59 protein-coding genes (2 of these 59 only partly in view) are annotated in these 55801 nt (G+C 52.5%); 23 read left to right on the top strand and 36 right to left on the bottom strand.

Going from position 1 to position 55801, the window contains the following annotated elements:
* The 6 genes from QT231_RS05810 to QT231_RS05785 all read left to right on the top strand — a co-directional run.
* On the top strand, positions 1-1157 hold the 3' portion of the coding sequence (locus QT231_RS05810) for an NAD-dependent succinate-semialdehyde dehydrogenase (RefSeq protein ID WP_308335972.1). Its footprint begins 340 nt before the window's first position; the window shows 1157 of its 1497 coding nt (coding positions 341-1497); its start codon lies off the left edge, out of view; it ends in the stop codon at positions 1155-1157.
* Between the two features lie 84 nt (positions 1158-1241).
* Positions 1242-2675, top strand: coding sequence for an aspartate aminotransferase family protein (locus QT231_RS05805; protein WP_308335971.1), 1434 nt, complete (start codon positions 1242-1244; stop codon positions 2673-2675).
* A 152-nt stretch (positions 2676-2827) separates the two neighbouring features.
* Entirely contained in the window at positions 2828-3505 is a 678-nt protein-coding gene (locus QT231_RS05800) for a haloacid dehalogenase type II (protein ID WP_308335970.1), read from the top strand.
* 61 nt (positions 3506-3566) lie between these two features.
* A complete protein-coding gene (locus QT231_RS05795) occupies positions 3567-3914 on the top strand; it encodes a putative quinol monooxygenase (RefSeq protein ID WP_022522330.1) in 348 nt (115 codons plus the stop codon).
* Positions 3915-3931: 17 nt separating this feature from the next.
* Positions 3932-4399 carry an S-ribosylhomocysteine lyase gene (locus tag QT231_RS05790; protein ID WP_007113703.1) on the top strand — a complete coding sequence of 156 codons (468 nt, stop codon included), beginning with the start codon at positions 3932-3934 and terminating at the stop codon, positions 4397-4399.
* 238 nt (positions 4400-4637) lie between these two features.
* On the top strand, positions 4638-5288 hold the full coding sequence (locus QT231_RS05785) for a peroxiredoxin (protein ID WP_308335969.1): 651 nt from the start codon (positions 4638-4640) through the stop codon (positions 5286-5288).
* Between the two features lie 60 nt (positions 5289-5348).
* Here the strand turns inward: QT231_RS05785 and QT231_RS05780 are convergent, their stop codons facing one another.
* From QT231_RS05780 to QT231_RS05740, 9 genes are all read right to left on the bottom strand, one after another.
* Entirely contained in the window at positions 5349-6617 is a 1269-nt protein-coding gene (locus QT231_RS05780; RefSeq protein ID WP_308335968.1) for a PAS domain-containing methyl-accepting chemotaxis protein, read from the bottom strand.
* A 482-nt stretch (positions 6618-7099) separates the two neighbouring features.
* On the bottom strand, positions 7100-7759 hold the full coding sequence (locus QT231_RS05775) for a DUF3047 domain-containing protein (protein ID WP_308335967.1): 660 nt from the start codon (positions 7757-7759) through the stop codon (positions 7100-7102).
* 10 nt (positions 7760-7769) lie between these two features.
* Positions 7770-7970, bottom strand: coding sequence for a zf-HC2 domain-containing protein (locus QT231_RS05770; RefSeq protein ID WP_308335966.1), 201 nt, complete (start codon positions 7968-7970; stop codon positions 7770-7772).
* 61 nt (positions 7971-8031) lie between these two features.
* The gene (locus tag QT231_RS05765) at positions 8032-8232 is read right to left on the bottom strand and encodes a hypothetical protein (protein ID WP_308335965.1); all 201 of its coding nucleotides are present in this window, start codon (positions 8230-8232) and stop codon (positions 8032-8034) included.
* Positions 8233-8274: 42 nt separating this feature from the next.
* Complete coding sequence (locus QT231_RS05760) at positions 8275-8703, bottom strand: DoxX family protein (RefSeq protein WP_308335964.1); 429 nt, start codon at positions 8701-8703, stop codon at positions 8275-8277.
* A gap of 262 nt (positions 8704-8965) precedes the next feature.
* The gene (locus QT231_RS05755) at positions 8966-9436 is read right to left on the bottom strand and encodes a thioredoxin domain-containing protein (protein ID WP_308335963.1); all 471 of its coding nucleotides are present in this window, start codon (positions 9434-9436) and stop codon (positions 8966-8968) included.
* Positions 9433-10002: a sigma-70 family RNA polymerase sigma factor gene (locus QT231_RS05750; RefSeq protein WP_308335962.1), complete on the bottom strand. Its 570-nt coding sequence runs from the start codon at positions 10000-10002 to the stop codon at positions 9433-9435. The genes QT231_RS05755 and QT231_RS05750 overlap by 4 nt, the downstream gene beginning before the upstream one ends.
* Before the next feature lie 61 nt (positions 10003-10063).
* The gene (locus QT231_RS05745) at positions 10064-10372 is read right to left on the bottom strand and encodes an EthD family reductase (protein WP_308335961.1); all 309 of its coding nucleotides are present in this window, start codon (positions 10370-10372) and stop codon (positions 10064-10066) included.
* Between the two features lie 66 nt (positions 10373-10438).
* Positions 10439-10996: a carboxymuconolactone decarboxylase family protein gene (locus QT231_RS05740; protein WP_308335960.1), complete on the bottom strand. Its 558-nt coding sequence runs from the start codon at positions 10994-10996 to the stop codon at positions 10439-10441.
* Positions 10997-11204: 208 nt separating this feature from the next.
* Between QT231_RS05740 and QT231_RS05735 the strand changes: the two genes are divergently transcribed.
* The 5 genes from QT231_RS05735 (at position 11205) to QT231_RS05715 (ending at position 15277) form a co-directional block, all read left to right on the top strand.
* Positions 11205-11981: a YiiX/YebB-like N1pC/P60 family cysteine hydrolase gene (locus QT231_RS05735; protein WP_308335959.1), complete on the top strand. Its 777-nt coding sequence runs from the start codon at positions 11205-11207 to the stop codon at positions 11979-11981.
* A 138-nt stretch (positions 11982-12119) separates the two neighbouring features.
* Positions 12120-12845, top strand: coding sequence for a hypothetical protein (locus tag QT231_RS05730; protein WP_308335958.1), 726 nt, complete (start codon positions 12120-12122; stop codon positions 12843-12845).
* 123 nt (positions 12846-12968) lie between these two features.
* Positions 12969-13325: a hypothetical protein gene (locus tag QT231_RS05725; protein ID WP_308335957.1), complete on the top strand. Its 357-nt coding sequence runs from the start codon at positions 12969-12971 to the stop codon at positions 13323-13325.
* An 89-nt stretch (positions 13326-13414) separates the two neighbouring features.
* A complete protein-coding gene (gene lgt, locus QT231_RS05720) occupies positions 13415-14197 on the top strand; it encodes a prolipoprotein diacylglyceryl transferase (protein ID WP_308335956.1) in 783 nt (260 codons plus the stop codon).
* Between the two features lie 21 nt (positions 14198-14218).
* Positions 14219-15277: a L,D-transpeptidase family protein gene (locus QT231_RS05715; RefSeq protein WP_308336052.1), complete on the top strand. Its 1059-nt coding sequence runs from the start codon at positions 14219-14221 to the stop codon at positions 15275-15277.
* Positions 15278-15372: 95 nt separating this feature from the next.
* Here QT231_RS05715 and QT231_RS05710 read toward each other — a convergent pair whose 3' ends face one another.
* Positions 15373-15837 carry a DoxX family membrane protein gene (locus QT231_RS05710; protein ID WP_308335955.1) on the bottom strand — a complete coding sequence of 155 codons (465 nt, stop codon included), beginning with the start codon at positions 15835-15837 and terminating at the stop codon, positions 15373-15375.
* A gap of 485 nt (positions 15838-16322) precedes the next feature.
* Between QT231_RS05710 and QT231_RS05705 the strand changes: the two genes are divergently transcribed.
* A complete protein-coding gene (locus QT231_RS05705; RefSeq protein WP_308335954.1) occupies positions 16323-17444 on the top strand; it encodes a methyl-accepting chemotaxis protein in 1122 nt (373 codons plus the stop codon).
* A complete protein-coding gene (locus tag QT231_RS05700; protein ID WP_308335953.1) occupies positions 17431-19185 on the top strand; it encodes an EAL domain-containing protein in 1755 nt (584 codons plus the stop codon). The genes QT231_RS05705 and QT231_RS05700 overlap by 14 nt, the downstream gene beginning before the upstream one ends.
* 117 nt (positions 19186-19302) lie before the next feature.
* On the opposite strand, the gene QT231_RS05695 is transcribed toward QT231_RS05700, so the two are convergent.
* The 5 genes from QT231_RS05695 to merF form a co-directional block, all read right to left on the bottom strand.
* On the bottom strand, positions 19303-19764 hold the full coding sequence (locus QT231_RS05695; protein WP_308335952.1) for a DUF302 domain-containing protein: 462 nt from the start codon (positions 19762-19764) through the stop codon (positions 19303-19305).
* Positions 19765-20604: 840 nt separating this feature from the next.
* The gene (locus QT231_RS05690) at positions 20605-21123 is read right to left on the bottom strand and encodes a peroxiredoxin-like family protein (RefSeq protein ID WP_308335951.1); all 519 of its coding nucleotides are present in this window, start codon (positions 21121-21123) and stop codon (positions 20605-20607) included.
* Positions 21124-21258: 135 nt separating this feature from the next.
* Positions 21259-22701, bottom strand: a complete 1443-nt coding sequence (locus QT231_RS05685; protein ID WP_308335950.1) for a dihydrolipoyl dehydrogenase — start codon at positions 22699-22701, stop codon at positions 21259-21261.
* Between the two features lie 120 nt (positions 22702-22821).
* The gene (gene merA / locus QT231_RS05680; RefSeq protein ID WP_308335949.1) at positions 22822-24228 is read right to left on the bottom strand and encodes a mercury(II) reductase; all 1407 of its coding nucleotides are present in this window, start codon (positions 24226-24228) and stop codon (positions 22822-22824) included.
* Positions 24218-24478: a mercury resistance system transport protein MerF gene (gene merF, locus QT231_RS05675; RefSeq protein WP_308335948.1), complete on the bottom strand. Its 261-nt coding sequence runs from the start codon at positions 24476-24478 to the stop codon at positions 24218-24220. Before merF ends, merA begins: the two co-directional genes overlap by 11 nt.
* Positions 24479-24549: 71 nt before the next feature.
* Here merF and merR point away from each other — a divergent pair, with 71 nt between their 5' ends.
* A complete protein-coding gene (gene merR, locus QT231_RS05670; RefSeq protein WP_308335947.1) occupies positions 24550-25011 on the top strand; it encodes an Hg(II)-responsive transcriptional regulator in 462 nt (153 codons plus the stop codon).
* 34 nt (positions 25012-25045) lie between these two features.
* Here the strand turns inward: merR and QT231_RS05665 are convergent, their stop codons facing one another.
* The 9 genes from QT231_RS05665 to QT231_RS05625 all read right to left on the bottom strand — a co-directional run bounded on the left by QT231_RS05665 (position 25046) and on the right by QT231_RS05625 (position 33611).
* Positions 25046-25804 carry an alpha/beta hydrolase gene (locus QT231_RS05665; RefSeq protein ID WP_308335946.1) on the bottom strand — a complete coding sequence of 253 codons (759 nt, stop codon included), beginning with the start codon at positions 25802-25804 and terminating at the stop codon, positions 25046-25048.
* Between the two features lie 89 nt (positions 25805-25893).
* Positions 25894-26244, bottom strand: a complete 351-nt coding sequence (locus QT231_RS05660) for a VTT domain-containing protein (RefSeq protein ID WP_308335945.1) — start codon at positions 26242-26244, stop codon at positions 25894-25896.
* Entirely contained in the window at positions 26245-26565 is a 321-nt protein-coding gene (locus tag QT231_RS05655; protein WP_308335944.1) for a hypothetical protein, read from the bottom strand.
* Positions 26566-26809: 244 nt separating this feature from the next.
* Positions 26810-28396: an FMN-binding glutamate synthase family protein gene (locus tag QT231_RS05650; RefSeq protein ID WP_308335943.1), complete on the bottom strand. Its 1587-nt coding sequence runs from the start codon at positions 28394-28396 to the stop codon at positions 26810-26812.
* A gap of 459 nt (positions 28397-28855) precedes the next feature.
* Complete coding sequence (locus tag QT231_RS05645) at positions 28856-29158, bottom strand: hypothetical protein (RefSeq protein ID WP_308335942.1); 303 nt, start codon at positions 29156-29158, stop codon at positions 28856-28858.
* A 315-nt stretch (positions 29159-29473) separates the two neighbouring features.
* The gene (locus tag QT231_RS05640) at positions 29474-29776 is read right to left on the bottom strand and encodes a hypothetical protein (protein WP_308335941.1); all 303 of its coding nucleotides are present in this window, start codon (positions 29774-29776) and stop codon (positions 29474-29476) included.
* A gap of 569 nt (positions 29777-30345) precedes the next feature.
* Positions 30346-30936 carry a hypothetical protein gene (locus tag QT231_RS05635; protein WP_308335940.1) on the bottom strand — a complete coding sequence of 197 codons (591 nt, stop codon included), beginning with the start codon at positions 30934-30936 and terminating at the stop codon, positions 30346-30348.
* A 77-nt stretch (positions 30937-31013) separates the two neighbouring features.
* Complete coding sequence (locus tag QT231_RS05630) at positions 31014-31286, bottom strand: hypothetical protein (RefSeq protein WP_308335939.1); 273 nt, start codon at positions 31284-31286, stop codon at positions 31014-31016.
* Positions 31287-31343: 57 nt separating this feature from the next.
* Positions 31344-33611 (bottom strand): PqqD family peptide modification chaperone, encoded by a 2268-nt coding sequence (locus tag QT231_RS05625; protein ID WP_308335938.1) that lies wholly within the window; start codon positions 33609-33611, stop codon positions 31344-31346.
* A gap of 260 nt (positions 33612-33871) precedes the next feature.
* On the opposite strand from QT231_RS05625, the gene QT231_RS05620 reads away from it, so the two are divergent.
* From QT231_RS05620 to QT231_RS05610, 3 genes are all read left to right on the top strand, one after another.
* On the top strand, positions 33872-34843 hold the full coding sequence (locus QT231_RS05620) for a sulfurtransferase (protein ID WP_308335937.1): 972 nt from the start codon (positions 33872-33874) through the stop codon (positions 34841-34843).
* A gap of 104 nt (positions 34844-34947) precedes the next feature.
* Positions 34948-35535, top strand: a complete 588-nt coding sequence (locus tag QT231_RS05615) for a TetR/AcrR family transcriptional regulator (RefSeq protein WP_215091996.1) — start codon at positions 34948-34950, stop codon at positions 35533-35535.
* 42 nt (positions 35536-35577) lie between these two features.
* Positions 35578-36354, top strand: coding sequence for a ZIP family metal transporter (locus QT231_RS05610; RefSeq protein ID WP_308335936.1), 777 nt, complete (start codon positions 35578-35580; stop codon positions 36352-36354).
* 17 nt (positions 36355-36371) lie between these two features.
* On the opposite strand, the gene QT231_RS05605 is transcribed toward QT231_RS05610, so the two are convergent.
* Entirely contained in the window at positions 36372-36851 is a 480-nt protein-coding gene (locus tag QT231_RS05605) for a helix-turn-helix domain-containing protein (protein ID WP_308335935.1), read from the bottom strand.
* 68 nt (positions 36852-36919) lie between these two features.
* Between QT231_RS05605 and QT231_RS05600 the strand changes: the two genes are divergently transcribed.
* Positions 36920-39103, top strand: a complete 2184-nt coding sequence (locus QT231_RS05600; RefSeq protein ID WP_308335934.1) for a heavy metal translocating P-type ATPase — start codon at positions 36920-36922, stop codon at positions 39101-39103.
* Between the two features lie 51 nt (positions 39104-39154).
* On the opposite strand, the gene QT231_RS05595 is transcribed toward QT231_RS05600, so the two are convergent.
* The gene (locus tag QT231_RS05595; RefSeq protein ID WP_308335933.1) at positions 39155-40168 is read right to left on the bottom strand and encodes an isocitrate dehydrogenase; all 1014 of its coding nucleotides are present in this window, start codon (positions 40166-40168) and stop codon (positions 39155-39157) included.
* A gap of 525 nt (positions 40169-40693) precedes the next feature.
* On the opposite strand from QT231_RS05595, the gene QT231_RS05590 reads away from it, so the two are divergent.
* The 3 genes from QT231_RS05590 (at position 40694) to QT231_RS05580 (ending at position 43633) form a co-directional block, all read left to right on the top strand.
* A complete protein-coding gene (locus QT231_RS05590) occupies positions 40694-42184 on the top strand; it encodes a SulP family inorganic anion transporter (protein ID WP_308335932.1) in 1491 nt (496 codons plus the stop codon).
* Between the two features lie 19 nt (positions 42185-42203).
* Complete coding sequence (locus tag QT231_RS05585) at positions 42204-43061, top strand: universal stress protein (RefSeq protein WP_308335931.1); 858 nt, start codon at positions 42204-42206, stop codon at positions 43059-43061.
* A gap of 107 nt (positions 43062-43168) precedes the next feature.
* Positions 43169-43633 carry a hypothetical protein gene (locus QT231_RS05580; protein WP_308335930.1) on the top strand — a complete coding sequence of 155 codons (465 nt, stop codon included), beginning with the start codon at positions 43169-43171 and terminating at the stop codon, positions 43631-43633.
* A 16-nt stretch (positions 43634-43649) separates the two neighbouring features.
* On the opposite strand, the gene QT231_RS05575 is transcribed toward QT231_RS05580, so the two are convergent.
* The 8 genes from QT231_RS05575 to crcB all read right to left on the bottom strand — a co-directional run bounded on the left by QT231_RS05575 (position 43650) and on the right by crcB (position 51598).
* Positions 43650-45755: a UvrD-helicase domain-containing protein gene (locus QT231_RS05575; protein ID WP_308335929.1), complete on the bottom strand. Its 2106-nt coding sequence runs from the start codon at positions 45753-45755 to the stop codon at positions 43650-43652.
* A 61-nt stretch (positions 45756-45816) separates the two neighbouring features.
* Positions 45817-46050, bottom strand: coding sequence for a hypothetical protein (locus QT231_RS05570; protein ID WP_308335928.1), 234 nt, complete (start codon positions 46048-46050; stop codon positions 45817-45819).
* Positions 46051-46405: 355 nt separating this feature from the next.
* Positions 46406-46873, bottom strand: coding sequence for an S-ribosylhomocysteine lyase (locus tag QT231_RS05565; RefSeq protein WP_308335927.1), 468 nt, complete (start codon positions 46871-46873; stop codon positions 46406-46408).
* A gap of 99 nt (positions 46874-46972) precedes the next feature.
* Positions 46973-48196 (bottom strand): methionine adenosyltransferase, encoded by a 1224-nt coding sequence (metK, locus tag QT231_RS05560; RefSeq protein WP_308335926.1) that lies wholly within the window; start codon positions 48194-48196, stop codon positions 46973-46975.
* Between the two features lie 65 nt (positions 48197-48261).
* Entirely contained in the window at positions 48262-49419 is a 1158-nt protein-coding gene (cfa, locus tag QT231_RS05555) for a cyclopropane fatty acyl phospholipid synthase (RefSeq protein WP_308335925.1), read from the bottom strand.
* A 389-nt stretch (positions 49420-49808) separates the two neighbouring features.
* Positions 49809-50768 (bottom strand): arsenic resistance protein, encoded by a 960-nt coding sequence (locus QT231_RS05550; RefSeq protein ID WP_308335924.1) that lies wholly within the window; start codon positions 50766-50768, stop codon positions 49809-49811.
* Between the two features lie 60 nt (positions 50769-50828).
* Positions 50829-51215, bottom strand: a complete 387-nt coding sequence (locus tag QT231_RS05545) for a CrcB family protein (RefSeq protein WP_308335923.1) — start codon at positions 51213-51215, stop codon at positions 50829-50831.
* Entirely contained in the window at positions 51212-51598 is a 387-nt protein-coding gene (gene crcB, locus QT231_RS05540; protein WP_308335922.1) for a fluoride efflux transporter CrcB, read from the bottom strand. Before crcB ends, QT231_RS05545 begins: the two co-directional genes overlap by 4 nt.
* 170 nt (positions 51599-51768) lie before the next feature.
* Between crcB and QT231_RS05535 the strand changes: the two genes are divergently transcribed.
* Positions 51769-52623, top strand: a complete 855-nt coding sequence (locus QT231_RS05535) for a universal stress protein (protein WP_308335921.1) — start codon at positions 51769-51771, stop codon at positions 52621-52623.
* A 9-nt stretch (positions 52624-52632) separates the two neighbouring features.
* Here QT231_RS05535 and QT231_RS05530 read toward each other — a convergent pair whose 3' ends face one another.
* A complete protein-coding gene (locus tag QT231_RS05530) occupies positions 52633-53829 on the bottom strand; it encodes an MFS transporter (RefSeq protein ID WP_308335920.1) in 1197 nt (398 codons plus the stop codon).
* Between the two features lie 66 nt (positions 53830-53895).
* Here QT231_RS05530 and QT231_RS05525 point away from each other — a divergent pair, with 66 nt between their 5' ends.
* Positions 53896-54237 carry a TraR/DksA family transcriptional regulator gene (locus QT231_RS05525; protein ID WP_308335919.1) on the top strand — a complete coding sequence of 114 codons (342 nt, stop codon included), beginning with the start codon at positions 53896-53898 and terminating at the stop codon, positions 54235-54237.
* Positions 54238-54255: 18 nt separating this feature from the next.
* Here QT231_RS05525 and QT231_RS05520 read toward each other — a convergent pair whose 3' ends face one another.
* Positions 54256-55801, bottom strand: the 3' portion of a protein-coding gene (locus QT231_RS05520; RefSeq protein WP_308335918.1) for a 2-isopropylmalate synthase. It continues 140 nt past the right edge of the window; 1546 of the gene's 1686 nt are visible here — the last part of the coding sequence; its start codon lies off the right edge, out of view; its stop codon occupies positions 54256-54258.

Raw genomic sequence — 55801 nt, 5'->3', positions numbered from 1 at the left:
CCCGCGGTGAGGTGCAGTACGGTGCCAGCTTTGTGCGCTGGTTCGCTGAAGAGGGCAAACGCACCTACGGTGAAACCATCCCCAGCCATATCCCCAACGCCTCACTCGGTACCATTAAAGAGCCGGTCGGCATCGCGGCAATGATTACGCCGTGGAACTTCCCGCTGGCAATGATTACCCGTAAAGCCGCAGCAGCGCTGGCGGCGGGCTGCCCGGTGATCGTCAAACCCGCCAATGAAACGCCATACTCTGCGTTGGCGCTGGCGGAGTTGGCCGAGCGTGCGGGGATTCCAGCGGGGATTTTCAACGTGGTGCTGGGCGACCCGGCGGAAGTCTCGAAGATTCTCTGCGCTGAATCGCGCATTCGGGCGTTGTCATTCACCGGTTCCACCCGAGTCGGTCGCCTGCTCATTGAGCAGAGCGCCAACACCGTCAAGCGGCTCTCCCTGGAATTAGGTGGCAACGCGCCCTTTATAGTGGGGCCAGATATGGATCCTAAAGAGGCGGCCTTCGCGGCAATCGACGCCAAGTTCCAAACCGCGGGGCAGGACTGCTTGGCCGCCAACCGTATTCTGGTTCACGAATCCATCCATGATGAATTTGTCGAGTATTTTAGCGAGCGTATGCTGGCGCTAACCTTGGGCAACGGGTTGCAGAGTGAGATTGATCTTGGCCCGCTGATTCACCGCCAGGCGGTGGAAAAAGCGGCCGCGATTGTCGATGACGCTGTTTCCAAGGGTGCCACTATGATCGGTGGTGATCAAAGCCAGGCGCCCGGTGAGAACTTCTTTATGCCGGTGATGCTGACCGGCGTAACGCCAAAAATGAAGGTATGGCGGGAAGAGAACTTCGCACCTGTGGCTGGTATCACCGCTTACAGCACTGATGACGAAGTGATTGAAATGGCCAACGACACCGAGTACGGCCTCGCTGCGTACATCTACACCCACGATATCCGCCGCATCTGGAAGCTAATGCGCGCGCTGGAATACGGCATGGTCAGCGTCAACTCCGTTAAGATGACCGGCCCGCCAGTGCCGTTTGGCGGCGTAAAGCAGTCTGGCCTTGGCCGTGAAGGCGGCGCTACCGGCATCGATGAGTATCTGGAAACGAAGTATTACTGCCTGGGCGCGCTGGGTTCCGTCTCCGGTAGCTAGCGGCGCTTTTATTCCCAGCCGTAAGCAAACCTTTAAAATGCCCTCCCCAAACATTGGGGAGGTTTACTGTATAGAGAGAACGCTATGAGCTTGCATCAGGATTTAATCGAACGCGACCGTAAAGTCACTTTTCACGCCTCTACCCACCTGCGTGATTTCGCCCATGGCGATTCGCCGGGCCGCGTAATTACCGGCGGTAAAGGCATCAATATCGTGGATAAAGATGGCCGCGAATTTATCGACGGCTTCGCCGGGCTTTACTGCGTTAATATCGGCTACGGGCGCACCGAAGTCGCCGAGGCAATCTACAAGCAAGCGTTGGAACTCTCTTACTACCACACCTATGTGGGCCACTCTAACGAGCCGCAGATCGAGCTTTCCGAGCGCATCCTGAAAATCGCCGGGATGAATATGTCCAAGGTCTACTACGGTATGTCTGGCTCGGATGCCAACGAAACTCAGCTCAAAATAGTGCGCTACTACAACAACGTGCTGGGTCGCCCGCAGAAGAAAAAGGTCATCTCACGCATGCGCGGTTACCACGGTTCCGGTATCGCCTCGGGTTCGTTAACCGGCCTAAAAGCGTTCCACGACCACTTCGATCTGCCGATTGATACCATTCGTCATACCGAAGCACCGCACTACTACCTGCGTGCCGCCGAGCAGCACGGTATGACCGAGCTTGAGTTCTCCGCGTTCTGTGCCAATAAGCTAGAAGCGATGATTTTGGAAGAGGGCCCAGATACCGTCGCCGCCTTTATCGGCGAGCCGGTGCTGGGTACTGGCGGTATCGTACCGCCGCCGGAAGGCTACTGGGATGCGATCCAAGCCGTGCTGGCGAAGTACGACGTGCTGCTAATTGCCGATGAAGTGGTGTGTGGTTTTGGCCGTACTGGCTCTGATTTCGGCAGCCACCACTACAATATGAAGCCTGATCTGGTCACTATCGCCAAAGGCCTCACCAGCGCCTATCAGCCGCTGTCTGGCGTGATTGTCGGTGAGAAAGTCTGGCAGGTACTCGAACAGGGCACCGGTGAATATGGCCCCATCGGCCACGGCTGGACCTACTCCGGTCACGCCTTGGGCTGCGCGGCGGGCCTTGCTAACCTGGATATTATCGAACGTGAAAACCTGGTGGGTAACGCTGCAGAAACCGGTGCTTACTTCCAGCAGCAGCTTAAGGCCCACTTCGAAGGCCATCCGCTGCTGGGCGATGTTCGCGGCGTTGGCCTAATGGCTGCACTGGAATTCTCACCGGATGCCAAGCAGCGCCTGCATTTCGACCCGGCACTCAAAGTCGGCCCCCGTGTTGCCGCTGCTGCCATGGAAGAGAACTTGATTGCCCGCGCCATGCCCCAGGGCGATATTCTCGGTTTCGCACCGCCGCTGACCATCAACCGTGAAGAAGTGGACGAGATGATTGGCCGTGCCAAACGCGCCATTGATCGCGTTACCGATGAACTGGTGCGCTCTGGCGATCTAAAAACCGGTGAACAAGAGGCGGCATTTACTGTTTAAGAGACACTTGTCGCCTTAAGAGCGCCGCTGCCTGTGCAGCGGCGTGTCTGTTTTTGAAAGGGGGCAGCTATGCTTAATAGCAGTATGCTAGCAAGCGTTATAAGCCATTTGATAGTTTTATAAGTCATTTGATAGTTAAGGAGTAGCCACCGATGCAACCGGTATTAGCCTTCGATGTATACGGTACGCTGATTGATACCCAAGGCGTTACGGTGGAGCTGGAGCGACGCCTAACGGATGCTTCCAAAGCAGGTGAGTTCGCCCGACGCTGGCGCGATAAACAGCTGGAATACAGCTTTCGCCATGGCTTGATGGGGGCATACGTGCCGTTTTCGGAGTGTACCCGCGAAGCGCTGGTGTTTATTGACCGCGCACTGCAAACCGGTCTCTCAGATAACGACCACGACCACCTGATGGCGGTTTATGCTGAGCTACCTGCTTTTGACGATGTAGTACCTGCGCTTGATCAGCTTCGCGATGCAGGCATACGCTGCGTGGCGTTTTCGAACGGTACTGCCGATGCCGTGTCAAAGTTATTAACGCGTGCGGGCGTTGAGAGCCATATGGACGATGTGATCAGCGCCGATGAGGTAAAACGCTTTAAGCCAGACCCAGCGGTTTACTCTCATCTGCGTAGTCGCTTAGAGACGCGCCCAGAGCACACATGGCTAGTGTCCAGTAACTCCTTTGATGTGATTGGCGCCGCCCATGCAGGGTTACGGAGTGCCTGGATACGCCGCAGCTCAGATGCCCCCTTTGACCCATGGGGAGTCGAGCCGGATATGACGGCTACCGATCTAGAGACATTGGCGGAACGCATCATCCGCTAGGTTGTTAACCTACGTCGACAAGCCGCATAATGACGCACGCTTAACGACTTAGGAGATGAGCATGTCAGAAAAAATTTACTGTGTTGCCGGTTTTAAACCCAAACCGGGTAAAGAAGAAGCGGTATTCAAAGCGCTTCAGTCGTTAGAGCCGAATACCCACCGTGAAGACGCGTGCATTCACTACACTGTGACCCGGCAGATCGATAATCCCTTCGCCCAGGGCACCAGTTACCCGATTGTTTTTCATGAAATCTGGGCCAGTCGTGAAGAGTTTGAAGCGCACTGCCAGCGCAAAGAGATTCAAGACTTCTTTGCCAAACACGTGGAAGCACCGGATGGCGATATCGAAGACGCCAATGTGTGCGTTTACACCGATGAGCCATGGAATTTTGACGCGCCCAAGGTATAAGCTAAGAAGGAGCTAACATGACCGATAAAAAGATGAACGTTGAGAGCTTTAACCTGGATCACACTAAGGTAAAAGCCCCGTACGTACGGTTAGCCGATATCAAGGAAGGCCAGAATGGCGATCGTATCCATAAATACGACCTGCGTATCTGCCAGCCCAACAAAGCGCATATGGATATGCCCGCGCTGCACTCCCTTGAGCACTTAATGGCTGAACTGTCGCGCAATCACACCGATAAAGTGGTTGATATAAGCCCCATGGGCTGCCAAACCGGCTTCTATATCGCGATGATCAACCACGACGACTACGACGGCGTGATCACCATCATCGAACAAACTCTGAACGATGTGCTAGAAGCCACCGAAGTACCTGCCTGCAATGAAATGCAGTGCGGTTGGGCCGCCAGTCACAGCTTGGAAGGCGCCCAGGAACTGGCCCGTAACCTGCTCGCCAAGCGCAGCGAGTGGACTGAAGTATTTGCTTGATACTTGCTTGAAGGAAACGTAAAGCACCAGCCAAACGCCTCCTGCATGGAGGCGTTTTCTTGGCTAGATGGTTAAGGTAGCAGCCACTTCCCGTACTATTCTAGGATGGTGTATTGATACGAGAGTGAATATGAACACTGTCTTGGAACTCGCTGTCTTAGCGCTAAATGATCTATAGTGAAGGTGCTGTAAGTCAAATAAGCTATTAGGGCACCCAATGCCCATTAAGGAGGAAAGCATGTCATTACGTATTAATGCAGTCGTGCCCGATTTCGAAGCGGAAACGAGCCAAGGGCCGATTCGTTTTCACGACTGGATTGGCGATAGCTGGGCGATCCTGTTTTCACATCCTAAAGACTTCACCCCGGTTTGCACGACGGAATTCGGTGCCGTTGCGCAGCTGAGTGCCGAGTGGAAGAAACGCGGTACCAAAGTGATTGGTGTTTCCGTGGATGGCGTTGAAGACCACAAACGCTGGGGCAATGATATCCAAACCGTCAGCGGCAGCGAGGTCGATTTTCCGATCATCGCCGACGACGGCCTAACAGTGTCAAAGCTTTATGACATGCTGCCGGAAGATGCCTACCTGCCCGATGGGCGTACACCGGCAGACAGCGCCACGGTGCGCTCGGTATTTATTATCGGGCCCGATAAGCAGCTGAAGCTTTCCATGACCTATCCGATGACCGTAGGGCGCAACTTTGCGGAAATCCTACGCGCCCTGGATGCGCTGCAAACCACGTCGAAACACGGCGTTGCTACCCCAGCTGATTGGACAATTGGCCAGGACGTGATTATTCCACCTAGCGTTTCTGACGCAGATGCCAAGCAGAAGTACGGCGAATACGAAACTGTGCTGCCCTACCTGCGTAAGACGACACTGCGTTAATCAAGAGTGGTATGAAAAGCGAAAAGCCAGCGCCTATGCGCTGGCTTTTGCGTTGCGCCATCAAGCGGATTCGAGAGCCAACTGCTCAATCGAGGTCGAAACACTACGCGCCCCGGTGAGTATCTCATTGACGATAATTTCAATTTCACCAACGCTGACTTGGCTCGATTTGCCTTGTTCCACTACCTGCTGCATGGCCTGGGTAGTGCGTTCCACTAAGGCGCTGTTCTCTTTCAGTACCCGAGTAATATCCTCCACCGCTTCACTCGACCCTTTGGCCAAGCGGCGTACTTCGTTAGCTACCACTGCAAACCCGCGACCCTGCTCGCCTGCACGTGCGGCTTCTATCGCTGCATTGAGTGATAGTAGGTTGGTTTGATTGGCGATTTTGGCAATTGACTCGGTAATGCTATTGATACTCTGTGCCTGCTTGTTAAGCGCAGCGATTAGCTGCTGCGCTTCTGCCAAGGTTAGCGCCGCCTGCTCAGAGTCACGTACCACCCGCTGTAGGTGGCTAAGACCGTTTTGGGCGATCTGCTCTGTTTGCGAAGAGGTGCTTTGGGCGGCAGTGACGGCGCGAGTGGCGGATTCAGCTGCCTGAACGGAACGGGTAATATCGGTGGCGAACTTGACCACTTTTACTACGTTTCCATTGCTATCTTGAATTGGGTTATAAGTCGCCTCTAGCCATACGCTGGTGCCACGAGAATCCAAACGCTCGAACTTACCCTGCATGTATTCGCCCTGAGCCAGCCGCTCCCAGAAGCGGGGGTTGGTTTGAGAAAAATTGGCGGGACAAAACATCCGGTGGTGTGCACCCACTAGTTCATCATTTCGATACCCCATTGCCTGCTCAAAATTTGAGTTGGCATTGAGAATCTCACCGCTAGGCGTAAATTCAATTACCGCCATGGAGCTGTTTAGTGCATCCAAGACGGCGTTTTTGCGCTCCGCCTCTTGGTGGGCAACTGTAATGTCATTGGCAATTTTGAGTACCTCGATAACCTTGCCCCGCCGATTACTGATCGGTAAGTAGGTGGCCTCTAACCAAATTTCCTCGCCCTGGGCATTAGAACGCCGAAAGCGGCCTTGTTGGCTATGCCCAGCCGCCAGCGTTTCCCAAAAAGAGCGGTACTCGAGGCTACTGCTCTCTTCTGGAAAGCAGAAAATCCGGTGGTGTTGCCCCTTCACTTGGTCAAGGGGGTAACCGACGACGTTTAGGAATTGCTCACTTGCCTTCTTGATAACCCCTTCAGGTGTAAAAGAGATACAAGCGGTGTGTTGATACAGCGCACTGTGTAAACCATGAGGAGCGAGAAGTGTGAGCATTGTTGTTAATCCTATCGACGGGTCTATTCAAGCCATGTGTATAAGGTTAGAGCAGTCCCGGATCGTAAGCATCACTTTGTATCCAGATGACACAAAATGTTGCATTTGTGAGGGGTTCGGTGTTTTTTAGTGATGTTTGCTAATGACCCTGCAACCGCCTGATCGTTACTCATAGCTCACTGCAACTGCAACGTTGTCTCTTCTGTAGGTTGAAGAAAGGACAGTGGCTAAAAAGTAACTACTATTTTTCTTCGTACAATGTTTGTATAAAAACATTGTAGGAGAAAAGCTAAGAGGAAGCACTCTAAAGTATAATTTTTGTATAAATTTTTTCCCTCCGAAACAACTTACTGCTGGGAAGCGTCGGAGCTGGGGAGTGGTTTACAGCCCTAGCTGAAGGGGCTACTCGTCGGGGGGAGAATTAAGCAGTGAGCAGGTGTGAGTCAGCGGTTAACTCAGTATTTGTGATAGTCAATTGACATTTACTGCGGGCAGGCCGGGGCGTCATTTGTACTTGAAAGACCTAGATGGGTAAACCAAGCCGTTGCGTTACCTTCTGCATTATCACCATCGCTCATTAAAGCAATGCCATCGATATGGCTAGGCGCGCTTCCGAAGAGTGCAGCAAAGTCAGAACGTACATCGCGGACTTCAGCTACCCAATCACCAACACGATTTTCACCGCTTTGCAGAGCAATGAGCTGCGCTCGCTGAGTAAATGCATTGGGCCAAGTAGCGCCCTGCGGTTGGGTAGAAGCCCAGACATAGTTGACCGACTCCACCTGCCAAGGAAAAAGTCCTGTTTTACGAGCGACATAAATGCGAGCGGGGTAATCATCGCCAGCTTTGGTGGTTTCGTTCAAGCCTGGGTAGGTGTTACTGACTTGCCAACACCAGTGCAAGTAGGGCGTTTCATTTAGATTGATTTCGCGCTCCAGGTAGCGAGCCGATGCCTGGCCGCGTGACTGGGCTTGCAGCACTTTGACACCATCTTTTTCGACAATTGCGTAGTGGGTTTCACCGTCAAAACTGCGGGTTGGCCAAGTCATAATCTGGTTGGGCGTCAACAAGATGTCGGCCATTGCCGCGCAACTGAACATCAGCGAGCCAGTGATAACCACCATGTCATGTAGTGGGTGCATAGCGCGACTCCTAGTCATCGGATGTCGATCGGGTTTTCAGCGCGGCAGGATGGCGCTCACCAATAGCGTGCAGCAGATCGAACTGACGCGCGCATGCACGGCAGGCACCACACATGGACAGGTGAAAACGAAGGGCTGTTTTCTCCCGGAAGTTGAGCGCTCTATCCTGCTTTAGCGACATCAAGCGCGTGGCTTCACGGCACATAATCATAGTTAATTCCTTAATTGGCACAACTAGCATGATAAAAATGGATAGGGGGTGGGCTTACTATTTATAAGACGGCTTCTGCTTCACCCTCGGCTTCGGCTCCACCCTCGGCCACGGCCATCATGTAGTAGCCGGTTTCAGTAGAAACGTCAGAGTAGACAGCATGAAGGGCTGAACCACCAACGACCAGGGCCAAGACGGGAACCGCATAGGTAAATCCCTTCGTTAGGCTATCCAGTAATGTTTGTCGTTTGTTATCTGACATAAAGCCTCCTTTGCAAAGATATCGGTTTGTTGGGGTAGGTTGTTAAGCTTTATTGCCTTTAGCAAGCAAATAGATGGCCATCATCGCTAGCGTCACCTGAAACATCATGCCTCCCAGCGGGTGAGAAGTGGTAGACATGAAGTGCCACTGTCCCCAGTGCACCATTAAGATGGCGCCGAGTAGGATGGGCACCATGCCAAATGCTCCCAGGCGTGTTACTGCGTCGCCTAAGCGACCCTTTATTAGCCCACCCAATAGGATAAACAACCCGGTGCCAATCTCACCTAATGCGACAAGAGCGCCTAGTATGACTGGCAGGTTCATCATGGTAGAAAACGCAGTGACGCCTGCGCCCATAAATTTGTCGATTCCCATGTAAATGAAGACACTTGCAAGGCTCAGGCGTAATAACCAGTGAGCATGTTGCGCTATAGGAAAAGCATCTGAAGGTTGGGTGGTTTCGGTATGCATGTCAGTGCTCCCTTGTCGTTTGATGACAACCGTTATGTCAGAAGTGATATTTATTTTGCTCTTGCCGGTACAGCTTTTACATCAGCTCTGTGGTCGGACTGCGCAAAACTTTACAGTTGTTTTTGAATTTTAAGGAGACAGGGAGGCTGGCGCCGTATAAAGCAGGGGCAGCCTTTTGGAGAGGGTGCTGTGTTCAATCATAGAGTTGACGTCGCAGTTTGAGATGCAACGCCAAGGGGTAAAGCAATCCAATGCTGACTGACTAACGCTGAGCGGCCAACAATTTTTCAAAGGCGTCGCGTAGCGAATTAGCACTTGTCACACCTTCGATTGTTTCCTGGCGATTTCCTTGGGCATCAAATAGCAATATCGTGACATGGCCTACACCGTGCTGACTGGCGAAGTCGGCGCCTTTGGTGGTGTTAATATCTGCGATACGCCAAGCTGGTGGAGTATCCATTTGGGCTAAGGCATCTTCTGCATTGGCTTTTAACCGTTGGCAAAGAGGGCAGCTATGGTCATGAATTTGCACGGCGACCGGCGTTCCGCTGCCAATAACGCTAAGATCTGACGCTTCACGTGCGGTATGTTCATTAGCAATTAGCCATGCAATCGGAACGGCCAGAAACGCCAGTACAATGAGCGCTTTTTTAACGAGGCTCATCATTTTTTTAGCGGGGGGGCTTGGTGCTTTTTTTCGCTGTGGAGAGGGCGTTTTTTGATGTTTCTTCATGACGTTAACCAGCCTTTTTCAATACAGTCACGCAGCCGCAAACGGGCACGGTGCAAAATTACCCAGCAGTTTGCATCACTAAGTGATAATGCTTCACAAATTTCCTGAGTGGTTAGCCCCATGAGTTCGCGCATAGTAAAAACCCGCGCAATATTATCCGGTAGCACCATTAAACAAGTGTCGAGCAAACGCCAAAACGCCGCGTTTTCTAATACCTGGTCGGGTTCTCCCCAGGGAGTAGGTTTGCTGGCGGCTTGCCAGCGACCGTTCTCTTTAAACAGATTTTCAAACGAGTCCTCATCGCTGAGTTCATCGTCCTGCCAAGAGAGATAGCGCCGCTCATAACGAAACCGCTCAAGTATCTTATTTTTTAAAATGCCAAACACCCATGTTTCAAAAGCCGAACGCCCTGAGAAAGACGAATGTTTTTCCAAAGCGGTGACTAACGTATCCTGCACAATATCTTCGGCAGCGGCGTTGTCGCGTAACTGTAAGAGTGCAAAGGCAACAAGCTTAGGCCGCAGCGTAGCGATGTGCTCTTCAGTAGATTGCGTGGCGGTCGACACGGCAGTCCTCATGGGTAAAGTGGGTTAGCAGTAATGTGTCTATTTATAGTTATAGAGCAACCTATGCAGGTGTATCAATCACTTCATTCACCTGCATGACGGGCTCAACGTTAGTGAAGTTGGCAATATCGGCAAGCAGTTGATCACCAATCGCTTCAAACGCGGATTCAAAGCGTTGGGCGGATTCAAAGCCTAGGTGTGCTACCAAGTGGTAAGTGGCTTGAGAGTCGATACAGCGGTGTACGCGAAGATAGCGCAGCCCATGCTCGGCAAGCAATGAATTCACTAGCGGCGAATGTTTTTCAATGTAATACACATCGTCAAATGCCAATGTATCAGAATTGGGGTAAGCGACCATGACGTCGATCATAACTGTCTCCTGATGAAATACGCCTGTGGCCGCTACGGCGACCACAGGTAACTCTTACGTTATGCGTTATGACGCAGGCGCTTCCCAAGCTAACGGCTTAAGCTCTTCATTCAGCGGTGTACCCGCAACATGGTTGGTATAGTTGGAAAGTGTTTTCAACGCACAGGCAATCACCAATTCAAGCACCTGCTGGTGGGTAAAACCTGCTTCAAAAAAAGCGTCCAGCTCGGTTTGCTCTGCCCAGCCGCGCTGCGCATTTAAATGACGGGCGAAACGCGTAACGGCCGCCAGCTTGGCGTCGTTAGGCGTGTTGCGTGCGCGTAGATCTTTGATGATCTCGTCATCGGCACCGGCTTTCTTGATTCCGCCGCTATGGGCTGCCACGCAAAATTCACAGCGGTTATCCGCGCTGATGGCCAGCAAGGCTGCCTGCTGTTCAACAGGGCTAAGGCTGGTTTTGGCATAAATGCCGTCAAGTGTTAGATAAGCTTCGAGTAGCGTCGGTGCTTCCGCCATTTTGGCGAAAATATTAGGCAGAAAGCCCATCTTCTTTTCAGCAGCTTGAAGGTTAGCTTGCGCCTCTTTAGGCGCGCTTTCTGCGGTATGCAAAGGAAAATCAGTCATTTCAAACTCCTTCTGATCAACGGATGACCGTTTACGGGTTACATTCAACTGGCCTGAATGATTATGGAACAAATGGTTCATAATTGACAATGGTGATGCCAAAAATAACCAAAATAAAGGGTGTGGCTGCTGCTTAGATGATCACACTGTAAAGATAATGGGCGATTGAGCACCAATCTTTACGAGTGCTAAGTAGGGGGGGGGCGATATGAAAAACGTGCTGCAGAAAATGGGCTACATGATGAGTTGCTGGTTGTCTTGCCCTCGACATGCACAGATCAGTGCCGGGCCGCTAGAGGATCACATTGCCACGTTTTTAGAACCCGGCGATGTGTTGTTGGTAGAGGGCTCATCGCGGTTCAGTGTGGTTATTAAATATTTAACCCAGTCGTCCTGGTCTCATGCTGCGTTACACGTGGGGAGAGATAACGCCCGACATTTTGGTGCTCAACACGGAGAGTGTTTTATCGAAGCCGATGTGGCAGAGGGGGTGCGTTTGGTGGGGCTGAATGAATTTAACGGCTGCCATTTACGGATATGTCGGCCTGTGGGCCTTCGGGCGAAAGAGGTCGAGGCGTTAATTCAGTTTGTTGGCAGCCGCCTTGGGCATCGGTATGACTTGCATAATGTCATTGATTTAGCGCGTTACTTTTTCCCATTACCCCCCGTTCCGCAGCGCTGGCGTAAGCGCTTCTTGACGTTAGGCAGCGGTGACCCCACGCGAGCAATATGCTCAACCCTGATCGCCCAAGCCTTCCAGTCGATTTACTACCCTATATTGCCTATCGCGGATGATACGACAGCCACAAGTGCTGATTTCATGGCAAACAGTGATCTTTTACTGACCCAACGCCACTACTCATTATTCACGCCGCGTGATTTTGATTTGTCGCCTTACTTTGAAATCGTGAAGCCCAGGTTGATGGGCGGGTTCGATGCCCATCAGTTGCACTGGCGGGAACCGATAGATTCACCTTCATTGTGATCCTGGCGTGTAAGGAAGTCGCGCGTTCGCTCACTGATTGATTGTAGTACTAAAAAATCAAACAACTAGGCAAGTGCTGGGCTGAGACCTGCCAAGGCGCGGCCCTTCACAATAAGGCTGACTTCGAGAGGTGACCCCATGTCGCTCACTAAACAAACCCGCAGTGATTTGCTGAATAAACTTCGTCGCCAGGTGCGTTACTCCGCACCTGCTTTGGTGCTGGTAGCAGGTGGCGTCGCACTGGGCGTTTCGGCCAATGAGCAAAACGTATTTGCCAACGACCAATCCGCTATAAGTGGACTCATGCTGGCAAGCAATCATGCGGAGGAAGAGGCACAACCTGAAGGCGAGGCTAGTGCTGAGGGCGAAGCAGAGGCAGAGGGAGAAGGTGAGGCAGAAGCCGAGGGCGAAGCGGAAGGTGAGGCTCAGACTGAGGGTGCAGCAGGCGGAGGCATGCAGCCTAATGAGCGCACGCAGCTGGTATCTCGACCCGATGGTTATGTGCCCGGTTACGATGAAAATGGCGACAACCCTAAGTCTTTGATTGAACGTGGTGAAGCCTTGTTCAACGACACATCGCTTAGTACCAATGGTCTCTCCTGCGCGAGCTGTCATGGCAGTGACGGCCAGCAGGGATATCAGGCAACCTTCAACCATCCATATCCTCATCCGGTTGCTATGGGCACCAACATGTTTGGTATGGAAACCGTCCATGCCGACGAAATGGTACAACTCTGCATGGTATCGCCCATGGCGGCTGAACCGCTGGATTGGGAGTCTGCTGATTTAGCAGCCCTCGCGGCGTACGTGGTCAATGCCCGTCAGCGCTTTGTAGGGGAAGCGGACGGCCACTGTAATATGTAGACCAGCAGGATTTAAAAAGTGGGGCGGCTTTTAGCATTGAACTAAAAGCTGCCTTTTGGACTGATTGTTCTTTTTGTGGTAAAACGCTCTCGCTTGCTGATAAATGAAAAGGATCCTGAATGTTTGCTGACATGGCAAAAAATGCATAGCGTAATTGCCAAGCAACTGACTGTTATGTTGCTGGTGGTTTTGGTGACGCTTTCAGGCGCTGGCTTTAGTAGTGCCGTCAAAGGAAGCTGCCTAGTTGATGCGCCTGTCTCGGCGACTGTTAGCATGGATAGCCATTGCCTCACTCCCTCGCTGTTAGAGCAAGCCGGAGAGCATGCAGATGCTTCTTGCTCGCCCTACGCACCTGCCGCGGCTAACGCCATATCAGGCGCTATTTTGACGTCTTCGCCCCAATGGTTGATGAAGGTGCCTTATCCCCAGTCACACCCTGAGCGTTTAGAAAAACCTCCCCGCCTTTCATTGCATTTCTGAAGACCTACACGCGTTTTCATACCGCTTCTGAATCATGAGTGCACCTCATGAGTTGACGGTATGTCTGTAAGACATAAACGGAGAAAGCAATGGAATACCCTGCGATTGAACCTATTGCTGTGGCGATTGGGCCACTGGTGATTCATTGGTACGGATTAATGTATGTGGTGGGCTTTTTATCCGCCTGGCTGTTGGGGCGTTGGCGTGCTGACTACCTGGGCCTCAATAAAGAAGACATCAGTGACCTTATTTTTTATAGCGCCGTTGGCGTCATTGTTGGCGGCCGGTTGGGCTATGCCATTTTCTATGGCATGGAGCAGTGGTTAAGTAACCCGTTGTGGGTCTTTCAGGTATGGGATGGAGGCATGAGCTTTCACGGTGGTTTGGTGGGTGTCATTGCTGCAACGCTCTTTTTCGCACGCAAAAAGCGTATCGCTTTTATGGATATGGCGGACTTTATTGCTCCTCTCGCGCCTATTGGCTTAGGCGCTGGTCGGTTGGGTAACTTTATTAATCAAGAGCTGCCTGGTCGTATCACCGATGTGCCGTGGGCGCTGATATACCCGCAGGTAGGGCCTGAGCCACGCCACCCTTCAGCGCTATACGAGATGTTCCTGGAAGGGGCTGTGCTGTTTGTTGTGCTTTTCTGGCTGTCGCGCCGACCACGCCGAAGAGGCCTGCTATCCGGTGTTTTCTTATTTGGTTATGGCGTTTTCCGCTTTGCGGTGGAGTTTGTGCGACTGCCAGATGCCCATATTGGGTTCATCGCCTTTGATTGGGTCACCATGGGTCATTTGCTGACACTACCCATGTTATTAGGTGGCGTTGCCTTGATCTTGTGGTCGCGTTCCCAGCCTGTTGCTAGCGTTTAAAGGAGCCTAATAATGAACTTAATGAACACCACCAGTACGCGCCGTATATTTTTAAAAAAGAGCGTTCTCGCTGTCTCTGGTATGGCCGCTGTTAGCACGTCGGTTTGGCCTTTATTGGTTTCTGGCGATGAGAAGGAAGTGCCTGATAACAATCATTTCCCTACCCCTGAAAAGGGCAATATGATCGGTCAAGATTACCAGGTAATGACCAGCCAAGAAGATACGCTTATTGATATCGCCCGTGTGCACAACGTGGGTTATGAAGAGATTCTTTCTGCTAACCCTGAGGTCAGTGTGTGGGTGCCAGGTAAGGGAACTGCCGTTACCATCCCAAGGCGCTATATTTTGCCTAACGAAGCGCGTAAGGGGATTGTGATTAACGTCGCTGAGCTAAGGCTATATTACTACCCGGAGGTCAAGTCGGGTGAAACACCACGGGTTGAAACCTACCCCATTGGGATTGGCCGTGAAGGCTATAACACACCACTGGGTATTACCAAGACAACGATTCGCTTAGAGAATCCAGCATGGTATCCGCCGAGCTCTATGCGTCAGGAAGCCGCTGAACGCGGAGACCCCGCGCCGGCAGTGGTGCCTCCCGGCCCTGACAATCCATTAGGTGAGCATGCGATTTTATTGGATATCCCTGGCTACTTAATTCATGGCACCAACCAGCCCGATGGTATTGGCATGCGCGCTAGCCGGGGCTGCATACGCATGTATCCAGAGGATATTGCCTCCATATTTGATAACGTGCCCAGTGGTACGCAGGTCAATATCATCGACCAGCCTGTCAAGGTGGGCGTTAGTGAAGAGGGAGATGCCTATGTGCAGGTCTTTAAAACGGTTGATAGCGATAAGGTAGGCGTTGACGCCTTGAAAGCGATGCTGCGTTTGCAGTTGTCGGCGTCTGAGGATGATCTCGCTGAGCTGGATGATAACCGTCTACAGGCGCTCTTCGATCAGCCGGATGATCAAATAGTCGCGTTATCGTCACTTACTCAATTACCGAATGAGAGTGAAGCTGAAGCAGCGAGAATGGATATTTATCAAATGATAACGCAGACGCCTTCAACTTAAAGCTGTTGCTAATTGCTTGATGCCTTTTAGCAGCTAAAACTGACTATAACGCCTTCATGACAGTGCCTTGTCATGAAGGTGTTCCACATAAAGGCTTAATTTGGGTGTGGGTCGCGTGAACACATTTTGCGAGCTTTCCACGTTCTGGGTTTCTTAACGATTGAAGCATCAATCGAAAAGGAGTCTTCCTTCTGAAAAGCGATTAATAGCATGCTGCTGGCAAAGATAATCAGCGAAGGATAAAAAAGTAAGTTAGTGTCTTCCAGATACCAGCCCAGCGGGTCAATAATCGAGGGGAAAACGGCCACCAACGAGGCTCCGTTAATCACTAACTGCAGAGGAAGCACCCAGCGGCGTAGAAAGCCGACCAGTATTAATACCCCAATCACGATTTGTACCACGCCGAAAAAGGTCAAAAGTCCTTCTGCGGACATAAACGAAAGATAGTATTTCTCACTGATCGCCACGCTCCCTTCAGTATTCAGAAGCTTGTTAGCACCCCAAAATAACATCAGGCCTGAAAGCGAGATGCGCAGAAACAGCAGTGTTAGTGCTTTCATGAAAATTATCCTTTGTATCGATTACGTTATTGAAAATTTGGGCTAAAAAAATCACCTAGCTCACCGCCACTATGACTGTATTCATTATCGTCACCCTGTTCGTAGCAAGTGAAGAGTGTGGTGTTTTCCATGACAGGGCAGCGCTATACGAATGATCATCGGTGATTTATGGGCACTTCAATGACCGAGTAAACGGGCACCGAGATTTGGTGGTAGTGGCAGGAATTGCCTTACAGATCCGCAACGATTTTTATGCATCGACACTACGAAAGCCGCATCACTGTGGGAAATGCGGGATCACCGGCTTAGGTTGCGCCAGAATTTCATCTTGGACGCGACAACCGATAGATGTCTTAAGAAGGTAATCATCATTAATATGTAAGTTTGATCAAAAAAGGCGCACTCAAGTAAAAACGCTCTAAATGTATAGAAAATAGCTATTTTGAGCTTCAATCGAAGATATAAAACTAATGTAAGGGAAACGAATGGCAATAGCAGACACAAGGCAGGCGGGTGATCAAAAATCCCAAAGTGCCAGCCACCCACCTTTATGGCCTAGAGCCTTAAAAACGGCGCTAATTGTTGGGCCATTGCTAACGGTGATCAACCAATTTGAGGCGTTTTGGCAACGCAGCGACTTCAGCTTCTGGCAATTTGCGTTAACGATGTTGGTGCCGTTTGGCGTGTCCTGGCTAGGGGCCGCTGGCGCAAAACAGCACTACGACCATACTAACCGAGTGCACGTGAATCGTTTTGATAGCATCATTATGCTTGCAGACGAAATTAGCGGGAACGCCTCTCAGGTGAATGACGCTTCACAAAAGCGTTATGCATTCCTTGAGCAGGTGCTGACCCATAGCCGTCAGGCGGGTCAAGAGGCCGAGCATCTGCAGTTGACCGCTGAGCAGAGCTGTAAAACGCTGCGCCAAGCGAATCATGGCGCCACTGATGTGAATTCACGTATTCAATATGTCGCGGATGGCATGTCAAAAGGTCGTGTGCTTACTCAGCAAACGGCTGAAGCGGTGGATACATTTAGCCAGCAGTTTGACGATATTCAAGGCATGGCAGCCAGCATTCAACATATAGCCACCCAAACGAATTTGCTTGCGGTTAATGCGCGTGTGGAAGCGGCCCGGGCAGGTAACGCTGGGCGAGGCTTTGCCGTCGTGGCGATGGAGGTCAATAAACTCGCTGACAGCGCTGCCAAAGCGGCAAGTGATATTCATCAGCGGTTAGAGGCGCTTTCCGGCACCACTACCGACGTTAAGCAGAAAATGCACGCGCTGCAGTCGCAAATCGAAGTACTCGAAGCCGAAAGTCAGGCGGGCCAGCGCATAGTAGCTACGGTAACCACGGGGATTGATCACGCCACCATAGCGGCCGATGAAGCGGCAGGCCATGCCCAACGGCAAGTGAAAACGACCCAGGTCGTTATACACGATTTAGCCCAGGTGCTGGATGATACTCAACAAGCGATTGAGCGCTCAGCGAATAACCACCAGCTTGCCTTGGAACTCAGGCGTGTAGCCAATCATGAGATGCCGCTTGCGCCTAAATCTGTAACGGCCCTCTCTAAATCGGAAGCTCAAAATGGCGTGGCGTAACTGGTTTGATATTTCTCGACACGTGGTCAACTGTTCCCAAGCACTGCAAGATATAAACCAACGGCTGCGTCAGGAAATTGCCGAACGTCGTGAAGCGCAGGCACTTGTCGAGAGCTTGGCTCGGTTCCCTGAAGAGAATCGTCAGCCGGTGTTGCGTATCGACCACCGCGGAGAGGTGCTTTTTGCCAATAGTGCTGCCCGGCCGTTACTTAACCATTGGCATTGCGATGCGCCAGGTGATGACGCCCCCCGGCAATTGCAAGTGCCCCTCGCTTGGCAAACACGCATTGATAGTGCCCTGAAAAGCGGGGAGTTGGTTGAGGAGGAGTACTACCTGGGGCAGCGTTGGTTGTTAGTAACGCTTACCCCCCTTATTGACGGCAACTACGTCAATCTTTATGGCACCGATATCACTGACCGCAAAGCCTATGAGAAGGCGTTAGAGCAGCGTAATCGCTATGACGAGCTGACGGGCTTAATTAACCGGCATGTACTCTATGACCGTGTGGATCAAGTTTATCTCAGTGCTAATAACCAGCGCGGGTTTGCACTTATCGTGCTGGATCTGGAAAACTTTCGCTTAGTGAACAGCTTGCTGGGTCATCAAGGGGGTGATCAAGTGCTTGTTGCCCTGGCAGTGCGTTTACGCCAGCAGGTGGATAAGGCCGTCACACTGGCCCGTTTGGACGGCGATACCTTTGCAGTGCTACTGCCGTTTAAGGTTTCGCTCTCCCTTTTGGCGACAAGTGTAGAGGGCTGGCTGAGTGAACTAGGCAAACCGCTTGACATTGATGGCGAGCGAATTGAGTGTCAAATGGCGGCGGGTATTGCGTTAGGCCCGCAAGATGGAGAGGACGCGCGGGAGCTGTTACGTCATGCCCATTTAGCGGCCCACCGAGCACGGCAAAGCCAGCAGCGTTACCACTTTTTTGTCAATGAACTCAACACTCATCTGCACCGACGTCATCAGCGCTTAACCGCTTTAAAAGACGCCATACACAACGATGTTCTCTTGATGCATTACCAGCTTCAGTTTGATGCGTTTGGCGTGGCGGTGGGCGCTGAGGCTTTGATTCGCTGGCCGCAACCGGATGGCAGCATGGTATCGCCGGGTGAGTTTATTCCTCTGGCAGAAGAGAGTGGCTTGATTGTGCCCATTGGTCGGTTAGCGCTAACCCACGCCTGTGCGCAAGCTGCCAAGTGGCGACAAAGCGGTTATCCCCTTCGGGTGGCGGTCAACCTCGGGGCCGAGCACATTCACGACCCAGAGCTGCCTGAGTTGATAGAGGAACTTTTGGCTCGCTATCAGTTGCCTGCCCGTGATCTCGAAATTGAGGTGACCGAAAGCAGCCTGATGAAAAATATCAGCCAAGGCCGCCAGCAGTTACAACGCTTAAGAGAGATCGGCATTGAGATTGCCTTGGATGACTTTGGCACAGGCCATACCTCGTTGGCTTACTTACGCGATTTACCCGCTCAACGGCTTAAGCTTGATAGAGAATTTATCACCGACTTACCCCATCAGTCCAACAATCAGGCGATCTGTCGTGCTGTTATCACTCTGGGGCATGCCATGGGAATGACCGTGCTAGCCGAAGGCGTTGAACGGGAAGACGAATATGCGCTGCTTAAAGCGCTTGGGGTAGACGAATTTCAAGGATTTTTGCTGGCAAGGCCCATGCCAAGCTCGCAAGTAGGCGAGTGCCTCAAAGCGGTATCATCAGCGCCGCCAGTTGAATAAATACATGACGTCGTGGTGGCCTTGTATTCAGTCGGTGCTTTGTTTACCCCGCACAGCAAGATAACTGCATCATCTCCTTTTGTAGCATGCCGGTAAGATGGCCTCTCTCACGACTACTTAAGGTGCAACAGCGTTATCACCAATCTGTTGAAAAATAACGTCTAGCTCTTGCGCTGCATTGGCTAAGTCGGGGGTGTGTTCAGTGATATAAGGGGCAAAAACATCCCTAGGGTTCTTCCATGAAAGCGTTGCGCTTTCTGCATCATCCTCGGTGACATAAAACCGCAAGGGCGCTTCGATCATGGCAGGCACGCTCTCACGAATAATGGTCACGGCAAAATCGTTGCGGAAGACGCCAATGACGCGATTACCGGGAATGATTTCGCCGCGCTGAGCCGCTGCATGAGTAGGGCTAGCTTCGGTAACGACGATCATGTCGGCCTCTGAGACGGCGCTGCGCAAGTCATCCACAAGATCGGCATAGGGTTTCTCAGTGACCATCACGTTCCAGCCTTGCTGTGGCCAGTTGATAGGCTGATCAGCCTTCGACGTCAGCGAAAAGCTGAGCAGCATAGCCATGCTGAGAAGGGGTGCTAATTGATGCTTTACACCTAAAAACGAGAGTGAAGGGCAAGGCAGTTTATTAGATAATAATTTAGAGCGAATAAGCATGGGAGGTTTCTCGGTTTATGGCATTACTTTGTGATCCTTTTGTTTCGTGGTGATCGTAGGCATAGCCTTACATGGTTCGCACTAATTTTTTGCAACGGCGCTGCAGTTATATGTTGTTCAGCGCCCGGCTAATAGCTCGACTGCTTTAGCCGCTCCCAGTCGCGGGCGATGTCCTCGGCGAGTTCGTGAACAGCGCAGTTATCGACTTTGCGCTGCGCATACGTGCGCAAGCCGAACTCATCCGCCTGCAGGCGTTGGCCGAGACACTGGTGTCAGCATTGGCGGAAATTTCCCCCGCTGCCTGGGTCATGGTTAGGTGTTCGATGAATCGATACTCCATCCTTGCAAGCCGATCCTCGACCTGCGAAAAGGTAGTCTGCTCGCGCTCGGTAAGTTCCAGCAGGATCTTTACCGACATGCAGGCTTGGCAGGTTTTGCCGCTGCCGCGAAGTTGATGGGACAGGTTACCAACCTAGTAGATGCAGTGTATCTGGCAGTTTAAAGGCTTCAGTGAGTATGGAGTCGGTTAACCTTGGCCTGTCGCTATGGTTAAAGTGCTGCTCACCGCGGCACGCACCATCTTAAGAGAGAAAACAGGCCGCTGTTGAGCTCAGCATTACCGAATTCAATAGAGCGCTTTTTCAGTTAGTGCTCTGAACTAGTAGTGTCTTGTCGTTTACCATTCGAAATCCGGCCGATAGGTGCCTCGTCAACAGATACTAGTCGGCGTAACACAAGGTTTTCAAGTCAGCCGATACCACGAGGAGGATAATCCTTGTCCTGGACAGTCGCTATCCCCATTTTGATCATCTCAAGATCAGGACGACAAAAAGGAGCGCTAGAGACTTCTCCAAAATGTAGCCCGCCATCAGGGCGAATGAAAAATAGTCCTGGTTCGGCAAAAGGATGATCAGTCTCCGCACTATCCAAAGGGGTGGAGATATACAGCCCTAAGTCCCGCGCTTGTTCAATACTAAGGCCATAAGCGACTTCGAAATTTAAGCCTAATTCATCTGCGAATTTTTTGGCTTTTTCTTCAGAGTCTGTGGAAACAGCGATTATCTGCACGTTCATATTGTCGAAGTCGGCTTTCATATCATTGATTTGGCCGAGGTATTTTTTGCAAATGGGGCAGTGAAGACCCCGGTACATGACCAGCATTTGCCATTGCCCACGCGGTGGCTGTCCGAGTATCAACTTCTCGCCACTTAGGGTCTTTAAAGGAATAGCCGGGAAGGGTGCGTCGATCTTAGTCAGTGTTGACATGATGTTATTCCTTTTTTGCGAACGAGATATTGATAGATTAATTTTAATAAGTACGGTGAATAGACAATTGGTTACAAGGAAGATTCCGGTTCACCAACAATGTGTATTGTAGTTACATTGCTACACATAGAAACATCAACTACCAGGTCCGCATTCCATGCAGGGATTGACTTCGAGGTCGGTCTTTATCAATTTTTCGTGCAGATTCCTGAGAGCCGTACGTACTCCTTCCTCAATCACCGGGTGATAGAACGGCATCGCCAGCATCGCAGAGACTGTCATGCGTTGCTGCGCCGCCCAGGCCAAGAGGTGGCCGATATGTTCGGCGGCGGGGCCAAACATCTCTGCGCCCACAAATATACCGCTATTGCACTCGGCATAGACTTTCAATATTCCACGATTTTTTCCGATTACCTTGCTGCGTCCCTGATCTTCAAACAAGCTTCTGCCAACAGCGTAGCTATCACGTTCAGCCACTGACATGCCTCCAACCGGGACGCCAACACTCGCAATTTGCGGACTGGAGAACACCACCGAAAAAGGCGTCATCCTTTCTCCGGGCATTACATTTGGATATCGACCTGCATTATCCCCGGCGATTCTTCCTTCATAAGCCGCTTCGTGGAGGACGGGTGCTTGTTGATTGGCGTCACCTACCAAGAAAACCGCGCTGTTGTCGCATTGAAGTGTTGATGGCTCGGTCAACGGCATCCCGTTTTCATCCAGTGTCAGCCCGCTGTTGTGTAGAGCCAAACCCTCAAGATTGGGTGACCGACCGGTCGCCACCAGGGTATAGTCAAATAGCTCCGTCAGCGCGCCCTTGTCGCGATGAATAAAGCTGATGGAAACACCGCCCTTGACCAGGGAAACATCGATTACTTCTGAACGAGTGTCCAGATAGAACTCTTCGTTGAAACAATGTTCAGCATAATTGCGTATTTCCTCGTCAGCAATGCCGCCAAGAGAACCACTTCGACCAAACATGCGCACGCGAACACCCAGGTGGCTCAGTGCCTGCCCTAATTCCAAGCCTACTACGCCGGAACCAAATACTGCCACAGACTCAGGCAAGGAAGGCAATTCGAACAGACTGTCATTCACCAGCAGCCGTTCACCTAAACCCTGAAACATCTCAGGAATATTAGGGCTCGACCCGGTGGCAATAACGATTCGATCCGCTTCAATCTCCATTTCCTTCCCGACCGCCAGCATGCCCGGTGCGAGAAAACGTGCATAACCCACCACCTTATGTTGAGAGGGGATAGCGTCGATTGACGTTAGTACCGATCCGACAAATTTGTCCCTCTCCTTGCGCACGCGCGCAAGCACCCTCTCACCGTTGATCATGACATCCCCAACGTGAATGCCAAAAAGTCCTGCTTTTCTGGCATCGTGGGCACTTTCGGCGGCTGCTATCAGCAGTTTGCTCGGCATACAACCCACCCGGGCGCATGTCGTCCCGTATTGGCCGCCCTCGATTATCACCACGTTGTCAGTGTGCTTTCGCGCGGCGTTATAGGCAGCAAGACCCGCTGTACCTGCACCTATTATGGCAATGTCCACTTCTCTTTTAGTCATTTCATCATCTCTAAAATAGTTATTCGACAAATGTTACGTTCAACGAACTGGAAAGACTGGCAGCTTTGACGCTGGAACCTAAACCATTGTTACGTTGAGATGACATCAGATTTAAATCGCTCATCCCGCACAGCACGAAAGTTGCTCCACATCCTTGAAGAAGGTCTGGGCACAGAGCTTTAGGCCTTCCACCATGGTCAGATAGGGAAACAGCTCGCCACTCACTTCCTGCACGGTCATCCTGGCCCTGATCGCCATCACGGCGGTCTGGATCAGCTCACCCGCCTCAGCCGTCACCGCCTGCACGCCCAGTAGCCGACCCGAATCGCGGTCGGCCACCATCTTGATAAAACCATGGGTATCGAAGTTGACCAGCGCCCGGGGCACGTTTCCTAGGTCGAGGACGCGGGTATCAACGCTGAAGCCTTGCTTAATCGCCTCGGCTTCGGTCAGGCCCACGGTTGCCACCTGGGGTTCGGTAAACATCACGCCCGGCATGGCACTGAGATCCAGGGTAGCTTCGCCGCCGGTCATGTTGATGGCGGCCCGGTTGCCCCCTGCGGCGGCGACATACACAAACTGTGGCTGATCAGTACAGTCGCCGGCGGCATAGATGCCCGGTACTGTTGTTTGCAGGTGTTTATCCACCTGAACCGCGCCCTGGACGGTTTCTACGCCGATGTCATTAAGGTTCAGGGCCTCGGTGTTGGGCGTACGCCCGGTGGCTACCAATAGCTGATCGGCACGCAGGGTTCCGGTATTGGTCTCCAGCACGAATTCACTATTAGTGTAGTCCACCCGGCTCGCCTGGGTCTGGTTGAGCACCTCGATGCCTTCGCGGCGAAATGCAGCTTCCACCGCTTCGCCAATCGCCGGATCTTCGCTCGATAGCAGTCGGCTACGGGCCAGCACCGTCACCTGGCTGCCCAGCCGGGCAAAGCCCTGGGCCAGCTCCAGCGCCACAAATCCGGCCCCGATCACCATCATCCGTTCAGGCACGGTCGCCAGTGTCAGCGCGGTAGTAGAGGTCAGATAAGGCGTGTCCGCTAGCCCGGGTATGGGCGGCTGCGTCGGCCGAGCGCCGGTGCCGATAAAGGCGCGATCGAAGTGAATGGTCTGTTCGGCGCCGTCATTCATGGTAACAGTCAGGTACTGGGCATCGGCAAACCGGGCCTCACCGTACAGCACCGTGACGTTCGGATGGCCGCGCAGAATTCCCTCGTACTTAGCTTCCCTCAGTTCGTCGACACGTGCCTGCTGCTGCGTGAGCAGCGCCGCCCGATCCACCACAGGCGCCTGGGCGCTTAGGCCGACGTCGAAGGGGCTCTCCTTACGCAGATGGGCAATGTGCGCGGCGCGGATCAGAATCTTTGAAGGCACACAACCGATATTCACACAGGTGCCCCCGATGGTGCCGCGCTCGATCAGGGTGATTCTGGCACCGCGTTCAGCTGCTTCCAGGGCAGCGGCCATGGCCGCGCCACCGCTGCCAATGATGGCAATATGTACGTTCTTTTCATTGGTCATTGGACGAGCCCCTGGAGTGAGTTGAGTCGGTGTTATAGCCGTCGTCGTATCGTTTCTTGCGCCAAATCGCATAGCAGGTCAGGACGATGAAGAAGGCCAGAGCAGGCAGCAGCACATAATCCAGGTAGCCGGTCAGCGCTGCCAAGCCTACTGCTGCAAGCAAAACCACTAATATCGGTGTAAAACAGCAAAGCGCGACCAGCACGGTGCCGATCACGCTCACTCGCAAGAGGGTTTTGGGTTTTTGCATATTCACTCCGTGTCAGTGTTCGGGTAGAAAGGTTAACCTTACTTCCGTACCTGACTACGGAGTCAACAGCCATGACGACAGCAACCATGTCCGCAACGATCATGTCCACAACGACCATGACCATTGGCACTCTGGCAAAAAAAGCCGGAACCCATGTGGAAACCATCCGCTATTACCAGCGGAGGGGGCTGCTACCGGTTCCGCAGAAACCTTTGGGCGGTATCCGGCGCTATAATGAAAATGCCATTGTCCGGCTGCATTTCATCCGCTCGGCCCAGTGGCTGGGGTTCAGCCTGAAGGAGGTTGGTGAATTGCTGAAACTGGAAGACGGCACCCATTGTGACCAGGCTCGGTCGCTGGCCGAGCACAAACTGCTTGATGTGCGGGGCAGAATAGCCGGTCTGCTGCAGATGGAGGCGACGCTTACAGACCTGGTTGAGCGTTGCCGGTGCAGTGACGACCCGCAGCGATGCCCGATGATTCATTCACTACAGGGTAAAACCAACATTGTGGATAATAGCGCGGAGATATGACCGGAAAACAACAACCCCGGGCAACGCAACTGACTCACAAATAGCGGCTCGACCAGGCCACCAGCATTTCCGCCACATAGTCAGCATCGACTGTCTTGGAAAGCAGGTGATCGGCGTTGTCCAGGGAGATAAAGCTCTTCGGGTGCCTGGCAGCCTGAAAGATGCTGGCCGCTTCACTTATATCCACGACCTGATCCACCGGGGAATGAAAAATAACCAGTGCCTTGTGCAGGTTGCCGATATGATCCGGGGTATTCCATTGCTCCAGGTCCGCCAGCATCTGCTGCTTTACGCGGAACTTTCGCCCGGCAAGGGTTACCTCGGCCTCGCCCGACTCCTGGATTTCGTCGGCCTTGTCATCAAACAGGTGCCGCACATGCTGGGCGGTAGCCGGTGCGCTGATGGTAGCAATCGCTTCAACCGATTCCATGCGATGGGCCACGGCCAGCACGGCGGCCCCACCCAGGCTGTGACCGACCAGGATGCGGGGAGCCTGATGATGCTTCCCAAGAAATTCACTGGCGGCAACAAGATCGTCAAGGTTGGATGAAAAGCTGGTATTGGCGAAGTCCCCGTCGCTGTTACCCAGGCCGGTAAAATCAAAACGCAGCACGCCAATGCCATGTCTGGCGAGCGCCCGCGCGATGCGAGACGCGGCGGCAATGTCCTTACCGCAGGTAAAGCAATGGGCGAACAAGGCCATGGCCCTCGGTTTACCTTGGTCAGGAAGCTCCAGCAAACCAGCCAGTTTCTGCCCCTGTGTGTTAGTGAACTCAACTTTGGATCGTTTCATGGCATCTTCCTTTATATATTTTCAGGATGGGGATAAACCAAGGCATGGTGTACGCTTTTTTGGGGGCAGCGCATGTGAAATCCTGGTTATTATTGGTGAAGGTTCAGCCAGCGAGCCAGCCGGGACTTGGGGCGGCGGCTGATAAACCAGGGCAACCACACCATAACCGCCAGGATAGCTAGCCCGGCGACGACCGTTAGTACCGGGTTCAGCGTGAAGGTATTTCCTAGTCCCGCAAACACAACCGTCATGGGCAGCATGCCGATAAATGTGGCAAGGGCAAAGCGCCAGGCGTAAATGGCGGTGACGCCAGCGGCATAGCTGATAAGAGCAAAGGAGAAGACCGGTATTAGCCGAGTCAGCAGGATGGCAAGGGCCAGAAAGCGTTGAGATCCGTCGCTCGCCAGCAAGGGGTTGTCTGGGAAGCGTTTGTAGACCACCTAGCGCCCTAGGCATCGGGCGATCCAGAACGCCGCCATGGCACCCAGCAATGCGCCGGTGGCGGCGATGGCGGTGCCAGGAAGAATCCCGAAGGCGAGTCCTGCAGTCGCGCTGACCGGTAGTGTCGGTATCGGGCCAACCACAACGGCAATGATCATCAGCAGCATAAGTAGCAGTGGCCCAATCGCCCCCTGACCCCTCAGCCATTGCGCAAGGATGTCTGGGCTGAACCCTGAGGGCATGCCCAGTAGCTGTAACAACCACCAGGCGCCCGCAAGCGCGATGGTTACCACCAGCAAAATAGTGATTCTCAGTGCCATTCAACCTCTCTTTTGCCGCCAGAAACGATGAGCAATCGCAACGGTGTGGGCCGTGAGTTTTGCCGGTAGCCGGGTCGAGAAGTAGGAGATCGAACCGGCTGGATATCACTAGCAGTCAGGCCCGCCAGGTCGCCGTTCAGTAGACGCGGCTGACCAATGGATCTCAGCCCTTAGCATTCCACACCAGCATTTTTTCGATTTGCATATCGTGAACGGCATGCCGCCAACATGGTAGCTATAAACGTTATCGCCATCGGTCGGTTGTCGCCTGGCGCCAGTCACTAGCCCAAGCATCCGGGGCGCAGTCCGTATGCAAAAGACAGCCCTCATCAATGCAGGGGTAAAGTTCGGCGTAGTTTAAAACGCTGTTTTGGCTGACCCGCCGCTGTATATCTGCTGGTTCCAGATCCTCTAATCGTTCCTTGCCAAGAATGCTGAGCAGTTCAGCCAGGGCCTCAATGGAAGAATGGTGGAAATTCGCAACCCTTACGCCCTTGTCGGTGACATCCAGTTGTTTGTAGCGGGCGGGGTTCTGAGTGGTGATGCCGGTGGGGCACTTGTCTGTGTTGCAGCTGCGGGACTGGATGCAGCCCAGTGCCAGCATCATGCCGCGGGCTGAGTTCACGGTATCCGCCCCCAGAGCCATCATTCTCAGCATGTGAAAAGCCGAAAAAGACTTGCCTGAAGCAATGATTCTGATTTTGTCGCGTACGCCGATGCCCCTCAGCGCATTGTTTACAAAATGCAGGCCATCGCGTAGCGGCATGCCCACTGAGTTTGTTAGTTCTACTGGCGCGGCTCCAGTGCCGCCTTCACCGCCGTCCACGGTAATGAAATCCGGCAGTAGGCCGGTTTCCAGCATGGCCTTGCAGACACCTAGAAACTCCTTTCGGTTGCCAGGGCACAATTTGAACCCCACAGGTTTCCCTCCCGACAGTTTTCGAAGTTCGGCGACGAATTGCAGCAGCTCTACAGGACTGGAGAAGGCCGAGTGCCTGGGTGGTGATAAGACGTCCTCGCCCATGGGTACCATGCGGATACGGGCAATTTCTTCAGTAAGCTTGGCGGCGGGAAGCAGACCACCATGCCCGGGCTTAGCGCCTTGAGACAACTTGATCTCAATCATCTTGATCACATCCCGCGCTGCCTGCTCCGCAAAAAGAGCGGAATCAAATTTGCCCTCTGGTGTGCGGCAGCCAAAATAGCCAGTACCAATTTGCCAGATCAAGTCACCTTCATATTTAAGGTGCCATTCGCTGATCCCGCCTTCGCCAGTGTTATGGGCAAAATTTCCGAATTTTGCCCCACGATTGAGTGCCATTACGGCATTGCGGCTTAGAGCGCCATAGCTCATGGCGGAAATATTCAGGGGGGAGGCCTCGTAAGGCCTAGTGCAGTCCGGCCCGCCAAAGCGAATACGAAGATTAGCCGGAATACACCCTTTAGGTGCCATGGAATGATTAACCCACTCATAACCATTGCGGTAAACGTCAAAAATGGTACCAAAAGCGCGAGTATCATCGTCCTTCTTGGCGCGCTGGTAAGCCAAACTGCGAAATTCCCGGCTGATGGGAGCGCCATCAATATCGGATTCTACAAAATACTGCTGCAATTCCCGACGAACAGATTCAAACAGGTAGCGAAAATGGCCGACCACTGGGTAGATCTTTAGCAAGGTATGTTTGTTCTGAATCAGATCATAAATACCGAGCAAAAGCAGCGGTCCGGTAATCAGCCAGGCCCAGTTGACGCCTGACCATGCATAACTGGCAAGGATCAATGTCAGACTTAAAACCAGCCCCGAGAGAATGAAAACATTGCGGAAGACCATGAAGTTAACCTTGTTATCTATTGTTTACTAGTGCTGTAGATCAACCGACCGCAGCAGCAACCAACATCTGCACAGAAGACTTTACCCGTATTAGCTCAAGGCAATTTGCTATAGACAAAACCCATAACAGTACCAAAATGGCGTTCAAGACAAGCGTTATCATAGGCGCTATAAGCCCCGTCTTCATGCCAAACAGCCCTGCACTCACCATTGGCAATAGGAGCAATATCATTGCCGATCAGCTAACCAACCACGCCAAGCTTTTAAAAATCAGGCTTCGTGTTGGCAATTTGTGATTGATCAGATAAAAACCACACTGTAAACGATGCCAATTATAAGAATGGATCACCCAGCCTAACATCAGACAATGTTATCGCTGATGTTAGAAACCTTGTCAGAGTTTCCTTAGGCTGCACAGAATTAACCATGCAGCCCAGTACTTATAACTGCAAAATTTCATCAGCTATTATTACGCCCTCCTTCTCGCATTAAATCCTTGCGCGCATAGTCATCAATCATTCTGATATTAGAATCAGTTTCTTTTAAATAATTACTGTCTGACTGACGATCCCCCTTATCATAAAGAAAATCACTTTGTGTGTATTCCCTTGCATCATAACTAGGAACCGAATTCGCTCTCACGATCACATCCCGATCCTGGTTGAGTTCAATAGATGTATGCGCTATCGCAACTGGACTAGCTAAGATTGCCATTAAAGTGCCAAGCACACTTACTTTTTTAAACGTTGTCTGGGTCAACATGTCTGTCTCCTTTTCTTAATGGATGTCACTAGCTCAAAGCCCATCGTCAAGATGTTTTATGCAGTGGCAATGTGTCTCACAGTTAATAGTGATCTGGCAGGAAGAATCATTACATCTTTTATTAAAAAATGAGTAAAAAAAGCCAGCGCGATGGCTGGCTTTTATAACGACACATTGAAATTATCCTGGATTTATCATGGCACCTAAGCCAGTACCGCACCCAGGTGTAATTTCGCTAAACACCGATTAGCATGTCTTAAATCCGGCTACACAGAATTAACCATGCAGCCCAGTTCTTATAACTGCAAAATTTCATCAGCTATTGTTTCGTCCACCTTCTCGCATTAAATCCTTGCGCGCATAGTCATCAATCATTCTTATTTTAGAATCCGTCTCTTTTAAATAATCATTATCGGACTGACGATCCCCCTTATCATAAAGAAAATCACTTTGTGTGTACTCCCTTGCGTCATAACTAGGAACCGAACTCGCTTTCACGATCACATCCCGATCCTGGTTGAGTTCAATAGATGTATGCGCTATCGCAACGGGACTAGCTAAGATTGCCATTAAAGCGCCAAGCGCACTTACTTTTTTAAACGTTGTCTGGGTCAACATGACTGTCTCCTTTTCTTAATGGATACCACTAACTTAAAATCCACCATCAAGGTGTTTTATGCAGTGGCAATATGTCTCGCAGTTAATAGTGATATGGCAGGAAGAATCATTACATCTTTTTATAAAAAAATGAGTAAAAAATAAAAAAAACCAACGCAATAGTCTGTGTTTTATAACGACACATTAAAACTAGCCTGGATTTCTCATAGCACCTCAGTCAGTCCCGCACTAAGTACCGCACTCAGGTTTAATTCCGCTAAACATCGACTAGCGTGTCTTAAAATCTTGGTAATTTATGCAGAGTTACTTAACTTAATAATTTTTAAGTCATGGAGCATTCATAGAGAGTTAAAAAACTGATAATTAATAGCTTGGTTAGCGGCAAGTGCAAACATGTAGACAGTTCTCTATTGCCAATAGAGAGGCCTGTTGCCTCATCCTGAACGACATTTCGACGGTATTCGGCGTTATAGTTCCGCCGATAGTGATAGACAGTATCTTGAAAGCGCTGCAACGGTTTGGCTTGAGCCTTAACGAAAGTATGGAGCTACTTTTTTTATGGCACGTTGTTATCCGAACTTGCTGAGCTTTATATCAGTATGCTGTTCCCAATAACGAAGCGTCGACGGATGAACGCCAAAATGGGTTGGTAGTACGATACCAAGCTGTTCACAAAGAAGGCTCAGCAGCGCCATATGGTGGATGCTATGGCTAGTTAAAAACGCCAGTTCGCGGCCGAGGGAAGTGGGTAGCGGTAGCGCGTCATTTATTTCACCTGTCCCAACAGCTATTTCAACACCTATCTCAACCGGATAGCTGAGCGTCAGGGGCCTATCGTACGGCAGTGTTGCCAGTGCATTCAGCCCAGCCTGTAGTGCTTCAACACGGTTCCGAGCGCCGCTAGGTTGGGTTTCTAGTGCCATTTCTCGCTGGCGTTGTTCATAGTCAAATGTTATTGGATTGGATGACTCAGCGCAGGCATCCAGCAAGGTTTGATAGTGTTCAATGATATGGCGAACGTGTTTACCCAGCGTTTGCGTAGCTTTTGCGCCGAGTGGGCGTTGATAGTCTTGAGTAGAGACGCTGCCTAACAATTGATTAAGCTGGTTCAATGTTTGCACGTTTTCGTCGATCAAGGGCGGTATTAATGATGCCGACATATAAGTTGGCCTCCCGTTAAAATGTGCCGGTGCGTACACCGGCACAGTGGTATTGACGTTAGCGTTAATACCTGGCGCTAACCGGCTTCGGCGCTGCCTTCACCTTCACCTTCACCTTCACCCTCGCCTTCCATCTCTTCTTCGCCTTCACTCTCTGCTCCGCCTTCAGCATTGTGGGCTTCGGCCAGCATTAGTGGCGCTTCTTGCATATTGGTGTAGCCTTGGGTGGGTTCGTCGGCCTGAGCCTGAAAGGCGAGACCACTGGCCACCAGCGCGAGGGCGGGGGCGGTATAGCCGAACTGGCGGCTTAAGCGGCTCAGCAAACGACGTTTAGCTTCATGTTGAGACATGATGTTTCTCCTTAAAGTGTCACAAGCAAATGCGCCAGATGGCGCGACTTCCTGCCGCTATACCGCGGCGTGGGAAGAGGATAAAAGTAGTGTCTGGTTAAGCCATTGGTTAATGGTTCCATCCTCAGCACTGGCAAGCCGAGTACGTTGACTTAAATGCTGCAGCGCGCTTAACCCTGAATGGCTTAGCCCATCACCCCCTTCCATTGCGAAGGGCAGCAGCGCGCCTAATACTGCCAGCGACGACGGTGGCTCCGTGCTTTCGGGATGATGCCCGTCAAGCCATAAAAGCCCGCTACAGTGACTGCGCTCCTGGAATAAAAACGCAGTACCTTCGAGGGGGAGGTTAAGTGGTTCCAAAATGTCGGGCTTATCCAGTGAAAGACGTGCGCCGCGTGTCAGGGTGAGTCCATGCTGCCTGGCAAGCGCCTTAAGTTTCGTTAACGTTTGCGCTGATTGCCGAGCAGGAAGAACGCAGGCAATATGCTCTTCCTGCCCACTTAGTAGAGCAATATCCAAAACCAGGTGTTGGTCAAGCGCGGCGCTAGACAAGCAGAATTGCGTGATGGCAGGGACTATCTCATCGAGATGAAGGCGCGAACTGATCACCCTACTGTCGTTGGTTATGCAGTAGCCGTTGGCGCTTTCCAGTATATGTAGGGAGGCTTCGTGGGCTTTGTCGCTTGTTTCCAGTAGCGGTGCCAACGATGTTTCGATCATATCTGCTACAGGGCCTTGGGGAGAACTGATTGACCAGTAACAGTGATCAAACAGCAGCGTGCTACGCCAAGTGCCTGGTTGTTTGCGGAATGATTGAGCAGTGCTGGACGCTGATATGTCGCGACCCTCTGGGGCTAATAGTCCATGTTGCCACCATAAGGAAAGGGTCGCCCATAGGTCGTTGGTAAGCGTTGAGAGCTCAACCTGGCCACCGCTTGCTGCTTGCAGGTGTTCAAGAATGGCCTCAACTGACTCACCTTCACTGAGCAGTAGCCAGATCATTGCGGCGCTATCGTTAAGTTGAAAATAGCTTCCGCTCACGTGGTGATACAGCGCTAAGCGCTCGCCTTCGATCAGCTCGCTAACGCCATGAGAATGAAAAGAGAGGGTCAGTGGAGCGATCTCTGTCGCCAAGCGGTAATCCGCTAAGCTGGGTAGACCAATGAAGGGCAGGTAGCGGTCAGTCTCCTGGCTTGGGTAGAGCGGTACAAATCCACCGGCACGCTCACGCTCGGCAGCCAGCGAGGCAGGATTGAAGAGGCATGCGTCGCGGGACGGCTGATCCAGACCGGTCAAAGTAATCATATCTCTTACCAGTGCACCTTTGACGGCTTCCTCAACCACGCCGCCGTGCTCCGGCTTGGCGCAAATGCCTAGCGATGGGCTTAGGTTGCACTCCAATATCCACGCTTTGAGCTGATCGTCGACTAGGCAGTCCAGGCCGATTAGCTCGTAACAGCCGCGCGGGTCGGCCCCATCTTTCTGAGAGCGTGCACGCATCGCTTCGGCCCCGGAAAGAGCGGTCAGCGTGGCAAGATCCCGCAACTGGTTAAACAGTGCCTGGTCGTCGTGACCCTGCTCCCGTAACCAGTGGCGGTAGCGGTCAAGGTCGATAAATTCGACCGGAACCTCGGCGTCCAGATTGAGCGCGTTGATGTCGGGGTTGGTCAATTGGCTGAAGGGGTTGTCGATGTCATCGGGGCTCCACGGCGCTGAGGCCAGCTTGGCAAAGCCTTGGTCGTAGAGATACACCCGTAGCGGGTCGATGCTGGCAATTAGCATATAAAGCCGCAGCACGTATTTGTGCCCGCGGATGGTATGGGGGTTGGCAATGTACTCTTGCACCAGCCAGTTAGGAACTAGTGGCGCGGTCGTCGGGTCGCGCAGCACCTGCACCCCCTGACCTTTGGAGGCATTGGTGGGCTTTAATATCCAGCGTTTTTCAGGATGCGCTGCTGCGTCTTCAAGTAGCGCCGGATAGTCATGAGGCATCTCATAAGCGAGAGGGAAGAAGTTAAGCCGCTGGGTATGGGGGTGGCTGGCACCGTAGTGGCGCTGGGTTCGTTCGCGCAGCGCGCTGAGACCCGAGTGAAGGCGGCTTTTTACCGTGAGCGCTGCGTTCCCTGGAATATGGTTCATCACGCGGCCTGGTGAGGTTACCTTGAACGCTGCCTTGGGCGGCATGCCGGTCACCCAGGCGGCTTCCCAGTGTTGTTCATCACCTTCTTGCCATCCCTGAGCTTCCAGCGTTTGGCGGAAAAAATGATCTTGCTCGGCATGGCGTTTGCCGCTTAGCCAAAAGCGTAGTGGTGAATGCGCGCTCATCGTAGGCTCCTTATCGGGTCATTAATGGTGAGTGACAGATCAACGCGATTGCTTACACTATTTTTAGTGATCGTTAACAGGCTGCCTTGCACTGATTTCACAAACGTTGGGACGCTTTGCTATCTAGTCGTGTTGAAAAATCACTTTAATAGTGAGGCAGTATCACTCATTATGAGATTAATGTACCAATCGTTCCTTGTCTTGCTGCTATGAACAACGATGCTCAATCCCCAACACGAAAAAGCCCTCTAGGAGGTTTTATGTCTCGTTTACTATTCGCCTTGATTGGCGCGCTGGGGTTTTCTACCCAAGCACTAGCGCTTGAAACCACACAATTTGAAACTACGCCGCTTGTGGATGCGCAGTGGTTAAATGACCATCTCGACCAAGATGAATTGGTGGTATTAGATGTGCGTTCTGCTATTGATAATGGCGGGGATGCTGAGAGCTTTGCCGAAGCACGAATCCCTGGTAGCCGCTATTCCAGTTATACCGATGATGGTTGGCGTGAAACCCGCGACAACGTAGCGGGATTGATGCCCGAAGTGAGTGAGTTGGAAACGCTAATTGGCAACTTAGGGATCGATAAAGATAGCGCGGTAGTGATTGTACCTGCCGGTACTGGCGCGACCGATTTTGGCAGTGCGGCGCGAGTTTACTGGACGTTTAAAGTTCTCGGTCACGACGAGGTAGCCATCCTCAACGGCGGCTTTGCGGGCTGGCAGCAGCAGGGGTTTGAGATAGTAAGCGGCGAGCCTGATCGTTACGATGCCGCCGAGTTTGATGCCACCCTGCGCGAGGCGTTAGTAGCCTCCACCGAAGATGTCGAGGCCGCACGGGAAAGCCAGGCACAGTTAGTCGATGCTCGTCCCACCGACTATTTTACTGGTGATAAAAAATCCTCGGCGGCGCGGGTGGCTGGGACGATTCCGGGCGCGCGGAACCTGCCTCACCAGTCGCATCTGAATGATCAGAACGGCGCTTACTATCTGGATGTTGATGGTCTGCAGTCACGTATTAATGCAACTGAACTGGATAGTAGCGTGCGGACGATCGCCTTCTGTAACACTGGCCACTGGGCTGCGACCGATTGGTTCGTGTTGAGTGAAGTAGCGGGTTTCGAAAATATCGCTATGTACGATGGCTCAATGGCCGCCTGGACCATCAGCGATTCTCGCCCGGTGCAGCTCGCCCGTGAAGGTATTAAACAAGTCAGGGAGCTGCTTAATTAACTTGGCTAACCAGCAGTGTAGTTATCCTTCAGCGAAGCAGTTGGTGGATGCTTTGCGTCGGCTAACGCTATCTCGTAATATGCTACCTTTTTTGGAATTTCGTAATGAGCCTCGGCAGACCTTTACAGCACCATCCAGAGACGGCGCTGAAAGCCGCTGTTTACGCCTTTTGGCGCTCGGGCTATCACCATACGTCAATGCGTGATTTGCTTGAGGCGATGGAGCTATCCCGCAGCAGCTTGTATCAAGCCTACGGCAATAAAGAGGCGCTTTTTTTACTGGCGTTAACACGTTATAGAGAAGAGCTGCTTGCCTCTCTGGATATGTCTTTTGGCCAAGAAGCTAGCGCATGGCAGTTCATTGAGCACTTGCTGCAACGCATGGCGCAACAGGCCGAGAGCGAACAAGCAGCGCTAGGCTGTCTGATTTTTAATTCAGCTACTGAACTAGGCAATAGCGGCTCGCAAGTGTCGGATGCCGCCGTACAAAGTGTGCAGGCTATTACACACTTTTTTATGAAGGTTATTGAACAGGCGCAGCAAGAGGGAAGTATTTGCCAAGAGCGTGATGTACAGAGCTCAGCATATTTCTTAACCCTTTCAATATCGGGTCTGCGCATGCTGCTGAAAAGCGGTGCTACTCAGCAGCAGGCCGAACAATTGGTGGAAAATATTTTGCGTGGATTGCGCTGAGCCAAAGGGCATATTCAGCAGGAAGTTTCTCTAGGCTCAATAATGGAAAATACGCTGTTATTAGGATTTTTAGGTAGCTTGGTCGCTGGCCTTCTGACTGCTGTTGGCGCACTACCGGTGCTGTTAGGCAAAACGCCTAGCCGGGGCTTTCGTGATTTAGCGTTAGGCTTTGCGGCGGGTGTGATGCTGGCGGCGTCATTTTTCTCACTGATTATCCCCGCACTGGACGCTGCAGAAATCTACTATGCTGGTGGCCCTGTGCCTGCCGGGATTGTTTGTGCGGCTATTTTGATGGGCATGGGCGCCATTGCGTTGCTCAACGAGTATCTTCCCCATGAACATTTCGCTCAAGGCCGTGAGGGCCCTGAGGCTGCCTCATTGCGCCGTGTCTGGCTGTTTGTATTTGCCATTACTATCCACAACCTGCCGGAAGGAATGGCAGTGGGGGTCGGCTTTGGCGCCAATGGTTTAGAAGGCGGCATGCCGCTGGCGATCGGTATTGGGCTACAGAACATGCCGGAAGGGCTGGCCGTAGCGGTCGCTTTGATGGGAGAGGGCTACTCGAAATGGCGTTCTTGGTCGATTGCTGCTCTAACTGGCCTAATCGAGCCCATCGGAGGGCTGTTTGGCGCCAGTATTGTCAGCGTTTCCCAGATACTGCTGCCGTGGGGCTTGGCGTTTGCCGCCGGCGCCATGCTGTATGTCATCAGCCACGAAATCATCCCCGAAACCCACCGCTGCGGGCACCAGAAAAAAGCCACCTTCGGTTTGGCGATGGGGCTGGTGATTATGCTGTTTTTAGATGTGTGGCTGGGTTAACCCAGTTTAACCCACCCCTAGCCGATGACATCCGCGCCACCGTGAGGCTCCACTTGAAGGCACAGCCGGTGGTCGCTGAGCACGTCAATGATATGGCACTGGCCAACACTGCCCCCTGCGCACTGATTGATCATGCGTTGGAGCTCATCGCGCACCGCGGTGAGTCGCGCAAGACGTGCCTCGACTTCGGCAAGGTGACGCTTCGCCAGCGTATCCACCTCCTGGCAAGGCATCGCTGGGTGGTCGGCCATTTCCAGCAATTCCCTTACCGCCTCCACTGAAAAGCCAAAATCCCGCGCATGGCGAATAAACGTCAGTCGACGGATAGCGGCTGTGGTGTAGCGCCGCTGGTTACCTTCATTGCGCGGTGCTGAAGGCAGCAGCCCAATCTGTTCGTAGTAGCGTACCGTTTCGGGCTTACAGCCGGATTCCCGTGCCAGTTCGCCGATGCCAATATAGCGCTCAGTAGTGGATGGCGCTGGTTTTTGCTCTTTCATTACTTGAACCTCTAGTAACTACAGGTATTACGCTGTTCCTAAGATAGACGAACTTGGAGCACCGTGCGATGAGTAACTCAAAATCCGTTACGACGACCACCCTGCGTGTGCAGGGCATGGACTGCGGCGGCTGTGAACGTAAAGTCGAATCAGCGCTAAAGCGCTTAAACCACGTTGATCAAGTCTCCGCGAGTTCACTGGCGGGGTCGGTACAACTCACCCCATCGCCAGGGCAATCGCTGGCACGCGCTGAGATTGAGGCGACGATTAGCGCTCTCGGTTACCAGGTGTTAGATGAGTCGGCGGACAAGGCCGAATCAAAAAAAGCGCCTTCTTGGTGGCAATTGCCAAAAGGGCGATTAGTGATCGTTAGTGGCGCATTGCTGGCGCTTGCCTGGGGGCTTAAATTTGCCTGGCCTGCGCTGGGCAGTTGGCCCTTTATTGCGGCGACGCTAGTTGGTTTAGTACCGATTATTCAGCATGCCTGGCAAGCCCTCAAATTGGGCAACCCGTTCACCATTGAAATGCTGATGAGCATCGCCGCACTTGGTGCGCTGGCCATAAACGCCGCCGCCGAAGCGGCGGTGGTGGTGTTTCTGTTCGCCGTGGGTGAGCTGCTGGAGGGTGTTGCCGCTGCCCAGGCGCGCCGCAGTATTTCGGCACTTTCCAAACTGACGCCCTCCACCGCTCGGTTACTGGAGCAGGGCGAAGTGCGCGAGATAGCTGCCGCCTCGCTCCAGCCGGGGCAACGGGTGCAGATACGTCCCGGCGATCGACTGCCCTGCGATGGGCAAATTATCGCCGGTCACTCCTCGATCGATGAATCGCCGGTCAACGGCGAATCGGTACCGCGAGAGCGGGAAGTAGGTGAAACGGTGTTTGCTGGCACCGTCAATCTGGATGGCGTATTAGAGGTCGAGGTGACCCGTAGCGCCGAAAACAACACTATCGCCCGGGTGATAAAGCTAGTGGAAGAGGCCCAGGCAGCGAAAGCGCCGGTGGCCCGCTTCATTGACCGTTTTGCGTTTTACTATATGCCTGCGGTGGTGGGTGTGGCGCTACTGGTCGCTATCGTCCCGCCGCTGGTGTCGTCGATGCTGTGGTCAGAATCCATCTACCGCGCCTTAGCGCTGCTGCTGATTGCCTGCCCCTGTGCGCTGGTGATTTCGACGCCCGCGGCGATTGCGGCGGGGCTATCAGTGGGGGCTCGCAACGGCCTGTTGATGAAAGGTGGTGCGGTGTTAGAGCAGCTAGGCAAGCTTAAACGGGTTGCGCTGGATAAAACCGGCACACTGACTGCAGGCAAGCCCATGGTAACGGATGTAGAGAGCTTTAATGGCGGCCTTACCGTTAAAAACAGTAGCGATGAAATAGTGCGCCTGGCCGCCGCCCTGGAGCAGGGGTCAAGCCACCCCCTTGCCGTCGCTATTAGTGACTATTTTCATAAGGTCTGTTTTCAGAATAATGGCGCCCAGCAGCCAGAAGCTATGTTGCCCAAAGTAGACGGCGGGCGGGCGCTCGCGGGGCAGGGTGTAGCCGGGCAGGTGGAAGGGCGTGAGCTGATGCTCGTTAGTCCACGCTACTTACAACGCTTCGATCATTTTGCAAATGAATGGGACGCACGTATTGAGGCATTGGAAACTCAAGGTAAAAGCCTCGCGGTATTGGTAGAAAACGAGCGGCCTATTGGGCTGATCGCCCTGCGTGATGAGCCTCGCGAAGATGCTCAAAAGGGTCTTCAAGCGTTAGCGCGCTTGGGTGTTCAAGCCGTTATGCTCAGCGGAGACAATGCCCGCACCGTGACCGCTATTGGTCACCAGTTGGGTATTGAAGCAGAAGGCGAGTTAATGCCCGAAGACAAAGCTCAGCGCGTGCATGAATGGCAGGCTCAGGGGCTGGGGCCGGTAGGCAAAGTAGGCGATGGTATTAACGATGCACCAGCGCTTGCCGCGGCAGAAGTGGGCATCGCCATGGGCAGCGGTACCGATGTGGCACTTGAAACCGCCGATGCGGCGCTGCTTAAAAACCGCGTGGAGGGGATAGCCGAAATGATCGCGCTCTCCCGGGCGACCATGCGCAACGTAAAAACCAACGTAGCGTTGGCGCTGGGCTTTAAAGCGCTGTTTCTGGCCTCTACGGCGCTGGGAATCACCGGAATGTGGGTCGCAGTAATGGCTGACACTGGGGCGACCGTGTTGGTCACCCTCAATGCGTTGTACCTATTGCGTTACCGCTTTAACGATATTAGCTAGAAAACGATCAGTGATCGGCTAGAAAGAGGCGGACTAGTTGCTCTGTACGCCTTAGCCCTGAACGTATTCCACCAGCGCCTGGGCGAAGGAGTCGGTAGAGCCGGTGCCGCCCATATCGGGGGTGACCATATCGCGGCGGGTTTCCAGCACGGTGCGAATACCCTGGCGGATGGCGGTGCCTTTCTCCGCCATGCCCAGGTGATCAAGCATCTGGGCAGCGGCCAGCAGCAAGGCGCAGGGGTTGGCGATGTTTTGGCCTTCGATATCCGGTGCTGAGCCGTGTACGGCCTCAAAGATCGCTGCCTTCTCGCCGATGTTCGCGCCTGGCGCCAAGCCCAAGCCGCCGACAAGCCCGGCACATAGGTCAGAGAGAATATCGCCAAACAGGTTGGTGGTGACCACCACATCAAACTGATGCGGGTTCATTACCAGCTGCATGCAGGCGTTATCGACGATCATCTCTTGGAATTCGATCTCGGGATACTCTTTGGCGATGTCGCGCGCCACGTCCAAGAACAGCCCCGAGCTGGTTTTGATGATATTGGCTTTATGTACCGCGGTGACTTTTTTGCGGCCGTTGTTTTTAGCCAACTCAAAGGCGTAACGCACAATACGCTCGGAGCCCTTGCGGGTGACTTTGATCACTGAAATGCCGGTATCGCCGCCGTCAATCATCTCCTGGCCGTCAGATAGATAGGCGCCTTCGGTGTTTTCACGCACGGTGATCATATCGATATCGTCGTAGCGCGATTTAGTGCCAGGGAAGCTAATAGCAGGGCGCACATTAGCGTAAAGATCAAAGTGACGGCGTAGCTGCACGTTAATTGAGGAAAAACCTTTGCCAATCGGCGTGGTCAGTGGGCCTTTCAGTGCAATACCCAACTGTTCGATGGCATCTAGCGACTCTTGTGGAATCAGCGTGCCATGCTTTTCAAGCGCACCTAAGCCAGCGTCAATATGCTGGTAGGTTAAGCCGCAATCTAACGCGTCGAGTACTCGCAGCGTGGCGTCCATAATCTCGGGGCCGATGCCGTCGCCCTTGATGACTGCAATAGATTGGCTCATGTACTGCTCCTCTTTAATCGACTAATCGGCGGAAAAACCGTGCCGCTTCAACGTGAATAGTTGGCAATCAACGTCTCTTTTAACGGCGCAATGATACGTCAAAAGCGGGGCTAAGGTCACTCTGTCTAAAGTCGCGGCTACCTCAATGGGCGTTTAGCTGCTGCCGTTAGACGTTAGGTGCAATGCAGCAGGATTGCTGGTAACATACGCCACTTTGTCGCACCCCGTGTTGTGTTCTGTAAATCGTTCTGTAAAAGAATCCTTACCAATGACTACATTCACATATTGCTTTTTAGGGCTGATGACCCCGCCCTAGTCCCCTCTTTTTCTGAGGCGCTGAAGCTCATTCATCGTGCTGTCATCGCCTTGTGGTATTGAATTTAGCGGTATCCAACGCTAGCCCACCCTTTTTATAATAAAAATTGATGATCTCAGCGTGCCAATCGATGGCAGTGCTCTCCCTTGTTGGCGGCGCTGTTAGACTGCCTTTGGCCTGTCGTTAACCTAAAACCGTGGACCCCTCGCATGTACGAAAAGTTTAAACAATCTTGGCTCTCTAACCTCAAGGGCGACACCCTTGCGGGGATTGTCGTGGCGCTGGCGCTGATACCCGAGGCCATTGCGTTCTCGATCATCGCAGGCGTTGACCCTAAAGTCGGTCTCTACGCCTCGTTTGCTATCTGTGTTGTCATTGCCTTTGCTGGTGGCCGTTCTGGGATGATTTCCGGCGCAACAGGCGCAATGGCACTGCTGATGATCACGCTCGTCAAGGATCACGGTCTGGAGTACCTGCTGGTGGCTACCCTGCTGACCGGGGTGCTGCAGATTATTGCGGGCTACTTAAAGCTCGCCGAACTAATGCGCTTTGTATCGCGTTCGGTGGTGACTGGGTTTGTGAACGCCCTGGCTATTCTGATTTTTATGTCGCAGTTACCTGAGCTGACGGATGTATCGTGGCATGTTTACGCTATGACGGTTGCTGGCCTGGTGATTATTTACGGCTTCCCTTATGTGCCCGTCATCGGTAAAGCGATCCCATCCCCGCTGATTTGTATCGTTGTGTTGACCGTCATTTATATGATGACTGGTATGGATATTCGCAGCGTAGGAGATATGGGTGAACTTCCTGACACCCTGCCAGTATTTTTGTGGCCCGATGTGCCGCTGAACCTAGAAACGCTGATGATTGTATTGCCCTATTCAATTATGTTGATGGTCGTAGGGCTACTGGAATCAATGATGACCGCAACGATCATTGATGACTTAACCGATACCAAAAGCAACAAAAATCGCGAGTGTAAGGGCCAAGGTATCGCCAACATCGGCTCGGGGCTCATTGGTGGTATGGCGGGTTGCGCCATGATTGGTCAATCCATCATTAATATCAAATCCGGTGGTCGTCGCCGTACCTCCTCGCTCATCGCTGGTATCGCGCTATTATTAATGGTGGTCTTCCTGGCGGACTGGGTTTCTCAGATCCCCATGGCGGCGCTGGTAGCGGTAATGATTATGGTGGCAATCGGTACCTTTAGCTGGGAGTCGATCCGCGATCTGAAAAAGCATCCCATGAGCACCAACTTTGTCATGGTGGCAACGGTTCTTGTGACAGTCGGTACTCACAACCTGGCGATTGGTGTGTTCGTTGGGGTACTTCTCGCCGCAATGTTTTTTGCCAACAAAGTCGGCAACATCATGTATATCGGTTCCAAAGAAGTTGAGGCCGGTAAAGAGCGTGAATACGAAGTGGTGGGTCAGGTGTTCTTTGCCTCATCAGAGCGCTTTATAGCTGCCTTTGACTTCAAAGAGAGTATCGATAAAGTTACTATCAACCTCTCTCGCGCGCACTTCTGGGATATTACCGCTGTACAGGCACTGGATCGCGTAGTGATTAAATTCCGCCGTGAAGGTACCGAAGTAGAGATGGTGGGCTTGAGCGAAGCCAGTGCGACAATCGTGGATCGCTACGCGGTACACAATGACCCCGAAGCAGTTGAAAAGTTGATGGGCGGCCACTAATTAAGACAAGGAGAGCGATATGTCAGAACAGGTATTAGCCGCCATTGACGGCTCCCAGTTTTCCGAAGGTGTGTGCGATTACGCCGCCTGGGCAAGCTTGGCCATGGATGCAGCGTTAGCCTTTGTGCATGTGGTCGACAACCACTCAGAAGTACCCGAAGAGCAGAACCTGTCCGGCAACCTGCGTTTCGGGGCCCGCGAACGGCTGATGAAAGAGCTTTCTGAGCTTGATGAGCAGCGCGCTAAGGTCAATCGCGAACAGGGCAAGCTAATGCTGGAAGCGGCCAAAACGCGAGCTTTGGAAGATGGCATCAGTGATCCTATTACCCGCCAGCTCAACGGTACCCTGGTTGAAACGCTAGTAGAACTTGAAAAAGACGTACGGTTGCTGGTGTTGGGTAAGCGCGGAGAAACTGCCCACCAGGCCAGTGGCCACCTCGGTTCTAACCTTGAGCGGGTAGTGCGTGAAATGCACCGCCCGATCCTGATGGTGCCACAAACATTCAAGCGTCCAGAAAAGATTCTGGTAGCGTTTGATGGTAGCAAAACGGCCCGCAAGGGCGTTGAAATGCTGGCGCGGTCACCGCTATTTACAGGCACCGAATGCCACGTGCTCATCGTGGGTGCAGAGACGGCTGAACGCCGCTCAGAGCTAGAGTGGGCGTTAAATACGTTGCGTGACGGCGGCCATCAAGCCGAAGGCGCTATTCGTGCAGGTGAAGTAGACGAAGCACTACAGGCTTACGAAAAAGAGCACAGCATTGATCTGCTGGTGATGGGCGCCTACGGGCACTCGCGTATTCGTCACCTGCTGGTTGGCAGTACCACTACGGCGATGCTACGCGGGAGCCGCATACCGGTGCTGATTCTGCGCTAAAGCGCACTGAAAATAGCGCAAAAAAGTTCGCTCGCATTGCGTAGTTTACCCCGCAGCCGGCCCTCACTTATTGAGCGTGCCGGCTTTTTTGTTCTAAGGAGACGCTAATGAAAACTTGGCAGCTCAATAAAACACACATCATAATAAATCAAGCGGATATCGATGTTTCGCTAGAAAATGCATGCGTAGTGCCTGCTAAACAAGAGCAAATAAACGCCTTGGGCAGCAGCGTTATTGGTGAGGCCTGGATGCTCTCGCAACCATTTCAGGAGGAGGGGGCAGCGGTAATTAAATTTGCACCGCCCCAAAGCAGTAATAGTGATACTAAAACGCTGGCTTTATGGGCCAAGGGCTACCGTAAAATTATTATGGTGGCCGAACGCGAAGAACTTGCTACGCTTTCTATTCCTTTGCCTGGCGTCAATTCTCATGTTCCAGGCGGTATAGAGGCTGTTCGGGAAGCTGTCTTGGCTTTGAGTGATCAGCTGCAACACGCGAAACACCTGCACCACTTACACCTTTATGTTTCCGATGAAGAGAGCGTATGGTCGTTATTCAAATCGTCGTTGTGATCTATTTTTTTGAGCATCACGCTGCTTGAAACTGATGGCTTTCCAGCTTTGCGATAAACGTCGAGGGTGCGTCATGATAAGTAAGATCAAGCTGGTGCATCGCCCGTGTGCAGGCCACGTAGAGTAAGTTGCGCTCCATATCCGTCGCATAATGGGCGGCCGTTACCTCGGGCACAATGACGCGGTCAAATTCCAAGCCCTTCGCCATATGGGCAGTACAGATAATAATGCCCTGTCCAAAAGCGGTGCTTTGCTCAGTGAGTAACTGTAGCTTATCGAACTGTCCTTCTAACGCTTTAAAAACGAGACTGGCCTGCTTTTGGGTTTTGCACACAATCCCCAAGGTGTTATGCGTTGAGGCTGTAAAGTCATGGGCTAGTTGCTGAATGGCTGTATGCGATTGCTTACGTGAGTTGCAGCGGTGAATAGCAGGCGGCTTACCATGACGCTCGATCGGCTCCAGATCGGGGTTATAGGCGATATGCTGGGCGAAGCGAGAGATCTCGATACTCGAGCGGTAGCTTTTATTCAGCGTCACGTACATGGACTGACGCAGCACCTGGCGTATCTGCTCGGCTTTCGAGGCGCTATAGGGGTTAACCGATTGGTAGCTATCGCCTAGCACGGTTTTTTTGCAACGAAACAGCTGACCAATCACCGCGTACTGGACTGGCGTATAGTCCTGCATTTCATCGATTAACAGATGTTTGGCATTCCGCCAGCGGGAGTGCACGCCCTCTAAGCGCATCTTTAGGTAGATCAGGGGGAATACATCGGCATACTCAAGGCGCCCCCGGGAAGCCGTTTTGAACAGTTCGGGTTTACCCAGCCAAGTGTAAAACTCCTTGTAGGTCTCGCGCAGGGTTTTCTGTTTTAGCATGCCCTTAATGGTGGCTTTTAGCGTCTTGCGCTCGTCGGGCTCTAAATCATAGTTATATTGATTGCCAATTTTACGCTCTATTTCCCAGCTCACCTGCCCTAGGCGTTCATTGGTGGGTAAGTTGCGATGTTTTTTAAATACCTCCTCCAGTAACCAGCCAGGCACTAAGCGCCGGGCAATCCAAATATCTTCAGCCGTGAAACGCTTTGCCTCAACTTCGGCTGCATAACGATCGAGCTCTTTAAGGAATTCTGGCGAGGCTTTGAAATGCAAGCGCGCTTTCATGGCCTCGTCATTTTTTTCCAGTAGCGCCGTGGTCTGTTCAAAAAATGTCTCGAAACGATACTGACTGTTGAGCAATTCATCGGCAAGGGTCTCCATTCCCACCTGATTTACGGTCTCTTCACCCAGTTCGGGCAGTACGTTGGCGATGTAGTCGGAAAACACCTGGTTGGGGGAGATAATCAAGATATCTTCTGAGCTAAGCGTGTCTTTAAATCGATAAAGCAGAAAAGCAATTCGGTGTAGCGCAATCGAGGTTTTTCCGGAGCCTGCCACTCCCTGAATAATCAAAGTATGGGCTTCGTCGTTACGGATAATCGCATTTTGATCACGCTGAATGGTGGCGACGATGTTTTTCATCGTGTCGTCAGACGCTTGACTCAGCGTATCTTGAAGCACGTCATCGACCACATGCACATCGCTATCGATCATCAGCTCGATGTTGGCTTTTTTGATTCTGAATTGACGCTTAAGGGTGATATGACCGCTAATTTCGCCCTTCGGGCTTTGGTAGCTGGCTGGTCCGGTTTCGTAATCGTAAAATAGTGATGCAATGGGTGCCCGCCAGTCGTGTACACGGCTTTGACCGGCTAAGTCGTCATAAAAGTGGTGAATGCCGATATAAATCGGTACGGGGGATGCTTCAGGGGAGCCTTGGTGGGTAAAATCGAAACGCCCAAAGTAGGGGGAATGTCTGAGTTTTTCGAGCTTATGGCGGCGTGCCAGCGCATTATCGCCGGTCATCACCGCCTGCTCAATTGACTCGCGGGCGGAGATTTTCTCAATGTGATCCATCTCATCCCGGCTTGTCCATAAATACTCTTTCTGGGCCTGTATATCCTCTGCATAAGCCGCTAAGCGCTGATTTATCTCCTCTATGTTCATGTCAATGCGTTCAAGGGTGTGCATTAATTGGCGGTGTTCAGCGTCTCGTTGGGAGGTCTCAGTTTTAGTATCCATGGTGCCTGTTAAGTAAGAAAATAGTGATGTTGTATCGGACTGAAAAGGCCGTTAGAAAAGCTTATTCATCCATGTAACGCCAAGCCTGCACGCCGCGCACCAAGGCGCGGTTGGTAACGCTCAAAAACCGACCGCGCTCTAAAATAGCCGATGTTACGCCAGCACCATGGATATCGCGATAAACCACTAGCAGTGGGGCTTTGTCATTGGTGGGTAAATAGCTGTGCACACTAGTCCAGTCGGTGGACGTCGTTAGCTCGTCGATGTTGGGGAGAAAGGTATTTTGTACTTGCATGGTTACTCCACTCACAGGTAGGTGTCGGCAAGTTTATTGCGTTACTAAACGCAATAAATGCATCGGGTCGTCTGGGTGGAGTAGCGCTAGGGTGGGGTAGGGCAGAAGCTGTTGTGTAACCGTGCCATTGAGTTGCCTCATGCAGTTACCAGCGACCTTAAGCAAAGGTATCTGGGGTAGGTTGAAGCGAAATCTTACTACGATTGACCGCTAGTCAGGTTTGATGTTCCGTAGGATGTTTTTACCGCAAGAGTAGGCCAAGCGCTGTGATGTGAATTCGTCAAGCGCTTGGGCCATACCCAGCATAAGGGATCAATAAACGGGTTTACCTTGTGACGCTAAATGCAGCCACGTTTTAGGCGAAGACCTGTGTCCATTCACTGCGCTTTTCAAGCAACTCACTAGCAAGCGCTTGCGCGCCTTTTAAACTATGGCTAGCAGCCCAGCCGCACTGCATTTCGTTGCAAGCCGGGACTTCGGTGGCTATTAAGACATCTTCCAACGTTTGCTCGATAATGCTGAGGACATCGTCGTAATCATCATGATTGATCATCGCGATATAGAAACCGGTTTGACACCCCATCGGACTGATATCAACGACCTTATCGGTATGATTACGCGAAAGTTCAGCCATTAGGTGTTCCAGTGAGTGCAGCGCAGGCATTTCCATGTGGGCTTGGTTGGGTTGGCAAATGCGTAAGTCATATTTATGAATACGGTCGCCGTTCTGACCTTCTTTAATATCGGCTAGGCGCACATAGGGAGCTTTAACCTTGGTGTGATCCAAGTTGAAACTCTCGACGTTCATTTTCTGTTCAGTCATCTGTGGATATCCTGTGGCTAATAGGTGCGTAGGCTGTGGCTTATAGGCAGATTGATCAATAAAGCTCAGCCTACGGCACCTTTATAGAGTGAATTATCGTTAAAGCTGGGCTGCTTGGCGCAGTGCATCGGCTTTATCTATTCTTTCCCAAGGGAAAGCGGTGAATGTTTCCACCTGTGCTTCGCCTTTATCGTCGACCCAATGGTAGCTATGCTCAAACGGTTCGCGCCCAAAATGACCGTAGGCAGCGGTGAGCTGATACATGGGGTGTAGCAAATCGAGCATCGTGGTAATGGCAAAGGGTCTAAGGTCAAAATGCTTCCGAACAAGGCTTACAATCCTGGCATCGTCGATGGTGCCGGTACCAAAGGTGTCAATGGCCACAGACGTCGGTTCTGCGACACCGATTGCGTACGAAATTTGTATTTCACACTTATCGGCTAACCCTGCGGCGACAATATTTTTAGCGACATAGCGGCCCGCGTAAGCAGCACTGCGGTCAACCTTTGAGGGGTCTTTGCCTGAGAATGCACCACCGCCGTGGCGGGCCATGCCGCCGTAGGTATCAACGATGATTTTTCGGCCGGTAAGGCCGCAATCACCTACCGGGCCGCCAATCACAAATTTACCTGTGGGGTTAATATGGTATTGGGTATTTTCATCCAGCCACTCGGCGGGCAGCACTTGCTCAATGACTTCGTGTTTAATAATGCTGCGAAGCTCCTCCTGATCAATGCTGGGGTCGTGCTGCGTGGATAGCACCACGGCATCAACGCCACAGGGCATGCCCTTTGCGTTGTAGCGGAAGGTAACCTGGCTTTTGGCATCGGGACGAAGCCACGGCAATAAGCCATGTTGTCTGAGCTCTGCCTGACGCTCGACCAAACGGTGTGAATAGTGGATCGGCGCAGGCATAAACGACTCGGTTTCGTTGGTGGCATAACCAAACATTAACCCTTGGTCGCCAGCACCTTGATCTTCGGGCTTGCTGCGATCAACGCCCTGGGCAATATCCACGCTCTGTTTGCCGATAAGATTCACGACTCCGCAGGTGGCGCCATCAAAACCAACGTCAGAAGAGTTATAGCCAATGTTGGTGATTACGTCGCGGACGATCATTTCAAGATCGACCCATGCCGAGGTGGTGATTTCACCAGCGATAATTGCGACCCCGGTTTTAACCATGGTTTCACAAGCCACCCTTGCCTGCTTGTCACGGGCGATAATGGCATCTAATACAGCATCGGATATTTGATCGGCAATTTTGTCGGGATGTCCCTCTGAAACGGATTCGGATGTAAATAGGGTGAAGGTGTTATGCATTAATGTAGTCCAATTATCGAAATATGAGTCGTGGCGAATTTTTGAGCGTAAGCATCGATAACAATTTAGCTGACGCGCTCGTAGCCACCGGTAACACCCTTTTTACTGAGTACGAATTGCCAAAGCTGTATGTCACGCGCGCGGAAAGCACCGGCGCAGCTCAGTAGGTAGTAGCGCCACATACGATAAAAGCGCTCGCTGAACTGATCTTTAAATTGGGGCCAGCGGTCTTCAAAATTTTTGTGCCAAGCCATCAGCGTACGATCGTAATCCGCCCCAAAGTTATGCACATCCTCTACCACAAACAGCGATTCTGCCGCGTTGGTCACTTGGGCAAGCGCAGGCAATTCACCATTGGGGAAAATATATTTATCGATCCAGGGGTCTGGGGAAGTATTACGTACATTTTTGCCAATGGTATGCAGCAAGAAGAGGCCGTCATCTTTTAAACAGCGATTGGCTACCTTCATATACTCGCGATAGTTCTTGCGGCCAACATGCTCGAACATGCCAACGCTCACAATGCGATCAAACTGCTCGGTCTCATCGCGGTAATCTTTTAGCCGGAACTCAACCGGTAGCCCGCTCTGCATTAGCTGCTTGCCGTACTCGGTTTGCTCTTTGGAGATGGTCAATCCTACGCACTCAACGCCGTAATATTCGGCGGCGTAGGCCATAAAACTACCCCAACCGCAGCCGATATCCAGCACGCGCATGCCGGGTTTTAGCTCAAGCTTGCGGCAGATAAGATCCAGCTTTGCTTCCTGCGCTTCGTCCAGGGTTTGGGCATCTTTCCAGTAGCCGCAGGTGTAGGTCATACGCTTATCTAGCATGGCCGCGTAAAAATCGTTGCCAAGGTCATAATGCGCTTCGCCTACCTGAAACGCACGCTTAGCGGTTTGTAAGTTAACTAAGCGTGTTTTTAGGTGGTGAAATACCAACTTGCTGTGATTGACCTGATCTGGCAGCCGTGCACGCATCAGTTTGAAAAAGAACTCATCGAGGTGTTCAGCGTCCCAATCACCGTCCATATAACGCTCGCCGAGGCCGAGATTGCCTCTTGCTAAGGCGTCTTCTATTACCCCATGGGCATTTAGCTGTATATCCCAGGGACGATCACCATTGATCTGAATATCTGCTTTTTCAAGCAGGCTAGCCACAAATCGCTGGGAGGAGGAGGTTTCGTCGAAGAATGCCGTATGGGGGAGGGGGAAATTTTGCAATGCAGTAGCCCTGTTTGAAGATTAAAAAAAACTTACCGATCAAGGGGTAAGCACTTTCTGTCTGCTATTCAAACAAAGCTCAGGGTGGGTCAGTAGTCATCGTTGCCAGCACTTATTGCATTTGCCAATGAGTAGCCGATTGTTTTTCATGTGTTTAGGCATGAGAAGCAATCAGACGGTGTGCATAAATGTCAGGCAAAGAGCTAGGGTGGAGTCATCAACCCTGAGAGTTGGTGTGGCATGGTTTATGATCCTGTTGATGAGTTCAATCGACAGCGAAAGCCTTCAATAGAGAAGTCTAGTAGCCAGGAATCGCATCCGTAATGTTAGCAGATTAAAGATCTATTGGCACCCTGGAGCCACTGGGCCATAGACGCTATAGAGAATAACTATGTATGCGCTGGCAATAGCTTGCTAGGCACCCAGCGTAAGAACGCCACCATGCCAAATAGCTCTACCAGAGATTGAAACACCACCACCACGACCGCTGCCTGCCAGGCGTTAGGCAGTGTCAGGGCAATGGGCAGCATCACAAAAGAGTTACGCGTACCAAAACTAAACGCCAGGGTTCGGGCGCTAGCGGTTGGCAGTTTGAATAGTTTGCCAAGCCCCTTACCCAACAGCGCTGCAAAGAGTAAAAAGCCGATAAAAATAAACACTACCTGAACTAATACCTGGCTAAGTCCCAGCACCGTATTAATTTGCGAAGCAGCGATGATGAACACCACTAACGCCAATAAAGGTACCGGCAGTAACCCCAGGTTATGTACGCTACGTTCAACTACTTTATGTCGTTGGGCGGTGTATTCGGTTAACCAGGCTAGCGCTAAGGGCGTAAGGATAAGCCCCGCAAAAGCGCTGAGCAGCTCGGTCGAAAGTGTCAGCTGAAACCACTCACTGCCTAAAAACAGCCACAGATAAATCGGTAACGCGACCATCTGAACCAGCAGCAGTAACGGAGCGGCGGCAACGGCCCGGGCAGTATCCCCTTTACCTAAGTGCGTGAAAGTAATAAACCAATCGGTACAGGGCACCAGCAGTACCAGTAAAACGCCAGCCAATACTGCAGGAGAGAGCGGCAGCCAAAGAACCAAAAGCGCTAAAAAGGCGGGAATGGCGATAAAGTTACCGACCATTAGCGCTGCCATAAAGCGTGTGTCTTTAAAGCTACTGGCAATACGTAGCAGTGGGATCTGGGTAAAGGTAGCGTAGAGCAGTAGGCCGAGCAGTGGCCAAAGCAGCCGTTCGAGCTGCCCAGCAAATATCGGCGCCTCGACGCCTAGCGCCAACCCCAAACCAATGAATAGTAGGTAGAGCCAAGACTGATGCTTTTCCATTTGATCGCGCATCTGGCTAATCCTGTGGCCGACGGTTATCTATTAAGACTGTTGTGTATTCATACTGGCTTGCTAGCGATAAAGCGCTATGCGCTCACCCACCACGGCGGCGCCCAACCAAAGGGGCAGGCTAACCACAATATAAACCAGCGCTATCCATGGTTGGCCTAACTGCACCAGATGTAATGTCTCTAAGCTAAACAGTGAAAAGGTGGTAAAACCGCCGCAAAAGCCAGCGACCAGTAATGGCTGTAACGGCGCCAACTGGCCGTGTGGGAAGCGCGAGATAGTCGCGGCCAGCCAGCCAATCAGGCAGGAGCCCAGTACGTTGACGATGAGTGTACCCCAGGGAAAATACCCCCCCAGCGCCGCCTGGGAGAGCAGTGAAACGCTATAGCGCAGCACGCTGCCCAGTCCACTACCTAACCCTACAGCTAAATAGGCTTTCCATGCACTCATAGCGAGCCCCCCGATACCATCCAGCCCAAAGCGACCATCGCCAAGCCCAATAGCAGTGTGGCACCTACGTTAATCGCAGCACGAAGTGCCTGACCGCCCTGCCAAAGCTCAAGGGTTTGTAAGCTAAAAGAGGAAACGGTGGTATAGCCGCCCAGCAGGCCAGCCACGGTGAAGAGCCATAAAGGCGAGGGGAGGCTGGCTAGCCCTTGACTGCCGAGCAGCCACCCGGCAAAAAAGGCGCCGCTGGCGTTAACTGCCAAGGTGCCCCAGGGGAAAGCCTTGCCAAAATGACGGGCCATTAGATTGGAGATTGCAAACCGCCCCATGCCACCTAGCGCACCACCAAGCGCGACTAACAGCACGCTTGTTAGACCATACCCCATGCGTCCCCCATTGGTGCTTACTTAAATAGGCTGCTAAGTCTAGCATGCACATTTTATCGCGTCAGAATTGCATGAAAGAACGTTTTAGGCTGTCGCTGGTCAATGAGTTCGTGTAGAAAAGGAAGAGAATAACAATAACGTTGATGCACCCGCTCAAGGAGAAGTAACCCATGTCAGATCGCGTGTTGGCAGCTATCGATAGTTCTCAGTTTTCAGAAGGTGTGTGTGATTACGCAGTATGGGCTGCCAAAGCACTGGATGCACCGCTCAGTTATATTCATACCGTGGATAACCACGCCCAGGTGGCCGAACCCGATTTAACCGGTAATTTAGGCTTAGGAACCCGGGAACATCTGCTGGAAAAACTCTCCGGCATTGAAGAGCAGCATGCCAAGGTTTCCCGTGAACGCGGCCGCCTGCTGTTGGATGCCGCCAAGGAGCGTGCGGTCAACGCTGGTATTGCTGACCCTCTATGCTTGCAACGCAATGGCACCCTGGTAGAAACCCTGGTCGAGAACGAAAAAGACGTACGGCTTTTGGTGGTAGGCAAGCGTGGTGAGACGGCGCACCAGGCCAGCGGCCATTTAGGTTCCAACCTTGAGCGCGTGGTGCGGGAAATGCACCGACCGATTCTTATGGTGCCCAAACAGTTTACTCAACCGCACAACGTGATGATGGCGTTCGACGGCAGTAACACGGCCCGAAAAGGCGTCGAAATGCTGGCCAAAAGCCCCCTGTTTGAGGGAGCCACCTGCCACGTGGTGATTGTCGGCGCGGAAACCGCTGAAAACCGCTCGCAGCTAACCTGGGCACTGGAAACCCTGCGTGAAGCGGGGCACACTGCGGAAGGGGCCATACGCGCAGGCGAGGTGGAAGAGACGCTGCGTACCTATAAGCAAGAGCACGATATCGATATGCTGGTGATGGGGGCCTATGGCCACTCGCGGATTCGCCACCTGTTAGTCGGCAGTACCACCACCACGATGTTGCGTAAAGCGCAGTTACCGGTGTTGATTTTGCGCTGACGGAGGCATTTACTGCTCAGCGGTGATGTTGGATGCTTCCCGCAGTACGCGCTGGGCCAGCAGCCAACCGGCGATGATAAACCCTAGCATGCCCAATAGAAGTGCATGAAACGGAGCGCCTGCGCTGATGGCTAACCCCAGCACCGCAGGCGCGATGCCGGTGGAGAACACCATGGCAGCGCTAAGCGCGGAACGTACCCGACCCAGATGCTCAGCCCCCCATAGCTTAATCAACAGGCCAGAGGCAATTAGCTCCTGTGCGCCCATGGCCAACCCACCGCCTACCATCAGCGCCCAAATACTGATATTACCGCCGATGGTTAGCGCCATTAGCATAGCGATGGCGTAGGGCAACAGGTACAGACGTGCGAGCTTCACGGGCCCCAGTTTATCTACCCAGCGTCCTCCAAGGAGGGCGCCGGGTAGTTTGGCGATTCCCATGCCGGTCAGCGCCAGGGCATACACGGCCAACGAACTATCAAGGGCGTCGGTTAACTGGGCTTGATAAATAAACAGGCCCGTCATGGTAATGGGGAGCGCCATGAGCAGTGGCATGAGCAGCCAAAAGCGTTTTTCACGAAAGGGGCGAGGGCCGTGGGGCGTTTGTTTGGTCGGTTTAATGCCCGGTGCGCTGGGCCATGGCGCTTTGAGCAGCAGCCACAGCCAAGGCAGGGCGATGATGCCACACATCAGCCACCAGAATGTTTGCCAGCTGCTCCAGATGAGCGCAGCAGCCACCAAGGGGGGCAGCAGCGCTTCACCCAGCGGAATTCCCAGGTTCGCCAGCCCAATGGCACGGCCGCGCATGGTGGAAAACTCTCGGGCAGCGAGGGTGTTACCTAAATGGGTCAACATACCCTGGCCACATAGCCGCACTATCCCAAGGCCGACTATCCCCAGCCACCACCAGGGCGATAAGGTAAGCAGCACAACGCCGGTTAATAGCAGCGTCAAAACGATGGCCGCAAAGCGCCGGGGGTTAATCCAGTCAATGGTAGGCCCAAAGCGCAGCATGCAGAACCCCGCTATTAGGGTAACCACGGCATAGGCAGTGCCGAACTGGCCAACGCTGAGCCCGAGACTGTCTGAAAGAGGCGCTTGAAAAAGGCCAATAAAGTAGCTCTGCCCGAGGCTTGAGCTAAACATCGCTAGAAAAGCGATACTAAGTACGCTGCGGTGATCGCGCAGCAGGGTGCGATAGCCCATCGAATAGTCCCTTACGCGATCAAACAAATTAGTAGGTTAACGATTGTAGGCTAACTGGAGGCGCAGATGAATCACCCAGAGGTGGATATAGCCGTTATCCGTGAGAAATTGCTGACCCTTGATGCCACGCTCCGGGAGGAGAGCGCCAGCAGTGAAGACTCCCGGGATACGGTGATGCTGGATCAAACGTCGGTGGGTCGGCTGTCGCGCATGGATGCGATGCAGGGGCAGGCGATGGCCAAAGCAGGCGAGCAGCGCCGCCAGCTAAAGCTAAAGCAAATTGCCGCGGCCCTGCAGCGCATTGAGAGTGAAAGCTTCGGTGAGTGTATCGAGTGCGGCGAGTGGATTGGAGCCAAACGCCTCACCTGGGATCCGTTAGTGCTGAAGTGTATTGAGTGTGCTGATTAGGCTGTTAATCTTCGACGCTCACGCTTCGGCAGCAGCTTCTTTTTGCTGACGTTTTTCCATTGTTAGGGTTGAGTTAATGCCTGACAGCAGCGCTTTGAGCGACGCACTTACGGTGTCGCTATCTTCGGCCACCGCGCAGAGCCTCTGGCCATCGATATTGAGCTGGACGAAGGCGATGGCATTGGCTTCACTGCTGGCTCCCAGTGAGTGCTCGCTGTAATCGATAATTCCCACGCTGGTGCCGGAGTGGCGTTGCCATGCATCGGTAAACGCGGACATGGCGCCGTTACCTTTGCCAGAGAGGCGCAGCGTTTCGTTACCCCGTTGCAGTGTGACCTCAATGCCTTCCTGCTGACCTTTGGAAAGCCGGTAGTCGATAAGCGTGAGCGGTGCCTCTTGAGTGAAATGATTGAACATCACCTGACGAATCATTTCGCTGGAGAGCTCGCTGGCGCGCCGTTCGCTCTCCTGCTGCACGTAAGGCGCCAAGGCGAGCATCATCCAGCGGGGCAGATTAATGCCGTAATCGCGCTCCAGCAGGAAGGCCATACCGCCTTTGCCGGATTGACTGTTGACGCGAATCACCGCCTGGTAGTCGCGGCCGATGTCGTGGGGGTCGATGGGCAGATACGCCACTTGCCACGGCTCGTCGGGCTTTTGATGCTTGAGGGACTTACGAATCGCATCCTGGTGGCTGCCCGAGAAGGCGGTATATACCATTTCGCCCACCCAGGGGTGGCGGGGATGCATGGTAATACCGGTGCACTCGTGAACCACCTGAATGATTTCATCGGGGTTGGAGAGATCCAGTTGCGGATCGATGCCTTGGCTATAAAGGTTCATGGCCAGGGTGACGATATCCATATTGCCGGTACGCTCGCCGTTGCCCAGCAGGGTGCCTTCCACCCGTTCGGCTCCCGCCAGCAGGGCGAGCTCAGCGGAGGCGACGGCGCCACCCCGGTCATTATGGGTGTGCACCGAGATAATCACGCTGTCACGGCGGCTGATGTTCTGACAGAAGTACTCAATCTGGTCGGCGTGGTGGTGCGGCCCGGCCACTTCCACGGTGGTGGGTAGATTGAGAATGCACTTGTTCTCTGGCGTTGGCTGCCAGACATCCATCACCGCTTCGCAGATCTCCAGCGAGAAATCGATCTCGGTGCTGGAAAAACTCTCTGGGGTATACTCGAAACACCACTCAATGTCGGGGTACTTGTCGGCGTAGGTTTTGACCCAGGTGGCCCCTTGCACAGCGATATCGACAATTCCAGCGCGATCCATTTCGAACACGCGTTCGCGCTGAATGGTCGAGGTGGAGTTATATAGGTGAACAATAGCGCGCCTGGCGCCTACCAAGGAGGCAAAGGTCTTTTCGATCAGGTGTTCACGGCACTGCACGAGTACCGCAATAGTCACATCGTCAGGAATCTGATCCTCTTCGATCAGCCAGCGCACGAAGTCGTAATCGGGCTGGCTGGCCGAAGGAAAGCCGACCATGACTTCTTTAATGCCCACTTTAACGATCTGCTGCCAGAAACGCTGCTTCTGCTCAACGGTCATCGGC

Source organism: Halomonas sp. SpR1, from assembly GCF_031010175.1.
In the GTDB taxonomy this organism is placed as follows: domain Bacteria; phylum Pseudomonadota; class Gammaproteobacteria; order Pseudomonadales; family Halomonadaceae; genus Vreelandella.
This window is presented reverse-complemented; position numbering and strand designations above follow the sequence as displayed.

What these genes read in the sequence shown, in the direction of transcription:
- QT231_RS05805 (WP_308335971.1), top strand. Translation starts at nt 1,242, where the DNA reads ATGAGCTTGCATCAGGATTTAATCGAACGCGACCGTAAAGTCACTTTT.
- QT231_RS05800 (WP_308335970.1), top strand. Translation starts at nt 2,828, where the DNA reads ATGCAACCGGTATTAGCCTTCGATGTATACGGTACGCTGATTGATACC.
- QT231_RS05795 (WP_022522330.1), top strand. Translation starts at nt 3,567, where the DNA reads ATGTCAGAAAAAATTTACTGTGTTGCCGGTTTTAAACCCAAACCGGGT.
- QT231_RS05790 (WP_007113703.1), top strand. Translation starts at nt 3,932, where the DNA reads ATGACCGATAAAAAGATGAACGTTGAGAGCTTTAACCTGGATCACACT.
- QT231_RS05785 (WP_308335969.1), top strand. Translation starts at nt 4,638, where the DNA reads ATGTCATTACGTATTAATGCAGTCGTGCCCGATTTCGAAGCGGAAACG.
- QT231_RS05780 (WP_308335968.1), bottom strand. Translation starts at nt 6,617, where the DNA reads ATGCTCACACTTCTCGCTCCTCATGGTTTACACAGTGCGCTGTATCAA.
- QT231_RS05775 (WP_308335967.1), bottom strand. Translation starts at nt 7,759, where the DNA reads ATGCACCCACTACATGACATGGTGGTTATCACTGGCTCGCTGATGTTC.
- QT231_RS05770 (WP_308335966.1), bottom strand. Translation starts at nt 7,970, where the DNA reads ATGATTATGTGCCGTGAAGCCACGCGCTTGATGTCGCTAAAGCAGGAT.
- QT231_RS05765 (WP_308335965.1), bottom strand. Translation starts at nt 8,232, where the DNA reads ATGTCAGATAACAAACGACAAACATTACTGGATAGCCTAACGAAGGGA.
- QT231_RS05760 (WP_308335964.1), bottom strand. Translation starts at nt 8,703, where the DNA reads ATGCATACCGAAACCACCCAACCTTCAGATGCTTTTCCTATAGCGCAA.
- QT231_RS05755 (WP_308335963.1), bottom strand. Translation starts at nt 9,436, where the DNA reads ATGAAGAAACATCAAAAAACGCCCTCTCCACAGCGAAAAAAAGCACCA.
- QT231_RS05745 (WP_308335961.1), bottom strand. Translation starts at nt 10,372, where the DNA reads ATGATCGACGTCATGGTCGCTTACCCCAATTCTGATACATTGGCATTT.
- QT231_RS05740 (WP_308335960.1), bottom strand. Translation starts at nt 10,996, where the DNA reads ATGACTGATTTTCCTTTGCATACCGCAGAAAGCGCGCCTAAAGAGGCG.
- QT231_RS05735 (WP_308335959.1), top strand. Translation starts at nt 11,205, where the DNA reads ATGAAAAACGTGCTGCAGAAAATGGGCTACATGATGAGTTGCTGGTTG.
- QT231_RS05730 (WP_308335958.1), top strand. Translation starts at nt 12,120, where the DNA reads ATGTCGCTCACTAAACAAACCCGCAGTGATTTGCTGAATAAACTTCGT.
- lgt (WP_308335956.1), top strand. Translation starts at nt 13,415, where the DNA reads ATGGAATACCCTGCGATTGAACCTATTGCTGTGGCGATTGGGCCACTG.
- QT231_RS05715 (WP_308336052.1), top strand. Translation starts at nt 14,219, where the DNA reads ATGAACACCACCAGTACGCGCCGTATATTTTTAAAAAAGAGCGTTCTC.
- QT231_RS05710 (WP_308335955.1), bottom strand. Translation starts at nt 15,837, where the DNA reads ATGAAAGCACTAACACTGCTGTTTCTGCGCATCTCGCTTTCAGGCCTG.
- QT231_RS05705 (WP_308335954.1), top strand. Translation starts at nt 16,323, where the DNA reads ATGGCAATAGCAGACACAAGGCAGGCGGGTGATCAAAAATCCCAAAGT.
- QT231_RS05700 (WP_308335953.1), top strand. Translation starts at nt 17,431, where the DNA reads ATGGCGTGGCGTAACTGGTTTGATATTTCTCGACACGTGGTCAACTGT.
- QT231_RS05695 (WP_308335952.1), bottom strand. Translation starts at nt 19,764, where the DNA reads ATGGCTATGCTGCTCAGCTTTTCGCTGACGTCGAAGGCTGATCAGCCT.
- QT231_RS05690 (WP_308335951.1), bottom strand. Translation starts at nt 21,123, where the DNA reads ATGTCAACACTGACTAAGATCGACGCACCCTTCCCGGCTATTCCTTTA.
- QT231_RS05685 (WP_308335950.1), bottom strand. Translation starts at nt 22,701, where the DNA reads ATGACTAAAAGAGAAGTGGACATTGCCATAATAGGTGCAGGTACAGCG.
- merA (WP_308335949.1), bottom strand. Translation starts at nt 24,228, where the DNA reads ATGACCAATGAAAAGAACGTACATATTGCCATCATTGGCAGCGGTGGC.
- merF (WP_308335948.1), bottom strand. Translation starts at nt 24,478, where the DNA reads ATGCAAAAACCCAAAACCCTCTTGCGAGTGAGCGTGATCGGCACCGTG.
- merR (WP_308335947.1), top strand. Translation starts at nt 24,550, where the DNA reads ATGACGACAGCAACCATGTCCGCAACGATCATGTCCACAACGACCATG.
- QT231_RS05665 (WP_308335946.1), bottom strand. Translation starts at nt 25,804, where the DNA reads ATGAAACGATCCAAAGTTGAGTTCACTAACACACAGGGGCAGAAACTG.
- QT231_RS05655 (WP_308335944.1), bottom strand. Translation starts at nt 26,565, where the DNA reads ATGGCACTGAGAATCACTATTTTGCTGGTGGTAACCATCGCGCTTGCG.
- QT231_RS05650 (WP_308335943.1), bottom strand. Translation starts at nt 28,396, where the DNA reads ATGGTCTTCCGCAATGTTTTCATTCTCTCGGGGCTGGTTTTAAGTCTG.
- QT231_RS05645 (WP_308335942.1), bottom strand. Translation starts at nt 29,158, where the DNA reads ATGTTGACCCAGACAACGTTTAAAAAAGTAAGTGTGCTTGGCACTTTA.
- QT231_RS05640 (WP_308335941.1), bottom strand. Translation starts at nt 29,776, where the DNA reads ATGTTGACCCAGACAACGTTTAAAAAAGTAAGTGCGCTTGGCGCTTTA.
- QT231_RS05635 (WP_308335940.1), bottom strand. Translation starts at nt 30,936, where the DNA reads ATGTCGGCATCATTAATACCGCCCTTGATCGACGAAAACGTGCAAACA.
- QT231_RS05630 (WP_308335939.1), bottom strand. Translation starts at nt 31,286, where the DNA reads ATGTCTCAACATGAAGCTAAACGTCGTTTGCTGAGCCGCTTAAGCCGC.
- QT231_RS05625 (WP_308335938.1), bottom strand. Translation starts at nt 33,611, where the DNA reads ATGAGCGCGCATTCACCACTACGCTTTTGGCTAAGCGGCAAACGCCAT.
- QT231_RS05620 (WP_308335937.1), top strand. Translation starts at nt 33,872, where the DNA reads ATGTCTCGTTTACTATTCGCCTTGATTGGCGCGCTGGGGTTTTCTACC.
- QT231_RS05615 (WP_215091996.1), top strand. Translation starts at nt 34,948, where the DNA reads ATGAGCCTCGGCAGACCTTTACAGCACCATCCAGAGACGGCGCTGAAA.
- QT231_RS05610 (WP_308335936.1), top strand. Translation starts at nt 35,578, where the DNA reads ATGGAAAATACGCTGTTATTAGGATTTTTAGGTAGCTTGGTCGCTGGC.
- QT231_RS05605 (WP_308335935.1), bottom strand. Translation starts at nt 36,851, where the DNA reads ATGAAAGAGCAAAAACCAGCGCCATCCACTACTGAGCGCTATATTGGC.
- QT231_RS05600 (WP_308335934.1), top strand. Translation starts at nt 36,920, where the DNA reads ATGAGTAACTCAAAATCCGTTACGACGACCACCCTGCGTGTGCAGGGC.
- QT231_RS05595 (WP_308335933.1), bottom strand. Translation starts at nt 40,168, where the DNA reads ATGAGCCAATCTATTGCAGTCATCAAGGGCGACGGCATCGGCCCCGAG.
- QT231_RS05590 (WP_308335932.1), top strand. Translation starts at nt 40,694, where the DNA reads ATGTACGAAAAGTTTAAACAATCTTGGCTCTCTAACCTCAAGGGCGAC.
- QT231_RS05585 (WP_308335931.1), top strand. Translation starts at nt 42,204, where the DNA reads ATGTCAGAACAGGTATTAGCCGCCATTGACGGCTCCCAGTTTTCCGAA.
- QT231_RS05580 (WP_308335930.1), top strand. Translation starts at nt 43,169, where the DNA reads ATGAAAACTTGGCAGCTCAATAAAACACACATCATAATAAATCAAGCG.
- QT231_RS05575 (WP_308335929.1), bottom strand. Translation starts at nt 45,755, where the DNA reads ATGGATACTAAAACTGAGACCTCCCAACGAGACGCTGAACACCGCCAA.
- QT231_RS05570 (WP_308335928.1), bottom strand. Translation starts at nt 46,050, where the DNA reads ATGCAAGTACAAAATACCTTTCTCCCCAACATCGACGAGCTAACGACG.
- QT231_RS05565 (WP_308335927.1), bottom strand. Translation starts at nt 46,873, where the DNA reads ATGACTGAACAGAAAATGAACGTCGAGAGTTTCAACTTGGATCACACC.
- metK (WP_308335926.1), bottom strand. Translation starts at nt 48,196, where the DNA reads ATGCATAACACCTTCACCCTATTTACATCCGAATCCGTTTCAGAGGGA.
- QT231_RS05550 (WP_308335924.1), bottom strand. Translation starts at nt 50,768, where the DNA reads ATGCGCGATCAAATGGAAAAGCATCAGTCTTGGCTCTACCTACTATTC.
- QT231_RS05545 (WP_308335923.1), bottom strand. Translation starts at nt 51,215, where the DNA reads ATGAGTGCATGGAAAGCCTATTTAGCTGTAGGGTTAGGTAGTGGACTG.
- crcB (WP_308335922.1), bottom strand. Translation starts at nt 51,598, where the DNA reads ATGGGGTATGGTCTAACAAGCGTGCTGTTAGTCGCGCTTGGTGGTGCG.
- QT231_RS05535 (WP_308335921.1), top strand. Translation starts at nt 51,769, where the DNA reads ATGTCAGATCGCGTGTTGGCAGCTATCGATAGTTCTCAGTTTTCAGAA.
- QT231_RS05530 (WP_308335920.1), bottom strand. Translation starts at nt 53,829, where the DNA reads ATGGGCTATCGCACCCTGCTGCGCGATCACCGCAGCGTACTTAGTATC.
- QT231_RS05525 (WP_308335919.1), top strand. Translation starts at nt 53,896, where the DNA reads ATGAATCACCCAGAGGTGGATATAGCCGTTATCCGTGAGAAATTGCTG.